The 55,381-nt window shown below is 72.4% G+C and carries 55 protein-coding genes, 1 tRNA gene and 1 pseudogene (1 of these 57 cut by a window edge); 38 read left to right on the forward strand and 19 right to left on the reverse strand.

What is annotated here, in order from left to right:
- The 8 genes and pseudogenes from A3IG_RS29565 to A3IG_RS0112595 form a co-directional block, all read left to right on the forward strand.
- The coding region (locus A3IG_RS29565) for a (2Fe-2S)-binding protein (RefSeq protein ID WP_018383914.1) at nt 1-683 on the forward strand (683 nt) is incomplete at its 5' end.
- Nucleotides 680-3,013 carry a xanthine dehydrogenase family protein molybdopterin-binding subunit gene (locus tag A3IG_RS0112565; protein WP_018383915.1) on the forward strand — a complete coding sequence of 778 codons (2,334 nt, stop codon included), beginning with the start codon at nt 680-682 and terminating at the stop codon, nt 3,011-3,013. The genes A3IG_RS29565 and A3IG_RS0112565, both read left to right, overlap by 4 nt.
- A gap of 107 nt (nt 3,014-3,120) precedes the next feature.
- Nucleotides 3,121-4,617, forward strand: coding sequence for an MFS transporter (locus tag A3IG_RS0112570; protein ID WP_018383916.1), 1,497 nt, complete (start codon nt 3,121-3,123; stop codon nt 4,615-4,617).
- A 55-nt stretch (nt 4,618-4,672) separates the two neighbouring features.
- The gene (locus A3IG_RS0112575; RefSeq protein WP_026220204.1) at nt 4,673-4,873 is read left to right on the forward strand and encodes an Arc family DNA-binding protein; all 201 of its coding nucleotides are present in this window, start codon (nt 4,673-4,675) and stop codon (nt 4,871-4,873) included.
- A pseudogene (locus A3IG_RS29570) lies at nt 4,870-5,257 on the forward strand (type II toxin-antitoxin system death-on-curing family toxin). The gene A3IG_RS0112575 and the pseudogene A3IG_RS29570 overlap by 4 nt, the downstream one beginning before the upstream one ends.
- A 97-nt stretch (nt 5,258-5,354) precedes the next feature.
- Nucleotides 5,355-7,136: a DEAD/DEAH box helicase gene (locus A3IG_RS0112585; protein WP_018383919.1), complete on the forward strand. Its 1,782-nt coding sequence runs from the start codon at nt 5,355-5,357 to the stop codon at nt 7,134-7,136.
- Nucleotides 7,137-7,425: 289 nt separating this feature from the next.
- Nucleotides 7,426-8,106, forward strand: coding sequence for an IclR family transcriptional regulator (locus tag A3IG_RS0112590; protein ID WP_018383920.1), 681 nt, complete (start codon nt 7,426-7,428; stop codon nt 8,104-8,106).
- 82 nt (nt 8,107-8,188) lie between these two features.
- The gene (locus tag A3IG_RS0112595; protein WP_026220205.1) at nt 8,189-8,977 is read left to right on the forward strand and encodes a S16 family serine protease; all 789 of its coding nucleotides are present in this window, start codon (nt 8,189-8,191) and stop codon (nt 8,975-8,977) included.
- Here A3IG_RS0112595 and A3IG_RS0112600 read toward each other — a convergent pair.
- Together A3IG_RS0112600 and A3IG_RS0112605 are read right to left on the reverse strand one after the other, a co-directional pair.
- Nucleotides 8,897-10,291 (reverse strand): MFS transporter, encoded by a 1,395-nt coding sequence (locus A3IG_RS0112600; protein ID WP_018383922.1) that lies wholly within the window; start codon nt 10,289-10,291, stop codon nt 8,897-8,899. The two genes, A3IG_RS0112595 and A3IG_RS0112600, sit on opposite strands and share 81 nt — an antisense overlap.
- Entirely contained in the window at nt 10,288-10,872 is a 585-nt protein-coding gene (locus A3IG_RS0112605) for a winged helix-turn-helix domain-containing protein (RefSeq protein ID WP_018383923.1), read from the reverse strand. Before A3IG_RS0112605 ends, A3IG_RS0112600 begins: the two co-directional genes overlap by 4 nt.
- Nucleotides 10,873-11,137: 265 nt before the next feature.
- Here A3IG_RS0112605 and A3IG_RS31900 point away from each other — a divergent pair, with 265 nt between their 5' ends.
- A complete protein-coding gene (locus A3IG_RS31900) occupies nt 11,138-12,088 on the forward strand; it encodes an RDD family protein (RefSeq protein ID WP_104530743.1) in 951 nt (316 codons plus the stop codon).
- Nucleotides 12,089-12,146: 58 nt separating this feature from the next.
- Here A3IG_RS31900 and A3IG_RS0112615 read toward each other — a convergent pair whose 3' ends face one another.
- Nucleotides 12,147-12,611: an Lrp/AsnC family transcriptional regulator gene (locus tag A3IG_RS0112615; RefSeq protein ID WP_018383925.1), complete on the reverse strand. Its 465-nt coding sequence runs from the start codon at nt 12,609-12,611 to the stop codon at nt 12,147-12,149.
- 197 nt (nt 12,612-12,808) lie between these two features.
- On the opposite strand from A3IG_RS0112615, the gene hppD reads away from it, so the two are divergent.
- The 4 genes from hppD (at nt 12,809) to A3IG_RS0112635 (ending at nt 18,166) form a co-directional block, all read left to right on the forward strand.
- Complete coding sequence (gene hppD / locus A3IG_RS0112620) at nt 12,809-13,951, forward strand: 4-hydroxyphenylpyruvate dioxygenase (RefSeq protein ID WP_018383926.1); 1,143 nt, start codon at nt 12,809-12,811, stop codon at nt 13,949-13,951.
- Between the two features lie 151 nt (nt 13,952-14,102).
- Nucleotides 14,103-15,527, forward strand: coding sequence for an FAD-binding oxidoreductase (locus tag A3IG_RS0112625; RefSeq protein ID WP_018383927.1), 1,425 nt, complete (start codon nt 14,103-14,105; stop codon nt 15,525-15,527).
- Between the two features lie 191 nt (nt 15,528-15,718).
- The gene (locus A3IG_RS0112630) at nt 15,719-17,179 is read left to right on the forward strand and encodes an RDD family protein (RefSeq protein ID WP_236719225.1); all 1,461 of its coding nucleotides are present in this window, start codon (nt 15,719-15,721) and stop codon (nt 17,177-17,179) included.
- A 96-nt stretch (nt 17,180-17,275) separates the two neighbouring features.
- Complete coding sequence (locus tag A3IG_RS0112635; RefSeq protein WP_018383929.1) at nt 17,276-18,166, forward strand: RDD family protein; 891 nt, start codon at nt 17,276-17,278, stop codon at nt 18,164-18,166.
- Nucleotides 18,167-18,247: 81 nt separating this feature from the next.
- Here A3IG_RS0112635 and A3IG_RS0112640 read toward each other — a convergent pair whose 3' ends face one another.
- Nucleotides 18,248-18,520 carry a hypothetical protein gene (locus A3IG_RS0112640; protein ID WP_018383930.1) on the reverse strand — a complete coding sequence of 91 codons (273 nt, stop codon included), beginning with the start codon at nt 18,518-18,520 and terminating at the stop codon, nt 18,248-18,250.
- A gap of 360 nt (nt 18,521-18,880) precedes the next feature.
- Between A3IG_RS0112640 and A3IG_RS0112645 the strand changes: the two genes are divergently transcribed.
- Complete coding sequence (locus tag A3IG_RS0112645) at nt 18,881-21,286, forward strand: immune inhibitor A domain-containing protein (protein ID WP_051087478.1); 2,406 nt, start codon at nt 18,881-18,883, stop codon at nt 21,284-21,286.
- Nucleotides 21,287-21,420: 134 nt separating this feature from the next.
- A complete protein-coding gene (locus tag A3IG_RS29575; RefSeq protein WP_018383932.1) occupies nt 21,421-21,768 on the forward strand; it encodes a hypothetical protein in 348 nt (115 codons plus the stop codon).
- A gap of 37 nt (nt 21,769-21,805) precedes the next feature.
- Here the strand turns inward: A3IG_RS29575 and A3IG_RS0112655 are convergent, their stop codons facing one another.
- Nucleotides 21,806-22,396 carry an isochorismatase family protein gene (locus tag A3IG_RS0112655; protein WP_018383933.1) on the reverse strand — a complete coding sequence of 197 codons (591 nt, stop codon included), beginning with the start codon at nt 22,394-22,396 and terminating at the stop codon, nt 21,806-21,808.
- Nucleotides 22,397-22,564: 168 nt separating this feature from the next.
- On the reverse strand, nt 22,565-23,935 hold the full coding sequence (locus A3IG_RS0112660) for a nicotinate phosphoribosyltransferase (RefSeq protein ID WP_018383934.1): 1,371 nt from the start codon (nt 23,933-23,935) through the stop codon (nt 22,565-22,567).
- 149 nt (nt 23,936-24,084) lie between these two features.
- Here A3IG_RS0112660 and clpS point away from each other — a divergent pair, with 149 nt between their 5' ends.
- The 3 genes from clpS to A3IG_RS0112675 all read left to right on the forward strand — a co-directional run bounded on the left by clpS (nt 24,085) and on the right by A3IG_RS0112675 (nt 26,756).
- Complete coding sequence (gene clpS / locus A3IG_RS0112665) at nt 24,085-24,372, forward strand: ATP-dependent Clp protease adapter ClpS (RefSeq protein WP_018383935.1); 288 nt, start codon at nt 24,085-24,087, stop codon at nt 24,370-24,372.
- A gap of 27 nt (nt 24,373-24,399) precedes the next feature.
- Complete coding sequence (locus A3IG_RS0112670; protein ID WP_018383936.1) at nt 24,400-24,984, forward strand: DUF2017 domain-containing protein; 585 nt, start codon at nt 24,400-24,402, stop codon at nt 24,982-24,984.
- Between the two features lie 293 nt (nt 24,985-25,277).
- A complete protein-coding gene (locus A3IG_RS0112675; protein WP_018383937.1) occupies nt 25,278-26,756 on the forward strand; it encodes an amino acid permease in 1,479 nt (492 codons plus the stop codon).
- Nucleotides 26,757-26,920: 164 nt separating this feature from the next.
- On the opposite strand, the gene A3IG_RS31905 is transcribed toward A3IG_RS0112675, so the two are convergent.
- Nucleotides 26,921-27,556: a hypothetical protein gene (locus A3IG_RS31905; protein ID WP_058032916.1), complete on the reverse strand. Its 636-nt coding sequence runs from the start codon at nt 27,554-27,556 to the stop codon at nt 26,921-26,923.
- Nucleotides 27,557-27,834: 278 nt separating this feature from the next.
- Between A3IG_RS31905 and A3IG_RS0112685 the strand changes: the two genes are divergently transcribed.
- From A3IG_RS0112685 to A3IG_RS0112715, 7 genes are all read left to right on the forward strand, one after another.
- On the forward strand, nt 27,835-28,377 hold the full coding sequence (locus tag A3IG_RS0112685; RefSeq protein WP_018383939.1) for a GntR family transcriptional regulator: 543 nt from the start codon (nt 27,835-27,837) through the stop codon (nt 28,375-28,377).
- Nucleotides 28,374-29,153, forward strand: a complete 780-nt coding sequence (locus A3IG_RS0112690) for a GntR family transcriptional regulator (RefSeq protein ID WP_018383940.1) — start codon at nt 28,374-28,376, stop codon at nt 29,151-29,153. Before A3IG_RS0112685 ends, A3IG_RS0112690 begins: the two co-directional genes overlap by 4 nt.
- A 148-nt stretch (nt 29,154-29,301) precedes the next feature.
- A complete protein-coding gene (locus tag A3IG_RS0112695; RefSeq protein WP_018383941.1) occupies nt 29,302-29,733 on the forward strand; it encodes a Mov34/MPN/PAD-1 family protein in 432 nt (143 codons plus the stop codon).
- 55 nt (nt 29,734-29,788) lie between these two features.
- Nucleotides 29,789-29,890 (forward strand): putative leader peptide, encoded by a 102-nt coding sequence (locus tag A3IG_RS35855; protein ID WP_018383942.1) that lies wholly within the window; start codon nt 29,789-29,791, stop codon nt 29,888-29,890.
- Nucleotides 29,891-30,044: 154 nt separating this feature from the next.
- Nucleotides 30,045-30,320 (forward strand): MoaD/ThiS family protein, encoded by a 276-nt coding sequence (locus A3IG_RS0112705; RefSeq protein ID WP_018383943.1) that lies wholly within the window; start codon nt 30,045-30,047, stop codon nt 30,318-30,320.
- An 8-nt stretch (nt 30,321-30,328) separates the two neighbouring features.
- Nucleotides 30,329-31,279: a PLP-dependent cysteine synthase family protein gene (locus A3IG_RS0112710; protein ID WP_018383944.1), complete on the forward strand. Its 951-nt coding sequence runs from the start codon at nt 30,329-30,331 to the stop codon at nt 31,277-31,279.
- A gap of 400 nt (nt 31,280-31,679) precedes the next feature.
- Entirely contained in the window at nt 31,680-32,435 is a 756-nt protein-coding gene (locus A3IG_RS0112715; protein WP_018383945.1) for an MBL fold metallo-hydrolase, read from the forward strand.
- Between the two features lie 34 nt (nt 32,436-32,469).
- Here the strand turns inward: A3IG_RS0112715 and A3IG_RS0112720 are convergent, their stop codons facing one another.
- Nucleotides 32,470-33,852 carry a PTS transporter subunit EIIC gene (locus tag A3IG_RS0112720; protein WP_018383946.1) on the reverse strand — a complete coding sequence of 461 codons (1,383 nt, stop codon included), beginning with the start codon at nt 33,850-33,852 and terminating at the stop codon, nt 32,470-32,472.
- A gap of 254 nt (nt 33,853-34,106) precedes the next feature.
- Between A3IG_RS0112720 and A3IG_RS0112725 the strand changes: the two genes are divergently transcribed.
- From A3IG_RS0112725 to rdgB, 4 genes are all read left to right on the forward strand, one after another.
- Nucleotides 34,107-34,340 carry a glucose PTS transporter subunit EIIB gene (locus A3IG_RS0112725; protein ID WP_026220209.1) on the forward strand — a complete coding sequence of 78 codons (234 nt, stop codon included), beginning with the start codon at nt 34,107-34,109 and terminating at the stop codon, nt 34,338-34,340.
- 112 nt (nt 34,341-34,452) lie between these two features.
- Nucleotides 34,453-35,202 carry a ribonuclease PH gene (rph, locus tag A3IG_RS0112730; RefSeq protein WP_018383948.1) on the forward strand — a complete coding sequence of 250 codons (750 nt, stop codon included), beginning with the start codon at nt 34,453-34,455 and terminating at the stop codon, nt 35,200-35,202.
- Nucleotides 35,199-35,636, forward strand: coding sequence for a hypothetical protein (locus A3IG_RS0112735; RefSeq protein WP_018383949.1), 438 nt, complete (start codon nt 35,199-35,201; stop codon nt 35,634-35,636). Before rph ends, A3IG_RS0112735 begins: the two co-directional genes overlap by 4 nt.
- Nucleotides 35,637-35,705: 69 nt before the next feature.
- Nucleotides 35,706-36,314: an RdgB/HAM1 family non-canonical purine NTP pyrophosphatase gene (rdgB, locus tag A3IG_RS0112740; RefSeq protein WP_018383950.1), complete on the forward strand. Its 609-nt coding sequence runs from the start codon at nt 35,706-35,708 to the stop codon at nt 36,312-36,314.
- A 103-nt stretch (nt 36,315-36,417) separates the two neighbouring features.
- Here the strand turns inward: rdgB and A3IG_RS0112745 are convergent.
- From A3IG_RS0112745 to A3IG_RS0112760, 4 genes are all read right to left on the reverse strand, one after another.
- A tRNA-Leu gene (locus A3IG_RS0112745) sits at nt 36,418-36,492 on the reverse strand.
- Nucleotides 36,493-36,584: 92 nt separating this feature from the next.
- Entirely contained in the window at nt 36,585-37,553 is a 969-nt protein-coding gene (locus A3IG_RS0112750; protein WP_086019936.1) for an ABC transporter ATP-binding protein, read from the reverse strand.
- Nucleotides 37,554-37,656: 103 nt separating this feature from the next.
- On the reverse strand, nt 37,657-38,421 hold the full coding sequence (locus A3IG_RS0112755) for an ABC transporter permease (protein ID WP_078500395.1): 765 nt from the start codon (nt 38,419-38,421) through the stop codon (nt 37,657-37,659).
- Nucleotides 38,422-38,452: 31 nt separating this feature from the next.
- Entirely contained in the window at nt 38,453-39,253 is an 801-nt protein-coding gene (locus A3IG_RS0112760) for an ABC transporter permease (RefSeq protein ID WP_018383953.1), read from the reverse strand.
- A gap of 267 nt (nt 39,254-39,520) precedes the next feature.
- Between A3IG_RS0112760 and A3IG_RS0112765 the strand changes: the two genes are divergently transcribed.
- Nucleotides 39,521-41,962, forward strand: coding sequence for a transglycosylase domain-containing protein (locus A3IG_RS0112765; RefSeq protein WP_018383954.1), 2,442 nt, complete (start codon nt 39,521-39,523; stop codon nt 41,960-41,962).
- A gap of 89 nt (nt 41,963-42,051) precedes the next feature.
- Here A3IG_RS0112765 and A3IG_RS0112770 read toward each other — a convergent pair whose 3' ends face one another.
- Nucleotides 42,052-42,354 (reverse strand): GroES family chaperonin, encoded by a 303-nt coding sequence (locus tag A3IG_RS0112770; protein ID WP_051087481.1) that lies wholly within the window; start codon nt 42,352-42,354, stop codon nt 42,052-42,054.
- 157 nt (nt 42,355-42,511) lie between these two features.
- The gene (locus A3IG_RS0112775; protein WP_018383956.1) at nt 42,512-42,832 is read right to left on the reverse strand and encodes a DUF3618 domain-containing protein; all 321 of its coding nucleotides are present in this window, start codon (nt 42,830-42,832) and stop codon (nt 42,512-42,514) included.
- A gap of 119 nt (nt 42,833-42,951) precedes the next feature.
- Between A3IG_RS0112775 and bcp the strand changes: the two genes are divergently transcribed.
- Nucleotides 42,952-43,419 (forward strand): thioredoxin-dependent thiol peroxidase, encoded by a 468-nt coding sequence (gene bcp, locus A3IG_RS0112780; RefSeq protein ID WP_018383957.1) that lies wholly within the window; start codon nt 42,952-42,954, stop codon nt 43,417-43,419.
- A gap of 26 nt (nt 43,420-43,445) precedes the next feature.
- Here bcp and A3IG_RS0112785 read toward each other — a convergent pair whose 3' ends face one another.
- Nucleotides 43,446-44,741, reverse strand: a complete 1,296-nt coding sequence (locus tag A3IG_RS0112785; protein ID WP_018383958.1) for an SGNH/GDSL hydrolase family protein — start codon at nt 44,739-44,741, stop codon at nt 43,446-43,448.
- Nucleotides 44,742-44,828: 87 nt separating this feature from the next.
- Here A3IG_RS0112785 and A3IG_RS0112790 point away from each other — a divergent pair, with 87 nt between their 5' ends.
- Complete coding sequence (locus A3IG_RS0112790) at nt 44,829-46,235, forward strand: DUF445 domain-containing protein (protein WP_086019937.1); 1,407 nt, start codon at nt 44,829-44,831, stop codon at nt 46,233-46,235.
- Between the two features lie 105 nt (nt 46,236-46,340).
- Here A3IG_RS0112790 and A3IG_RS0112795 read toward each other — a convergent pair whose 3' ends face one another.
- Nucleotides 46,341-47,849, reverse strand: coding sequence for an MFS transporter (locus tag A3IG_RS0112795; RefSeq protein WP_040911364.1), 1,509 nt, complete (start codon nt 47,847-47,849; stop codon nt 46,341-46,343).
- A gap of 16 nt (nt 47,850-47,865) precedes the next feature.
- Nucleotides 47,866-48,501 carry a TetR/AcrR family transcriptional regulator gene (locus A3IG_RS29585; protein WP_157862323.1) on the reverse strand — a complete coding sequence of 212 codons (636 nt, stop codon included), beginning with the start codon at nt 48,499-48,501 and terminating at the stop codon, nt 47,866-47,868.
- 577 nt (nt 48,502-49,078) lie between these two features.
- Here A3IG_RS29585 and A3IG_RS0112805 point away from each other — a divergent pair.
- From A3IG_RS0112805 to A3IG_RS0112815, 3 genes are all read left to right on the forward strand, one after another.
- The gene (locus tag A3IG_RS0112805; RefSeq protein WP_018383962.1) at nt 49,079-50,074 is read left to right on the forward strand and encodes an ArsR/SmtB family transcription factor; all 996 of its coding nucleotides are present in this window, start codon (nt 49,079-49,081) and stop codon (nt 50,072-50,074) included.
- Between the two features lie 160 nt (nt 50,075-50,234).
- Nucleotides 50,235-51,086 (forward strand): fumarylacetoacetate hydrolase family protein, encoded by an 852-nt coding sequence (locus A3IG_RS0112810; RefSeq protein WP_026220214.1) that lies wholly within the window; start codon nt 50,235-50,237, stop codon nt 51,084-51,086.
- 227 nt (nt 51,087-51,313) lie between these two features.
- A complete protein-coding gene (locus A3IG_RS0112815) occupies nt 51,314-52,093 on the forward strand; it encodes an HAD-IIA family hydrolase (RefSeq protein WP_018383964.1) in 780 nt (259 codons plus the stop codon).
- 11 nt (nt 52,094-52,104) lie between these two features.
- Here A3IG_RS0112815 and A3IG_RS0112820 read toward each other — a convergent pair whose 3' ends face one another.
- Both A3IG_RS0112820 and A3IG_RS0112825 read right to left on the reverse strand, forming a co-directional pair.
- Nucleotides 52,105-52,455: an STAS domain-containing protein gene (locus A3IG_RS0112820; RefSeq protein ID WP_018383965.1), complete on the reverse strand. Its 351-nt coding sequence runs from the start codon at nt 52,453-52,455 to the stop codon at nt 52,105-52,107.
- Nucleotides 52,456-52,543: 88 nt separating this feature from the next.
- Nucleotides 52,544-53,317: a GAF and ANTAR domain-containing protein gene (locus A3IG_RS0112825; RefSeq protein ID WP_018383966.1), complete on the reverse strand. Its 774-nt coding sequence runs from the start codon at nt 53,315-53,317 to the stop codon at nt 52,544-52,546.
- 270 nt (nt 53,318-53,587) lie between these two features.
- On the opposite strand from A3IG_RS0112825, the gene A3IG_RS0112830 reads away from it, so the two are divergent.
- The 3 genes in view from A3IG_RS0112830 to A3IG_RS0112840 are tightly spaced (at most 10 nt apart) and all read left to right on the forward strand, a layout consistent with a single transcriptional unit that may run on beyond the window.
- On the forward strand, nt 53,588-54,439 hold the full coding sequence (locus A3IG_RS0112830) for a helix-turn-helix domain-containing protein (RefSeq protein ID WP_018383967.1): 852 nt from the start codon (nt 53,588-53,590) through the stop codon (nt 54,437-54,439).
- 10 nt (nt 54,440-54,449) lie between these two features.
- Nucleotides 54,450-54,653, forward strand: a complete 204-nt coding sequence (locus A3IG_RS35200) for a DUF397 domain-containing protein (protein ID WP_026220215.1) — start codon at nt 54,450-54,452, stop codon at nt 54,651-54,653.
- A protein-coding gene (locus A3IG_RS0112840; RefSeq protein WP_018383969.1) for a small ribosomal subunit Rsm22 family protein crosses the window boundary here: on the forward strand, nt 54,654-55,381 show its 5' portion. The gene runs 277 nt beyond the window's last position; only the first 728 of its 1,005 coding nucleotides appear in the window; its start codon is at nt 54,654-54,656; its stop codon lies beyond the right edge, outside the window.

The raw sequence follows: 55,381 nt of genomic DNA on the forward strand, positions 1-55,381 counted from the left end.
CCCCCCCCGCGCCCGTCGGCGCCGAACCGCCGCGGCTGGAACACCCGCTGGCCTCCTACGTGCTGCGGGTCAACGGAACCGACCGGCCGGTCACCGACGCCTGGCTGGGCGAGAGCCTGCTGTACGTGCTGCGGGAGCGGCTGGGCCTGGCCGGGGCCAAGGACGGCTGTGAGCAGGGCGAGTGTGGTGCCTGCTCGGTGCAGGTGGACGGCCGGCTGGTCGCCTCCTGCCTGGTGCCCGCGGCGACGGCCGCCGGCTCCGAGGTGCGCACCGTGGAGGGTCTGCCGGTGGACGGCGAGCCGTCCGACGTCCAGCGGGCGCTCGCCGAGTGCGGCGCGGTCCAGTGCGGCTACTGCATCCCCGGGTTGGCCATGGCCATCCACGACCTGCTCGCCGGCAACCACCACCCGACGGAGTTGCAGACCCGTCGGGCGCTGAGCGGGAACCTGTGCCGGTGCACCGGGTACCGCGGTGTGCTCGCGGCCGTCGGCGAGGTCGTGTCGTCCCGTCAGGCGGCGGCCGAGGCCGCGCAGGAGGGACCACGACACCCCGGGACGGGCCTCGCCGGTTCCGTACCGCACCAGGCGGGCCCGCCGGACGAGCCCGCCGACCGAGTCGCCCCCGCCGGGAACGACACCGGTGACCAGCGGGGTGACTGGACCGCAGGAGGGGACACCCAGTGACAGGACCCGACGCGGCAACCGCCACCCCCACCGCCCCGGCCGGCGGTTCCACCCGCCCGCCCCAGTCGGCCGACGACCAGGACCCGCGCGGTCTCGGCGCGTCCGTGGCGCCCGCGGACGCGCTCGCCAAGGCCCAGGGCACCTATCCGTACGCCGCGGACCTGTGGGCCGAGGGGCTGCTCTGGGCGGCCCTGCTGCGTTCGCCGCACCCGCACGCCAGGATCACCCGGATCGACACCGCCCCCGCGCTGGCGCTGCCCGGCGTGGCCTGTGTGGTGACGGCCGAGGACGTCCCCGGCGAGGCGTTGCACGGCCGGCGGGTGCACGACCGTCCGGTCTTCGCCTCCGAGCTGGTGCGCCACCACGGTGAGCCGATCGCCGCGGTGGCCGCCGACCATCCGGACACCGCCCGCCTCGCCGCCGCCGCGATCGTGGTCGAGTACGAGGTGCTGGAGCCGGTCACCGACCCCGAGCAGGCGTTCTCCGCCCCCCCGCTGCACCCCGACGGCAACCTCGTCCGGCACATCCCGCTGCACTTCGGCGACCCCGACGTGGTCGGGGACGTCGTCGTCGAGGGCCTGTACCGGGTGGGCCGTCAGGACCCCGCACCGATCGGGGCCGAGGCCGGGCTCGCCGTGCCCCGCCCGGACGGCGGGGTGGAGCTGTACGTGGCGAGCACCGACCCGCACGCCGACCGGGACCTGGTCGCGGCGTGCTTCGGGCTGGCCAAGGAACGGGTGAAGGTCGTGGTCACCGGGGTGCCCGGGGCGATGGGTGACCGCGAGGACGCGGGGATGCAGATCTCCCTGGGGCTGCTGGCGCTGCGCACCGGGCGGCCGGTCAAGCTGGTGGCGACCCGTGAGGAGGCGTTCCTCGGCCACGCCCACCGGCACCCGACGCTGCTGCGGTACCGGCACCACGCCGACACCGAGGGCCGGCTGGTCAAGGTGGAGGCACAGATCCTGTTGGACGCGGGCGCCTACGCGGACACCTCCTCCGACGCGCTGGCCGCCGCGGTGGCGTTCGCGGCGGGGCCCTACGTGGTGCCGCACGCCTTCGTCGAGGGCTGGGCGGTCCGTACCAACAACCCCCCGTCCGGCCATGTCCGGGGGGAGGGCGCCATGCAGGTGTGCGCCGCCTACGAGGGCCAGATGGACAAGCTCGCGGCGAAGCTGGGCATGGACCCGCTCGATCTGCGGATGCGCAACGTGATGGCCACCGGCGACCTGATGCCCACCAGCCAGACGGTGACCTGTCCCGCGCCGGTCGGGGAGCTGCTCCGGGCGGTGCGCGAGGAGCCGCTGCCCCCGCTGCCGGTGGGCGACGACGAACAGGACTGGCTGCTGCCGGGCGGCCCGGACGGAGCGGGTGACCCGGCCGCGGTCCGGCGCGGCGTCGGCTACGCGCTGGGCATGGTGCACATGCTGGGCATCGAGGGCGCCGACGAGGTGTCCACCGCCACCGTGCGGATCAGCGAGGACTCGGCGACGGTGATCTGCGCCGCGGTGGACACCGGGCAGGGTTTCGCGACGCTGGCCCGGCAGATCGTCCAGGAGGTGCTGGGCGTCGCGGAGGTGCACGTCGCCCCGGTGGACACCGACCTGCCGCCGGCCGGCGCCTCGGCGCGGGGGAGGCACACCTGGGTCTCCGGCGGGGCCGTGGAGCGGGCGGCCCGGATGGTCCGCACCCAGCTCCTGCAGCCGCTGGCCGCGAAGTTCGGCATGTCGGTGGAGCTGCTCACCATCGCCGACGGCAAGATCACTTCCTATGACGGGGTGCTGAGCACCACCGTCGCCGAGGCGCTCGGCGGCAAGGAGCTGTGGGCCACGGCCCAGTGCCGGCCACACCCCACCGAGCCCCTGGACGAGTTCGGACAGGGTGACGCGTTCGTCGGACTGGCGTTCGCCGCGATGCGCGCGGTGGTGGACGTGGACGTGGAACTCGGCACGGTCCGGGTGGTGGAGGTCACCGTCGCCCAGGACGTCGGCCGGGTGCTGAACCCGAACCAGCTCGCCGCCAGGATCGAGGCCGGGGTCGCCCAGGGCGTCGGCATGGCGCTGATGGAGGACCTGCGGACCGCCCGGGGGGTGGTGCAGCGACCGGGCTTCACCGGCTATCCGCTGCCGACCGCGCTGGACACCCCCGAGGTGCGGATCGCCAAGCTCATCGAGGACCGGGACGTGGTGGCCACGTTCGGCGCCAAGGCGGCCGGGGCCGTCCCGGTGGTGGTCGCCCCGGCGGCCGTGGCCTCGGCGGTGCGGGCGGCGACCGGTCGGCCGATCAACCGGCTGCCCATCCGTCCGCAGAACGCGATCGTGGCCCAGGGCTGACCTGCGGCGGGTTCCGGCCGCGGAGCCGACGGCGTAGGACCAACGACCTGGCCGGTCAGGGGCCCTCGACTGAGGTCAACCTGGGTAACGCTCCTTACCCTGATGGGGTGACTGCCACCCAGGACGACCGGGACCCCCTGCTGACCGCGGGCGGGCTCCCGGGCACCCCAGAACTCCCCGAGACCGCCACACCGCTACCGAAGACCGACCGCCCCGCGCCGTCCGGCGGGGTGTTCGGCCGCGCCCACCGTGCGCTGACCCTGGGCATCATCTCCGTGGTCAGCATGATCGCCTTCGAGGCCACCGCGGTGAACACGGCGATGCCGGCGGCGGCCGAGCACCTGGACGGCCTCTCGCTCTACGCCTACGCGTTCTCCGGGTACTTCACCACCAGCCTGCTGGCCATGGTGGTGTCCGGGCAGTGGTGTGACCGGCGGGGGCCGCTCGCCCCCCTGTTCACCGGGATAGCCGCGTTCGCCTCCGGCCTGCTCATCTCCGGCCTGGCCCAACAGATGTGGATGTTCGTCGCCGGCCGCGCCGTCCAGGGGATGGGCGGTGGGCTGGTCATCGTCGCCCTGTACGTGGCCATCAGCCGTGGCTATCCCGAGCGGCTGCGGCCGGCGGCCATGGCCTCCCTCTCCTCGGCCTGGGTGGTGCCCGCCATCGTGGGCCCCGCGGTCTCCGGCACCGTCACCGAGCAGCTCGGCTGGCGCTGGGTGTTCCTGGGCATACCGGTGCTGGTGGTGGCGCCGCTGCTGGTGATGCTCCCGGCGCTGCGCCGGCTAGAACCAGCCCGGGAGGACGGCCGACCCGCGGAACCGCGCCGGATCTGGCTGGCGCTCGCGGTGTCCGTGGGCGCCGGACTGCTCCAGTACGCCGGGCAGGACCTGACCTGGTGGGCGCTGCTCCCCGCGGCGGTCGGGCTGGGCCTGCTCGTCCCGTCGGTCCTTCGGCTGCTCCCCGTGGGCACCTTCCGGGCCGCCCGCGGACTGCCGGCGGTGGTCCTGCTGCGCGGCGTCGCGGCCGGGTCCTTCCTCGGCGCGGAGAGCTTCGTCCCGCTGATGCTGGTCACCCACCGGGACCTGTCGGTGACCCTGGCCGGGCTCTCGCTCACCAGCGGCGGGCTGACCTGGGCGTTCGGTTCCTACCTGCAGAGCCGCCCCCGGCTGGAGCCGCACCGCCACGCACTGGTCGGCGTGGGGATGCTGCTGATGGCCGCGGCCATCGGAGTCGCCGGTCTCGCCCTGGTCGAGTCGGTCCCGGTGTACAGCGTCGCGGTGGGCTGGGCGATCGGCGGCCTCGGGATGGGACTGACCATCTCCAGCCTCAGCGTGCTGCTGCTGCGGCTCTCCCCGCCGCGGGACGCCGGGCAGAACTCCGCGTCGTTGCAGGTCTCCGACGCGCTGGGCTGCATCGTGCTGGTGGGCGTCAGCGGGGTGCTGTTCGGGCTGCTCGGCGGCGACTCGGTGGCGGTGCACGAGACCGCCGAGGCAGCCGCGGGGAGCGCCTCCCACCCGGGGGCCTTCGCCGGGGTGATGGTGGCGATGGCGGGCGTGGGCCTGGTGGGGGCGTTCCTGGCGACGCGGCTGCGTCCCCGGGAGTGACGGCTGCCCGGAAAGTGGTACCAGAATGACCCCATCATTCTGGTGCCATTCTGGTATGGCAATGAACCTCCGTCTCCGTGACGACCAGCAGGAAGCCCTCAAACGGCGTGCCGAGGAGGAGGGGCGCAGCATGCACGCCATCGTGCTCCAGGCGGTGGACGACTACCTGGCCCGGACCGCTCACCAGGTCGCGATCCAGCAGACCGCGAGGGAGCAGGCCGCGAAGTGGCGTGAGCTCATGGAGCGGCTCAAGTGACCTGTGTCTACCTGTCGGCGGAGGACGTGCTCGTCATCGCGGGGGCCGCCTGCGACGACATGGAGATCCTGGTTCGGGACCCGGGCCTGCTGGACTCGGCGGTCCACCGTCCCTCCGCGGCGGTGTTCGGCCAGGAGGCGTGTCCCGGCCTCTTCGAGAAGGCTGTCGCCCCGCTCCAGTCCCTGGCGGTCGCCCCCGTTCTTCGACGGCAACAAGCGCAGCACCGCCTGGCTGTCCTGCATGACGTTGCCGGCCATCAACGGCGTGCAGCTCCGACCGGACATCGACGCGGCCGAGCGTCTGGTGATCGGGGTGGCCACGGGACGGGTGGACGACGTCAAACCCATCGCCGACGCGCTGCGGGACCTGCGCGACGCGCAGTGACCCGCGTCGCACTCCCCGACGGGCGGGTGCCCGGCGCGTGGGTGCCGCGCCCCGGTAGGCTGCGACGGCCGTTGTCCCCGTCCGCACCCCGGAGACCGTGAGTACCACCGCCTCTCACTCCCACCACCTGTCCCCCGCCTTCCCCGGACGGGCCCCCTGGGGCACCGCCGGGAGGTTGCGCGCCTGGCAGCAGGGCGCGATCGACGAGTACACCCGCCGCCAGCCGCGGGACTTCCTCGCGGTCGCCACCCCGGGCGCGGGCAAGACCACCTTCGCGCTCACCCTCGCCGCCAGGCTGCTGCACGAGCACACGGTCCAGCAGATCACCGTGGTGGCGCCCACCGAGCACCTGAAGAAGCAGTGGGCCCAGGCGGCGGCCAGGATCGGGATCAAGCTCGACCCGGACTACTCGGCGGGGCCGGTCGGCCGCGAGTACCACGGGGTGGCCGTCACCTACGCCGGGGTGGGCGTCCGGCCGATGCTCCACCGCAACCGCTGTGAGCAGCGCAAGACGCTGGTCATCCTGGACGAGCTGCACCACGCCGGGGACTCCAAGTCCTGGGGCGAGGCGTGCTTCGAGGCGTTCGAGCCGGCCACCCGGCGGTTGGCGCTCACCGGGACCCCGTTCCGCTCGGACACCAACCCCATCCCGTTCGTCGCCTACGCAGAGGGCAGCGACGGGGTGCGACGCAGCGTCGCCGACTACACCTACGGCTACGGCAGCGCGTTGGCGGACCACGTCGTCCGGCCGGTGATCTTCCTCTCCTACAGCGGCAACATGCGGTGGCGGACCAAGGCGGGGGACGAGATCGAGGCGCGCCTCGGCGAGCCGATGACCAAGGACGCGGTGGCCCAGGCCTGGCGCACCGCGCTCGACCCGCACGGTGACTGGATGCCCAACGTGCTGCGGGCCGCCGACACCCGGCTCACCGAGGTGCGCAAGGGCATCCCGGACGCGGGCGGACTGGTCATCGCCACCGACCACGTCGCCGCCCGCGCCTACGCCGCGATGCTCCGGCAGATCACCGGGTCCCCGGCGACGGTGGTGCTGTCGGACGACACCGGCGCGTCGAAGAAGATCGAGGAGTTCTCCGGGTCCGAGGACCGCTGGATGGTCGCGGTGCGGATGGTCTCCGAGGGCGTGGACGTGCCGCGGTTGGCCGTCGGCGTCTACGCCACGTCCATCTCCACCCCGCTGTTCTTCGCCCAGGCGGTGGGTCGGTTCGTCCGCTCCCGTCGCCGGGGGGAGACCGCCTCGGTGTTCCTGCCCTCCATCCCCACGCTGCTGGCCTTCGCCAACGAGCTGGAGATGGAACGTGACCACGTGCTCGACCGCCCCAAGAAGGGCGACGACGATCCGTTCGCGGAGGAGGAGGAGCTGCTGAAGGACGCCAACCGGACCAAGGACGAGGGGGAGCAGGACCTCCTGCCGTTCCAGGCCCTGGAGTCAGAGGCGGTCTTCGACCGGGTGCTGTACGACGGCGCCGAGTTCGGCATGCAGGCGCACCCGGGCAGCCCGGAGGAGCAGGACTACCTGGGCATCCCCGGGTTGCTCGAACCCGACCAGGTGCAGCTCCTGTTGCGCAAGCGGCAGGCCAGGCAGATCGCGCACAGCCGGGCCAGGCCGGACCAGGAGGCCGACCTGCTGGAGCTGCCCGCGGAACGTCGTCCCGTGGTGACCCACCAACAGATGCTCGCGCTGCGCAAGGAGCTCAACACCCTGGTGGCCGCGTGGCACCACCGCACCGGCAAGCCACACGGCGTGATCCACAACGAACTGCGCCGGGTCTGCGGCGGCCCCCCCTCGGCCCAGGCCACCGCCGGTCAGCTCCAGGAGCGCATCAGCAAGCTCCAGGAGTGGGCCACCCGCCCGGGGTGACGGGCCCGAGCCGGGCGGTCCCACCGGGACACCAGTCAAGGTCAAACCAGGACCAACCAGAATGATCCGTTGGCGCGAGCATCCGGATTCTGGACGAGGTCTTCCGCTCAACGGTGCACGTCATTACGGTGCCGTTCACCCACCCGTGGCAGCGCGGCCACGGAGACAGGCCACGCCACCGGCAGCCGTGCCGCGGACCAACCCCACCCGACAGCCCTTCCGCGAGGAACCGCCACGGGTGGGCGGTCCGCCATCGGGGGCCGCCACTCACAGAACAGGGGGCGCCGTCGTGACCGCGGAGACCTCCCAGACCCTCGACCGCGGACTCCGTGTCCTCAAGCTCCTGGCCGACACCGACCACGGCCTCACCGTCACCGAGCTGGCCAACAGGCTCGGGGTGAACCGCACCGTGGTGTACCGGCTGTTGGCCACCCTGGAACAGCACTCCCTCGTCCGCCGGGACATGGGCGGACGGGCCCGGGTGGGGCTCGGGGTGCTGCGCCTGGCCCACCGCGTGCACCCGCTGCTGCGCGAGGCGGCGCTGCCGGCGCTGCGCAGCCTGGCCGAGGACATCGGTGCCACCGCCCACCTCACCCTGGTGGACGGCCACGAGGCGTTGGCGGTGGCGGTGGTGGAGCCGAGCTGGACCGACTACCACGTGGCGTACCGCACCGGTTTCCGGCACCCGTTGGACCGGGGCGCGGCGGGCCGGGCGATCCTCGCCGGGAGGGCGCTGTACTCGGGTGACGAGCAGACGATGGGCGGGTTGGCCGACCGTGCCTCGAGTCCGGGTTACGTGCTCACCCGGGGCGAGCTGGAGGCCGGTGCCTGCGGTGCGGCGGCGCCACTGCTCGGCGTCGGGGGCGTGGAGGGCAGCGTGGGGGTGGTGATGCTCGCCGAAACCGTCCCGGAGCGGGTGGGGCCGCGGGTGGTGGAGGCGGCGTTGGAGGTCGCCGACGCCCTGCGCTGAGGGGCGGGCAGCCGTCGCCCCGCGGGCCCGGGGCGGTCCCGCAGCGGTCCCGCGTTGGCGGTGGCCGGGGGCGCCGGATTTAATGCCTACTGTGTCTTCGCGCCCCCGGATCCTGGTGATCTGCTCCGCCCTGGTCACTGCGCTGCTCGCGGTCGCGCTCCTCGCGCCGCTGCCGTTCTCGATAGTGATGCCGGGAGCGACCGCTGACACCCTGGGTTCCCAGAACGGGCGGCCCGTGATCACCATCGACGGCACCTCGACCCGGCAGACCAGGGGCAAGCTGCTGCTGACGACGATCATGGCGACCGCCCCGGACGCCTCGGTGAAGCTCTCCAACGTGCTCAGCGCCTGGCTCGACGACCAGGAGGCCGCGATGCCGCGCAGCACCGTCTACCCGGAGGGCGACACCGAGAAGGAGATCACCAAGCACAACCGGGAGCAGATGCGCACCTCGCAGCACGAGGCCACCCTCGCCGCCCTCGACCACATGGGCCTGTCCCCGCGCCGGGTGAAGGTCACGCTGGAACTCGCGGACGTGGGCGGACCAAGTGCCGGACTGATGTTCAGCCTGGGCATCATCGACAAGATCCAGGGCGACGGCCGCGGCGGGGACCTGACCGGGGGCAGGACCATCGCCGGCACCGGAACCATCACCGCGTCCGGCGAGGTGGGTCCGGTCGGCGGGGTGCCGCTGAAGGTGGTGGCGGCCCGGCGCGACGGGGCGACCGTGTTCCTCCTGCCCAGGTCGGAGTGCTCGCAGGCGAGTGAGAACCTGCCGGACGGGCTGCGGCTAGTGCCGGTCCGGGACCTCGACGACGCGGTCTCCGCCCTGAAGGCGCTCTCCTCCGGGGGCAAGGTCCCCTCCTGCTGAGCGTGCGTCCCGCGGCGCCGTGGGCGGCTCCTGTGCGACAGCAGCCCCTGGCAGGCCGCCGGGTGCCCCGGGCTCCGACCGGTCCGCCTCCCGCCACGCCGGAACGGCCAGCGGGCTGAGCGTCGTCACCAGGTACAGGCCACCGCACACCAGCAGTGTGACGCCGAGTCCCCAACGGTCCACCAGGGCACCCGCGGCGAGGCCGCCGATCGGCACCGCGACCAGCACCCCCGAGGTGACCGCGCCGAGCACCCTGCTGCGCAGCCGGGCCGGCACCAGTTCGTACTGCAACGCCCCCAGGATCGGGTTGATCGCCCCGCAGACCAGGCCGCCCACGGCCATCGTCACCAGGAGCGGCGGCAGCTCGGGCCACAGCGCGGCCACGAAGTACCGCGGCGGGCCGGCGATCAGGAACGCCCAGAAGAGCAACCACCGGCGGGACACCCGCCGCCCGAACGCCGCGAACAGCACCGTCCCGACCAGCGCGCACCCCCCGAACACCCCGCTCGCGACGCCGAGCTGCACCGAACCGCCCAGGTGCTCCCGGGCGTGCAGGGGCAGCAGCACCGCGCCCCAGGCCTGGTCCAACGCGTTGGTCACCATCACCATCACCACGATGACCAGCAGCAGCGAGGAACGTCTGACGAACTGGAAACCCTCGCGCAACTCCGCCGCGTAGCCGCTCAGGCCCGCCGCCCCAGCGGGCCGCTGCTGCCGTGCCCTCGGCAGCCAGCCAGCGATCAGCACCGCCGACACGGCGAACGTCGCCGCGTCCACCAGCAGGACCACTTCCGCGCCGAACACGGCGATCAGCACCCCGGCCAGTGGCGCGCCCAGCATCCTGGCCCCCCGTGAGGCCCCGTCGTAGGCGCTGGTCGCCCGTTCGAGCGAGGTCCCGCCGCGTTCCGCGAGCTCCGCGAGCAACACCCCGCGTGCCGTCTCGCCGGGGGCGTGGAACAGCCCGGTCACCGCGACCAGCACCAGCAACTGCCAGAACGCCAGGCCCACGGTCAGGTACAGCGCCGGAACCGCGGCCACCGCCACGGCGCAGACCAGGTCGGAGACCACACTGGTGCGCCACAGCCCGAGGCGGTCCACCGCGGGCCCGCCCAGCAGGGCGGCCACCACCACCGGCAGGGTCGAGCAGAACGCGACGAGACCGGCCCGTCCGGCGCTGCCCGTGGTCTCCAGCACGAACCACGGCACAGCGATCACGGTGAGCGCGTTGCCGGTGATCGACACCGCGTTGGCCGAGAGCAGCACCAGCAGCGGCCGGGGGCGGGCGGGTATCGCCCCGGGACGGGCGCCGCTCACGAGTCGGGCTCCGACACCGGGAAGGAGTGCACCTGCACCACCACCGGCTCGGCGTCCTCGGGCACCGCTTCCCCCGGCTGCCGGCGCCAGCGTTCGACCAGCTCCGACATCTCCCGCGCCATCCGCCCCGCCTCCTCGGCGGTGAGGCGCAGCCTGAAGTCGCTGATGTTGGAGGCGGCGAGCCACTCCGGGGACAGCCGGTGCATCTCGCCGATCGCGGTGGCCAACCGCTGGGCGTGGATGGTGGCCAGCTCGTGCAGCAGCAGGTCCACCGCGCCTCGGGTCTCCGGGTTCCTGACCAGTTCCGCCACGGCGTCGAGCTGGGTGCCCTCGTGCGCGGACCGCCACCACCGCTCGCGCCCCCTGCCGCGCTCCCTGTCCTCCTCGACGAACCCGTGCGCGGCGAGCTGTCGCAGGTGGTAGCTGGTGGCACCGCTGCTCTCACCGAGCTGCTGGGCGAGCTTGGAGGCGGTGGCCGGGCCGTTCTCGCGCAGCGCGCCCAGCAGGCGGATGCGCAGCGGGTGTGCGAGCCCGCGGAGGTTCCGGGGATCGAGACGGACTACTCGACGTTCGTCACTCATGCCGGGACCCTAGAGTTGCAAAGGTTCATTTGCAACGTAAATTTTGCACGCTAAGCTTTGCAGAGCTTTCTCTGCACGGGGGAGGGTCGGTTCGAGGTGGGGTCGAGGGTGGCCGACCTGGTCTCCGTGCGGATGGGCCGGGCACTGCTCACCTGCCGATATGGTGGTGCTCACCCGTGGGGACGAGCTCTCCGTGGGCGCGGCCGAGATGACGTTTTCCTCGAGGGTCCGCTGACGCGCCCTCGACGAACCGGGGGGTGGCGCGATGAGCGACGAAAGTCAGGAACAGCCCTCCGTGCCGCCGGCCACGCCGTCGCCTCCGGACCTCGAGAAGCGCGGGCCCCTGGCCGACCAGCGGGCCCCCGGGCAACCGCTCCCCCCAAGGGTCCCCGACCAGCGGACGCCCGACGCGCCCGCGGCCGCCGCGGCGGCGGCGGGCGACCAGCCGGCCGCCCCCGCGGCGCCCGGCGGCCAGGTCCCTCCCGACCAGCCCCAGTTCACCCAGCCCCAGTTCACCCAGCCGCAGTTCACCCAGCCCCAGGGGCAGCCGCAGTTCGGACCACCCCAGTTGGGTCAGCCGCCGTACCCGGGTCAGGCGTATCCCGGGCAGCCGTACCCGGGGCAGCCGTACCCCCAGCGGTTCCCCGGGCAGCAGCCTCACGGGGCGCCGCAGCCGTACTCGTATCCCGGGGCGTACGGCTATCCCGGGGCGTACGGCTACGCGGGCTACCCGCCCCTCGAGCCCCTGCCGCCGGGCGCCATCGACCCGGCGCTGCTGGGCAACCAGGGCATGCGGCTGCTCGCCCGCGTCCTCGACGCGTTCTTCCTGATGTTGTCGATCATGATCGTGGCCATCCCGGTGGCGATCTGGGCCGAATCGACCAACAGCAACGAGGTGGAGACCGCGTCCGCGTGGATCGCCGGCTCCTGGGCCGTGCTGGTGTTCCTGCTCTACGAGCCGCTGACCACGGCGTTGTTGGGCTGGACCCCGGGGAAGCGGGTGTGCAACCTGCGGGTGGCCCAACTGGAGGACGGCGGCAAGCTGGGGATGGGCCGTTCCTGGGGTCGGTTCGGGGTGAGCCTGGGGATGAACCTCGCGGGGTCGCTCTGCATGGTCGGCATGCTGGACTCGCTCTGGTGCTGCTGGGACAAGCCCAACCGGCAGTGCCTGCACGACAAGGCGGTCCGCAGCGTGGTGGTCAAGATCAACGTCTGAGCGACCCGGCGCCGGGCCGTGGCCCCGCCGATCCGTCCGGCGTGGTGCGGACCAGCTCTCAGTCGGCGGCCTGCTGGACCAGGGGCAGTACCCGGTAGGGCACCGGGTTCTCCATGGCGATGGCCGTCGAGGCCCTGACGATCCCGGCGAAGTCCACCACCCGGTCGATCACGCGTTGCAGGTCGGCGTTGGACCGCGCGACCATCCGGCAGAGCATGTCCCCGTGGCCCGTGGTGGTGTGCACCTCGAGGACCTCGGGGACGGCGGCGAGGTGGCGGCGCACGTCGGGGCCCTGTCCCTGGCGGATCTCAAGGGTGGCGAACGCGGTGACCGGGTACCCCAGCGCCGCGGGGTCCACCTGCGGCCCGAACCCGCGGATCACCTCCCGGTCGCGGAGCCGGTCGAGCCGTGCCTGCACGGTGCCCCGGGCCACCCCGAGCCGCCGCGAGCACTCCAGCACCCCGAGCCGCGGCTCCTGGGCCAACAGTGTGATCAGTCGGGCGTCCAGCGCGTCGATCCCCATGTCCGTCCCCCGTCGCAACGCCGTGGTCGCCGTCCACCGCCGCTGGGCCTCGTTGCCTGGTCATCCTGTACAACCAGACCGGCGAGTTCCTGGATTGCCTGGGCAGTATGTCTAGCAGAACTCTCAACTGTTGCGCACCTTGAGCGGCCGGGTGACGCTGCTGTCAACAGATCTTCCGCACCCCAGGGGAGCCCACGATGACCGACACCGTCGCGCCCGCTCCGGCTCACGCCGGCCTCGCCGACCCCTTCCCGGTCCAGGGCATGGACGCGGTCGTGTTCGCAGTGGGGAACGCCAAGCAGGCCGCCCACTACTACGCGACCGCGTTCGGCATGGAACTCGTCGCCTACTCGGGGCCGGAGACCGGCAACCGGGAGACGGCGTCCTACGTACTGGTCTCCGGAGAGGCCCGGTTCGTGTTCACCTCGGTGGTCAAGGCCAGCACCGAGCGGGGACGCTTCCTGGCCGGACACGTCGCCGAGCACGGCGACGGGGTGACCGACCTGGCCATCGCCGTCCCGGACGTCCACAAGGCCTACGCCTACGCGGTCTCCAACGGTGCCGTGGGACTCGCCGAGCCCCACGAGCTCGAGGACGAGCACGGCACCGTCGTCCTCGCCGAGATCGCCACCTACGGCCAGACCAAGCACACCCTGGTGGACCGTTCGCGCTACGACGGCGCCTACCTGCCCGGCTACGTCCCCTGCGAGCCGCGGGTGGCGACCGGGCCCCGCCGCTTCCTCGCCGTGGACCACTGCGTGGGCAACGTGGAGCTGGGGCGGATGGACGAGTGGGTGGCGTTCTACCACCGGGTCATGGGCTTCACCAACATGAAGGAGTTCGTGGGCGACGACATCGCCACGGAGTACTCCGCGCTGATGTCCAAGGTGGTGGCGGACGGCACCCGCAAGGTGAAGTTCCCGCTCAACGAGCCGGCCATCGCCAAGCGCAAGTCGCAGATCGACGAGTACCTGGAGTTCTACGGCGGCCCCGGCGTGCAGCACATCGCCCTGGCCACCGACGACATCGTGGCCAGCGTGCGGGCCATGCGCGAGGCGGGCGTGGAGTTCCTGGACACGCCCGACTCCTACTACGACACCCTGGGCGAGTGGGTGGGGGAGACCCGGGTGCCGGTCGAGGAGCTGCGCGAGCTGCGCATCCTGGCCGACCGCGACGAGGACGGCTACCTGCTCCAGATCTTCACCAAGCCGGTCCAGGACCGGCCGACGGTCTTCTTCGAGATGATCGAGCGGCACGGCTCCCAGGGCTTCGGCAAGGGCAACTTCAAGGCGCTGTTCGAGGCCATCGAGCGGGAGCAGTCCCGCCGCGGCAACCTCTGACCGGCACCGTGCGGCGGACCCCGGGGCCGCGGGGCCGCCGCACGGCCGGCCCGGCACCCCGTGGCACCCCCTGCCGACGACGTGCCCGCCGCCGGGCCGCTTCCGGACGGGGGCCTTCCTGACGGAACGTCCGGGTGGGACGCTTCACCCCATGGACGCTGCCTACCCGAGTGACGCGACACGTCCGGACACCGCGGCCGGTCCTGAGGGCCGGGCTCGGCTCCTGGCCGGGCTGCGGGAGGGACTCCCCAGCGAGGCCCTGCTGACCGATCCCGACATCACGGCGTCCTACCGCACCGACATGGCGAGCTTCTGTCCCGCGGGCGACCCGGCAGTGGTGGTGGTGCCGCGGACCGTGGAGCAGGTGCAGCACGTGATGCGGACCGCCAGCGCGCTGCGGGTGCCGGTGGTGCCGCAGGGCGCCCGCACCGGTCTGTCCGGAGCGGCCAACGCCACCGACGGCTGCGTCGTGCTGTCCCTGGCGAGGATGGACCGCGTCCTGGAGATCGACCCGGTGAACCGGATCGCCGTGGTGGAGCCCGGCGTGGTCAACGCCACGCTCTCCCGGACGCTGGCCGAGCAGGGCCTGTACTACCCGCCGGACCCGTCGAGCTGGGAGCAGTGCACCATCGGCGGGAACATCGGCACCGGCTCCGGCGGCCTGTGCTGCGTCAAGTACGGCGTCACCGCCGAGTACGTGCTCGGCCTCGAGGTGGTGCTGGCGGACGGGCGGCTGATCTCCACCGGGCGGCGCACCGCCAAGGGCGTCGCCGGCTACGACCTGACCCGGCTGTTCGTGGGCTCCGAGGGGAGCTTGGGGATCGTGGTCAGGGCCGTCCTCGCGCTGCGTCCCAAGCCGAACCCGGCCCTGGTGCTCGCCGCGGAGTTCCCCTCCGGCGCGGCGGCCTGCGACGCGGTCTGCCGGATCATGGAGTCCGGCCTCGTTCCCTCACTGCTCGAACTGATGGACAACACCACCATCGGCGCGGTGAACGCCATGGCCCAGATGGGGCTGCCCGACTCGACGCAGGCGCTGCTGCTCGCCGCGTTCGACACCCCGGACGCGCGGGACCGGCTCGCCGAGGTGGGAAGGCTGTGCCTGGCGGCCGGCGCCACCGAGGTGGTCCCCGCCGACGACGCGGCCGAGTCGGAGATGCTGCTGCAGGCCCGCAGGCTGTCCCTGGTGGCGTTGGAAACCCTGGGCACCACGATGATCGACGACGTGTGCGTGCCCCGGGCCCGGCTCGGCGAGCTGATCGACGGGGTCGCCGGGATCGCCGAGCGGGTCGGGTTGACGATCGGGGTGTGCGCACACGCCGGGGACGGCAACACCCACCCGGTGGTGGTGTTCGACGCGGACGACCCGGACCAGGCCCGTCGCGCCCGGGAGTCCTTCGACGAGATCATGGCCCTCGGCCTCGAGCTGGGCGGGACCATCACCGGCGAACACGGGGTGGGCGTCCTGAAGAAGGAGTGGCTGGCCCGGGAACTGGGACCGGAGGTGCTGGAACTCCAACGGGGGATCAAGCGGGTGTTCGACCCGCTCAACCTCCTCAACCCGGGCAAGGTGTTCTGAGCCCGCCCCGGACGGGGCGCCACCGGGCAGGGCTCGGTGTCCGGGGTTCTTCGTTAGTGTCTACGGTTGTCGGGCGCGGCGGGTGTCCCGTCACGCCGCACAGGGGGGATGGGCCCGGGGCAACCGGAGCGGGATCGAGCGACGCGAGGACGGTCGGAGGCTGGTGTGCAGGATGGGAGTGGGAGGCATTGGTGACCTCCGGTAGCGGCGACGCACCCCGTGCGGGGTACTACACGGATCCCTCCATCCCGGGGTACATCCGGTACTGGGACGGTGCCGCCTGGGTGCCCGGCACCAGCCGTCCGGAGCCGGCGCCGGGCGAGGTGCTGACCCCGCCGCCGGGTCTCGGACCCGTGGCCGAGCCCCCGCAACACCCCACGCCCACACCCCCGCCCACTCCTGCGCCCTCGCAGTCCCCGCAGCACCCCGCGTCCCCGCAGCACCCCACGCCCGGGCCCGAGCCGCGGCTCCAGTCCGAGCCGGGGCCCGAGCCGCGGCCCGGGCAGGGGCAGCCCGAGCCGGGGGAACCGACGGGCTCCCCCGGCACCCCGGGGCGTCCTGCCCCCGCCCCCACCGCCCAGCTCCGGCAGACCCCCGCGGGCCAGCCCGCCGCGGCGCGGCCCAGGCGGGTCGAGGAGTCGGGCCCGGTCTTCCTCGACGAGGAGGACCAGGAGGAGGCCACCTGGTCCTCCGGGGTGCCCCGCCAGGGGGCCGGCACGCAGCAACCACGGGTCTCCTGGGGAGGGCCCCAGCCGTCCCCGCCCGCCGACCCGGTCCCGCCGGCCCAGGCCCAGGCCAGCCGCACGCCGCCCGCGCCCGGCCACCCGGGGCAGGCTCACCCGGGGCACGGGCAACCCTCGTACGGCCAACCGGCTCAGGGCCGGCCCGCGCACGGCCAACCAGGTCCCGGCTCGGCGGCTCCCGGCGGGCAGCCCCGTCCGGCCCAACCCGGTCCCGACCCGTCGCACCCCGGGGAACCACGGCAGGTGCCCTGGGCGCAGCAGGTGCAGCGGCTGGCCCACGCCGACCCCGTCGCGGAGCCCGCGGCGACCCCCGGGCAGCGGTCGGAGCCGTCCCACGTGGTCGGCCAGACCTTCGGCGACAACGCGCTGGCCTGGCGCCCACCGCCGAGCAACCCGTTCCTCAGCGCGGTCTCCGAGGCGCGGCCGTCCTCGGTGGGGCGCAGACTGGTGGCCCGGCTGATCGACTCGGTGCTGCTCTGCGCGCTGCTGGCCGCTGCCGCGGTGCCGTTGGCGCGCCCCACGGTGGACCACGTCCGGGACAAGATCGACGAGGCGGAGCAGACCGGGGAGACGGTCCGGGTCTGGTTGATCGACGGCACCACCGGTGCCTACCTCGGGGCGTTCCTCGGCGCCGCGCTGCTCCTGTGCTTCCTCTACGAGGTGCTGCCCACCGCCAGGTGGGGCCGCACCCTGGGCAAGCGCCTGGTGCGGGTGAAGGTGTTGGACATCGAGGGGCAGGAGCCGCCGACGGTGGGCCGGGCGCTGCGCCGTTGGCTGGTGTACCAGGTGCTGTTCCTGGTCGTGGTGGGCCTGGTGAACGTGTTCTGGTGCGTGGTGGACCGGCCCTGGCGCCAGTGCTGGCACGACAAGGCGGCGAAGACGTTCGTGGCGGCCGACCCCAGGGGCTGACGCGGCCCCGTCCGGGTGCGGTGGGGAACGACCGGGTCATCCCTTCGGGCCGCGCCCGGAGGCGGGGCGGAATGTCCGGTGTTTCACTTTCGCAGTATGAGCACCGATCAGCCCTCACCGGGCCCGGAGGACCCCGAACCGGGAAGCGGCGGGGAGCAGGACCCGTACCGCAAGCCGCCCGAGCAGCCGGACGGGCCCCTGTCCGGGCCGTCGGGACAGCCCGGGGGCCGTCGCCAGGACCAGCCGCCGTCCGGCCCCCCCACCGGGGAACCGGGGCCGTTGGACCCGGAGGGCGTCGGCGGGCAGGGGCCCGGGCAGCCGTCCGGGAACCGGCCGTGGGAGCGGGGTCAGCAGCCGTCCGGGGCGCCCTGGCCCGGTGCGGGGGAGCCGGGCGCGGGCGGCCCCCGGGGTGTCCCGCCGTCCGACCACCCGCCTCCCGGGGGCGGAGGTCCCCCCGGGTTCGGCCCTCCGCCGTACGGGGCGGACCACGGGTACCGCGACCCCGACGCGGCGCTGCGCGGGATGCCCCCGCTGGCCGGCAGGTTCCGCCGGCTGATCGCCCGGATCATCGACTCGTTGGTCGTCGGCATCCCGGTCAACGTGCTGCTCTGGGGGGTCGGGTTCTGGACCTGGAACGAGGACTGGGACAACGGGGACAGCAGTGACGCGGTGTTCGGCGGCAACTACGGCAGCGCCCTGGTCACCGTGCTGGTGTACCTCGTCTACGAGGCCCTCATGTACACCCGCCGGGGTCAGACCGTGGGGAAGATGGCCATGGGCATCCGGGTGGCGATGCTGAGCGACGGGGCGGTTCCCACCCCGCAGGCGGCCTGGACCCGGGCGTCGGTGTACAGCCTGCCCAATCTGGTGCCCTGTTGTGGGGCGGTGTTCTGGCTGGTCAACGTCACCTGGCTGTTGTGGGACCGGCCGTTCCGACAGTGTCTGCACGACAAGGCGGCCAGGACCGTGGTGGTCTCGGCGCGCTGAGGGGTGGTAGGCCGCGGCGGACGGGGCGCCGGGGTGCTTTCCGGGGGCCGGGGAAAGCGACGTCCACCCGGGACGAACGGGCTACCGGTGGAGCGAGTGCTCGGTGACCCGGGGACGGGTGCTGTGGCTCGGCGGGGCTGACGGAGTGACGGGCGACGGGGAGGACCCGGCCCCTTCGGTCCGCCGGGACGGTGAGGCGGCCAGGGCGACCAGGGTCCCTAAGACCAGGGCGGCGACGCTGACCAGCGAGACGGCGAGCGCGGAAGTGGCGTCGGTGAGCAGGAGCATGGCGACAGCGGAAAGAACGACCGTGGCCGTTCCGTAGGAGAGCTGGGCAACGGTCGGACGCGGCATGGCAGGCTCCGTCCTGGGGCGAGGGGGGCGGTCGGGTCCGTGGCGGTGCCGTTTCACACTCTACGGGGGCTGATGCCCCACCGGAACGCCTGGTAAGCATCTCCTGACGCACGGTGCGGGACGGGGGGAGCGCGCAGGGGGCAACGCGAATAACACCGTAAGATGAACGTCTCGTATTTCGAACGAGACTGCCTCGCCCCGGTCCGGCACACAGTGCCCTCGAGGCGGAATTTCCAACTTACTCCTTTTGGCGTGGCCAAATCAAGGACTGTCTTTTCCGCTGCCGCTTCGATCGAATGGCGCCTTGTCATGGTCCGGGCCGGCGATACCGCCCGGTGACCGGCGAAGGAAAGGCGTGGCATGGCTCACACTAGACGAAGAGTCAGACCCGCCGTGGCCGCGGCAGTGCTGGTGGCGGGGTTGACCGCCGCCGTACTGCCGGGCGCGGCATCCGCATCCGACACCCCGACAGGCGCGGAGCGCAGCGAGGCGTCGAGGGCGTCCGCCAAGGACCTGGTGGAGCCCCAGCGCAACTCACACAATCTTCCCGGCCCGCTCACCGAGCGGGAGAACGCCAGGCGCCAGGAGGCCATCCAGCAGGTGGTCTCCGGTGAGGCGGAGATCCAGCAGCGGGGAGCCTCCAAGAGCGTCAAGCTCGGCAAGGGCAAGTACGTCGAGCTCGACCGGGAGAAGACCGACAAGATCTTCACCATCCTGGTGGAGTTCGGCGACCAGGTGGACGACACCACCATGTTCGACCCGGACGGCCCGGAAGGGCCGAAGCCCCCGGTGGTGAAGTACGGCGGTGACCCGGGTCCGGCGCACAACGAGATCGCCGAGCCGGACCGGACCACGAACAACACCACCATCTGGCAGCCGGACTTCAACAGGAAGCACTTCGAGGACCTGTACTTCGCCCAGGAGGGCGAGGAGTCCGTCGCCACGTACTACCAGCGGCAGTCGTCCGGCCGCTACTCGGTGACCGGCGAGGTCTCCGACTGGGTCAAGATCCCGTACAACGAGGCCCGCTACGGCTCCAACTACTGTGGTGCCAGCACGTGCCGCAGCGCCTGGGACCTGGTGCGCGACGGCGTCAACCAGTGGGCCAAGGAGCAGCGCGACGCCGGGAAGACGGACGCCGAGATCGCCGCGGCCCTCGCCGAGTACGACCAGTGGGACCGGTACGACTTCGACGGCGACGGCAACTTCAACGAGTCCGACGGCTACGTCGACCACTTCCAGATCGTGCACGCGGGCGAGGACGAGTCCGCGGGTGGCGGCGTGCAGGGCACCGACGCGCTGTGGGCGCACCGCTGGTACGCCTACGTCGACAGCGCCGGCCACACCGGTCCTGAGAACAACAAGCTGGGTGGCACACAGATCGGCAACACCGGTCTGTGGGTGGGTGACTACACGCTCCAGCCGGAGAACGGCGGCCTCGGGGTGTTCGCCCACGAGTTCGGGCACGACCTCGGTCTGCCGGACCACTACGACACGACCTACATCGGGGAGAACTCCTCGGCGTTCTGGACCCTGATGTCCAGCGGCTCCTGGCTGAGCGACGGCACCACCGACATCGGCTCCCGGCCGGGCGACATGTCCGCCTGGGACAAGCTCCAGCTCGGCTGGCTGGACTTCGACACCGCCAAGGCCGCGACCTCCTCCACCCACACCCTCGGGGTGGCCGAGTACAACACCAAGCACGCCCAGGGCCTGGTCGTCGAGCTGCCGGAGAAGCCGGTCACCACCACGGTGGTGGAGCCGGCCGAGGGCAGCCAGCAGTGGTGGAGCGGTTCGGGTGACGACCTGCGGAACACGCTCACCCGCGACGTGGACCTCACCGGAGCCACCCAGGCCAGCCTGAGCCTCAAGGGCTGGTACGACATCGAGCAGGACTACGACTACCTGTACACCGAGGTGTCCACCGACAACGGCGCCTCCTGGGTCCCGATCGACGGGACCGTCAACGGCGCGCCGCTTCCCCGTGACGGCGGCGACAAGCCCGCGCTCACCGGTGTCAGCGAGACCTACACCGACCTGGTCTACCCGCTGGACGCCTACGCCGGGAAGCAGGTCAAGCTCCGGTTCCGGTACCAGACGGACGGTGCCATGGCCCAGATGGGCTTCGCCGCGGACGCCATCTCGATCACCGCCGACGGCAGGCAGATCCTCTCCGACGGCGCCGAGAACGACCAGGCCGGATGGACCGCGACGGGCTTCTCCCGGATCGGGGCCAGCTTCACCCAGAACTACCCGCAGTACTACATCGCGGAGAACCGGCAGTACGTCAGCTACGACGATGTGCTCCGCACCGGTCCGTACAACACCGGATGGATGCCGAACCGCAAGTTGGTCGAGCGCTTCCCGTACCAGAACGGGCTGCTGATCTCGCTGTGGGACACCTCCATGAACGACAACGACGTCGGCCTGCACCCCGGCAAGGGGCTGATCCTGCCGATCGACGCACACGGCGCCAAGCCGCTCAAGTGGAGCGACGGCACGTACATGCGCACCCGGATCCAGGCCTTCGACGCCACGTTCAGCTGGTACCCGACGGACGGCTTCACCCTCCACAACGAGGGCGTGCCGACCACGGTGCGCCCGCAGGCGGGGGTCCCGGTCTTCGATGACCACCGGGGCACCTACTACTCCGAGGAGACGCCGTACGCCTCGGTCCAGGTCCCGGACACCAACACCCGGATCTCCATCGCCTACGAGTCGCCGGTCGGTACCACGATGAAGGTGAAGGTCGGCGCTTCGCGCTGAACCAGCACGACCACTCGTTGGCCCCGGCCAGGCGAGCAGCAGGGCCGGGCGGCCCCGCGGAGCACCGCTCCGCGGGGCCGCCGCCGTGAGGGGGACCGGTGGCGGGGCCGCGCCAACGGGGCGACCATGGCTCCATGGCCACCGGTGGGTTCGTGCGGCTCCCGGACGGGAGCGTGGTCGTGGCCCTGCTCCTGGCGCACCCGGCCGGGGGCCCGGGGCCGCTGCGGGTGATCGCGCACGCGGCGAGCCGGCAGCGGGCGCTGACCCGGGTGCGCAACCTCGGCTTCCACGGGGTCCAGCTCCGCGGCAACAGCGCACCGCCGAACCCGGACGAGGTCAGCGCGGTGCTCTACCACCCGCAGGGCCTCCTGTGGCGACCCGCGTACGCGGGGCAGGACGAACTGTGGCGCCCGATCGGTGCGCTGTTCCGGCCCGCGGGGCCACAGCACGCCGCCGACCGGGGCCGGCCCACCGGGGGATGAGGCCCGCGGGCGGACGGCGCTACTTATCAGACAGCCCCTAGGCCGACACCACCGGCTCGCCGGAGAGCCGCACCCCCGCGGCCCGCAACTCCTCCAGGGCACGCTCGGTGCTCTCCCGGGCGACGCCGGCGGTCAGGTCGAGCAGCACGTGGGTGGCGAAGCCCTCCCGCACCGCGTCCAGGGCGGTGGCCCGCACGCAGTGGTCGGTGGCGATGCCGACCACGTCCACCTCGCCGATCCGGCGGTCCCGCAGCCACTGGGCCAGGCCCACCCCGTTCTCGTCCCGCCCCTCGAAGCCGCTGTACGCCGCGGCGTGGGCGCCCTTGTCGAAGACGGCCTCCACCGCGCCCGAGGCGACGGCCGGGGCGAAGTTCGGGTGGAAGCCGACCCCCTCGGTCCCCGCCACGCAGTGCGCGGGCCAGCTCTGGGCGAAGTCCGGGTGGTCGGAGAAGTGCGACCCGGGATCTATGTGGCAGTCCCGCGTGGCCACCACGTGGGCGTACCCCGCGGTTGACTCGCCCACCAGGTCGGTGATGGCGGCGGCGACCTCGGCGCCGCCGGGGACGGCGAGGCTGCCGCCCTCGCAGAAGTCGTTCTGGACATCGACGACGATCAGTGCCCGGTGCATGGCGCGTCCTTCAGGTCTCGGGCGGACAGCGGGTCTTCGCAGGGTGGGATCGCGGACCGGCGGGCGGCCACGGGTGCGCGACCGGGGACGCAGCCCACATGACTCAAGAGGTTAGAGAGCGCCGCCGGCCGGCGGGAGTGGGCCCCCGGATACCCCGTGGGTCGCCTTTCACACCAGCCTGGTGGGGATGACCGGTTCACCCCTGGAGAGCATGGTCGCGGAGAGCGGCAGCGTGTCCCGGACCCGTGCGTGCCGCTTCCTCGCGGCCTCCAGCGGCTCCCGGCCGACGGTCTCCCCGTGCCGCACCAGCGGCACCATGAGCTGCTGGTCGGCGAGGTCCCGCGGGACCTCGCCGACGCCCACCACCTCGGCCTCGGCCACCCCCTCGGCGTCCAACCGGCGCACCGCCCACTTGCGTCCGCCGTAGCTGGTCTTGGTGCCCACGGGCTTCTTGGCGACCGGCTCCAGCGGCGCGTCCCGGCCTGGCCGCCTGGCCCGGGCCACCAGCTTGTAGACCATGGACGCCGTGGGGTGGCCGCTGCCCGTCACCAGCCGGGTGCCGACCCCGTAGGCGTCCACCGGCGCGGTGGCGAGGGCGGCGATGGCGTACTCGTCGAGATCGCTGGTCACCACGATCCTGGTGCGGTTCGCGCCGAGGCTGTCGAGCTGGTGGCGCACCCGGTGGGCGAGCAGCAGCAGGTCGCCGGAGTCGATCCGCACCGCGCCGAGCTCGGGGCCGGCGATCTCCACGGCGGCCCGCACCGCCTCGGCCACGTCGAAGGTGTCCACCAGCAGGGTGGTGCCGCGGCCGAGGGACTCGACCTGCGCGGTGAACGCGTCCCGCTCGTCGTCGTGCACCAGGGTGAACGCGTGCGCGCTGGTGCCGATGGTGGGGATGCCGTAGCGGAAGCCCGCGGCCAGGTTGGAGGTGCTGGTGAAGCCGCCCACGTAGGCGGCGCGGGAGGCGGCCACCGCCGCCAGCTCGTGGGTGCGCCGCGCCCCCATCTCCATCAGCGGGCGGTCGCCGGCCGCCACCGACATCCGGGACGCGGCTGCGGCGATGGCCGAGTCGTGGTTGAGGACGGACAGGATGACGGTCTCCAGCAGCACCGCCTCCGCGAACGTCCCCTCCACCTGCATCACCGGGGAGTCGGGGAAGTAGACCTCGCCCTCGGGGTAGCCGTCGATGTTCCCGCGGAACCGGAAGTCGGACAGCCAGGCGACGGTCTCGTCGTCCACCACCCGCTCGGTGGACAGGTAACCGAGGACCGCGTCGTCGAAGCGGAAGTTCTCCACCGCGTCAAGCACCCGGCCGACCCCGCCGACCACGCCGTACCGCCGGCCGTGGGGGAGCCGGCGGGCGAACACCTCGAAGACCGAGCGGCGTTCGGCGGCCCCGCTGCGCAGTGCGGCCTGGAGCATGGTCAGCTCGTACCGGTCGGTGAACAGCGCGGTGGAGGGGACGAGCACGGGAAGCCCCAGCGCGGAGGCGGCCTCGCGTCCTGGCACCCCGGAAAGGTCGAAGCTCTGGGAGTCCATGGCGTTGATAGTACTCCGAATACTCGTCAGAGTGACGATTTCTGGTGTGGTGTGCGTCCCGCACGGGGGTTCACCGCTGGCACCGGCGGGTACCCCGCTTCGCGCCAGGGTGCTCCGGATGGCAGCATGAGCGTGTGAGTGTCGCACCCATGGAGACCGAGCGCACCCAGTCGCAGGAGGCGCCTTCGGCGGCGCCCACGCCGGATGTGCACTGGGTGACGATCGTCCACAACGACCCGGTCAACCTGATGAGCTACGTGACTTACGTCTTCCAGGCCTACTTCGGTTATCCGAGGGACAAGGCCCACAAGCTCATGATGGACGTCCACCACAAGGGCCGTGCCGTCGTCTCCAGCGGTAGCCGCGAGGAGATGGAACGGGACGTGCAGGCCATGCACGGATACGGCCTGTGGGCGACCCTCCAGCAGGACCGTTGACCCCGACCCGGAGATCACCAACGCCCCATGGCCGGACACTTCCAAGCAGCTTCCGACGGCGGAGCAGCCATCGCCCTCGACGAGGTGGAGATCTCCATCCTGCGCAGTCTCGCGGTGCAGTTGCTCGAACTCATCGGCCCGGGCCCGGTGCAGGAGGAGGGCGCCGACCCGCTGGCGGCCATGCTGGCGGACGGCCCCACCAGCCCGCCGAGCGATCCCGCGCTCGCCCGGCTCTTCCCGGACGCGTACGGGGACCCGGCCAGGCCCCGGGACCGTGAGGCGCAGGCAGCCGCGGCGGAGTTCCGTCGCTACACGGAGAACGACCTGCGCACGCGCAAGCGCGAGGACGCCCTCGCGGTGGTGCGGACCCTGGACGACCTGCTGTCCTCCGACCCCGGAGGAGGGGTGCTGGTGCTGGACGCCGAGCGTTCCCGCCAGTGGCTCGGCACCCTCAACGACCTGCGGCTGACCATCGGCACCCGGCTCGAGGTGACCGACGACGAGTCCGACGAGCTGTACCGCCTGCCCGACACCGACCCGCGCAAGCCCATGGTGCTGGCCTACCTGTGGCTCGGCGGGCTCCAGGAGACCCTCATCGGGACGATGACGTGACCCGGGTGCCCGGTCAGGGACGTCACGCCCCGTGACCACGAGGGCCCCTGACGGCCGCCCGGCCGAGGCCCGCACACGCCTCCTTCACAGGGATTTGAGGTTGCTCTGAGTTACTGCTCGAGCAGCGGAGGCAGAAGTTCCGCGTTCGTGCAACGATCAGCGCGCCTGTTTGCTGGGGTTCGTTCACCTTTGCGGCGTCCGTGCGGTGATCCGTATGGGCTAACTCACACCTTGGCCGTCGCTCTGCGTGGTAGGAATCCGGGATCTGTCCGGTGTGACGAAGGGTTCACTCCATGCACAAGCAGACGTCTGGGGAGGGCGCCCCGACCGGGGGCGAGGTCCGGTCCGAGCAGGCCCCGGAGGAGGGCTACGAACGGGGCCTGGGCAGCAGACAGATCCAGATGATCGCCATTGGCGGCGCCATCGGCACCGGTCTGTTCCTCGGCGCCGGTACGGCGTTATCCGAGGCCGGGCCGAGCCTGATAGTGATGTACGCCATCGCCGGCCTGATCATCTTCTTCATCATGCGGGCGCTCGGCGAACTGCTGACCTACCGCCCGGTCTCCGGGTCCTTCGCGGACTACGCCCGGGAGTTCCTCGGCCCGTTCTTCGGGTTCGCCACGGGTTGGACCTACTGGCTGATGTGGGTGGTCACCGGCATGGCCGAGGTGACCGCCGCCGCCACCTACATCCAGTACTGGTGGCCGGGCGTCGATCAGTGGATCTCCGCGTTGGGGTTCCTGCTGCTGCTGTTCGGGGCGAACCTCATCTCGGTGAAGCTCTTCGGCGAGGTGGAGTTCTGGTTCTCGATGATCAAGGTCACGGCGATCATCGGCATGATCCTGATCGGCGTCGGCGTGGTCACCCTGGGCGTGACCGAGGCCGGTGACACCGCGAGCGTCAGCAACCTGTGGAACGAGGGCGGGATCTTCCCCACCGGCCTGGAGAAGTCGCTGCTGACCCTGCAGATCGTGATGTTCGCCTACCTGGCGGTGGAGCTGGTCGGGGTCACCGCGGGCGAGGCCCAGGACCCGAGGAAGACGCTGCCCAAGGCGATCAACACCCTGCCGTGGCGGATCGGCATCTTCTACGTCGGGGCGCTGACCGTCATCCTCTGCGTGGTGAGCTGGACCGAGTTCGAGCCCGGGGTCAGCCCGTTCGTCGCCGCGTTCGCCAAGATCGGGATTCCTGCCGGCGCCGGCATCGTCAACTTCGTGGTGCTCACCGCGGCGCTGTCGTCCTGCAACTCCGGCATGTACTCCACCGGCCGGATGCTGCGCAACCTCGCGGTGAACGGGCAGGGGCCGGCCGTCTTCACCCGGCTCACCTCCCGGCGCACCCCGGCGGTCGGCATCCTGGTCTCGGTGGCGATGATGGGCATCGGGGTGTGGATCAACTACGTCGATCCCGAGGGCGCGTTCACCTACATCACCGCGTTCGCCACCGTCGCCGGGGTGTGGACCTGGGCGATGATCCTCGCCTCCCACCTGCGCTACCGGGCGGCGGTGCGCGCCGGCCGGGCCCCCGAGGCGTGGTTCAGGGCCCCCGGCGCGCCGTGGACGAGCTGGTTCGCACTGGGGTTCCTGGTGCTGGTCCTGGTGCTGATCGGGATCGACGAGGACTCCAGGACGTCGCTGTACGGGGCCCCGGTGTGGTTCGCCGCGCTGGGCCTCGGCTACGCGTACCTCAGGAGGCGGAACCCGCAGGCGTTCGCCCCGCAGACGCCCCCGCCGGCGGACCCGGCCGTGGACATGGAGGCGGTCGGGAACTGAGGCGCCGGGCGCCCTTCCCGCGAGCCAGCGGCCTCGCTCCGTTCCGCGCCACGGGCGGCGGGGCCGCACGGGAACGGGCCCCGGCCCCGGCCCCGGCCAGACGGCACACGGTCCGCGCAGGCCCACCGCACGCGCGGACCGTGTCCCGGACGGGCGGGTCCACGTCAGGCTGCGGGTGACGACGACCCGAGGGCCCCCCGAACCGTGGACCGCGGGCGGCGCGCCTGGCCGGGGCGGGGGGCTGCGGCGAGTGGGGCGTGGTCGGGGGCGCAGCGGGTGAGTTCGACGACGACCTGGTTGGCGAGGAACCAGGCGGCTGCCGGGTGGCCGTAGGGCAGGTGGCCATCCGCGTGTGGGGAGCCGAGGCGACCGGCGGAGTTGGGAAGGTGGAAGCCGCCGAAGACGCCCCAGACACGCGGTTTGCGGGAACGAACGAGAACCGAGTGGGCCAGGTGGGGGCAGTGACGTGCAGCGAGGGTGGCGCAGGGCACACAGATCGGGGGCTTGGTGCACAGTTCGCCCTCCGGCCAGTGGGGCGACTGCACGGTGTCGGGGCGCGGGAGAAGGAACAACCAGCCCCGGGAGGTGCGGCTGGCAGGGCCGCCGCAGACCTGGCAGAGCCGGTGGACCATCGCGCGACATTGTCGGCGGGGGTGCATCGCCGCGAAGTTGGGGCGGCCGGTGCCGGGGGCCTCGGTGACTCGGGCCCACAGCACGCCTTGGCGATCCCGGTCCGCTGGGGTCTCGTCGCGGTAGGCGAGCCCGGTGCCATCGGGGCGGGTGGCAAGAGCGCGGGCCACGGCGACGGTTTCCGTGCTCCAGACAGTGACGTAGGGAACGGGGAGACGACTCGGCCCCCAGAAGGAGAGTGGCCTGGCAGAGGCGAAGGGACGAGAGGTCATCGTTGAGGATCTTTCTCCGACAGTCGCGAACGGTTTGGTGACGGCCGGGCAACGGCCTCCTCGGAGGTGTACGCTGAGTGAAGATCTTATCGCTTTTCGCGAAAAGTAGCAAGCAATAGACTGTGGGCCTCTTGCTGAGCGGCAAGGTGGGACCAGCGATCGGGTGGGAGGGCCTTGTGAACGACAGCAGGTGGGTCAGTACCTCGACGCCGTACCTTGCTCCACCGGGGGAGGGGCAACCGGAGATCTGGGGGGCCGAGGCGGCCGCGCGGGGGCGCCGGGGGAGCCAGCGCGTCGTGGAAGCCGGAGAGGTGGCCGCCCCGGGTGAGGTCGCGGACCTCATGGGCGTCGCGGTAGGTGAGCCCGTCATTGTGCGCCGACGGGTGATGTACCTGGACGGGGACCCGTGTGAGCTGACGGACACCTACTATCCGGTGGGCATCGCCCGCGGCACCCGGCTGGCCGAGGCTGCGAGGATTCCCGGCGGGGCCATCGCCTTGCTGGCCCAACTGGGGTATGCCGGGGCCCGCGTCAAGGAGGAGGTCACCGCGCGGATGCCGGACCCGACGACGAGGGAGGCCCTGGGGACCGGCCCTCGCGAACCCGTGTTGCTGCTCCGGCGGCTGACGCTGGACCGTGCAGGACGGCCCATCCAGGTTGACGTGATGACCATGCCAGCGCACCGGCAACGGCTGCGCTACGAGATCGAGATCGGATGACCGTGTCCACGACCCCGGACGGAGGGTTCGACCGCCGCTCCCTGCACGAGCGGATCGCAGCGGATCTGCGTGACGAGATCATGAGTGGCGACCTGGCACCAGGGGCCAGCCTGCCCTCCACGGCACAGCTCAAGGCGAGGTTCGGCGCCTCCAACGCCACCGTCCAGAAGGCCCTTCAGTTGTTGAAGGACGAGCGGCTGGTCGTTGGTCGCGCCGGGGCGGCCGTGACCGTGCGCGAGCACCGCCAGCGGACCATGCGCCCCGCCGCGTACATGGCCCCTGTCGGCACGGGTGAGCAGTACCGGTGGCTCACCGAAGCAGCGAGGTACGGGGACAGGCCCCACAGCACGCTGCTCGACGTGACGGAAACCACGCCGCCCGCGGACGTCGGGTCGGCGCTCGGCATCCCGGCGAACGGCGCGGTGCTGCTGCGCAGCCAGGTGCTGCTGATCGACGACGAACCCGTGGAGCTGGTCCGGTCCTACTATCCGCTGGACCTCGCTCGTGGTACGGCGCTGATGGAACGCCGCAAGATCAGGGGCGGAACCCCCACGCTCCTCGCCGAGCGGGGCTTTCCCCCACGGCTCAGCGTCGACAGGGTCTCCGCACGTGTGCCCACCCAGGAGCAGTTCGAGGCGCTGCGCCTCCCGAGTGCCCTGCCGGTGCTGCGGACCCTGCGGGTGGTCTACAGCGACCACGACCGGCCGATCGAGGCATCGGTCATGGTGAAGGCGGGGCATCTTTACGAGCTGCGGTACGAGTTCACGCCGGACTGACCCCGCACCCCCTGGGCGGCTGCCGGGCGCCGCCGGGGGGTGGCTCCGGCCGCGGTGGCCGCTCGGGCCGCCGTGGCCTGGCCGGGGCCGGGGCCGTGGCCAGGGGCGGGCCGACGGCCCTCCGCGCCCCCCGGCCTATCCTCGTTCCATGCTGACCATCACCCGGGCGCTGCACGACGCCCTCGTCGCCCATGCCCGCGCCGACCACCCCGACGAGGCGTGCGGAGTGATCGCGGGACCCGCGGGCAGTGACCGGCCGGAGCGGCACATCCCCATGCTGAACGCGGCCCGCTCGCCCACGTTCTACGAGTTCGACTCCGCCGACCTGCTCAGGCTCTACCGGGAGCTGGACGACCGGGACGAGGACCCGGTGGTCATCTACCACTCGCACACCGCCACCGAGGCCTACCCCTCGCGCACCGACATCAGCTACGCCAACGAGCCCGGCGCCCACTACGTCCTGGTCTCCACCGAGCACTGCGGCAACGGCGACGGGCCGTTCGAGTTCCGTTCGTTCCGCATCGTGGACGGTGAGGTCACCGAGGAACCCGTGTCCCTGGTGGATGCCTACCAGGACTGACCACATACTGGGACGCCAGTCCGAATGAGATTCCGGGAATCGTTACGATGACCCCATGTGTTCCCTCGATGTGAGTGACGACAGCCGCGAAGGCGCCCTGCTGGTGGCCCGCCTGCACATCGACCTGTGCCGCCTGGCCAGCGCCATCTGTCGCTGAGCCGTGCGCCAGGCGGCCTCCCGCCCGCCGGGCGGTGCCCGGCGGGCCCCGCACGCGGTGACCCGGCCCCTGGTGTCCCGCGGTGCCCAGGCGCCCCACGGCGCCGAGCGGTGTTCGTGTAGTCCCCCTCCTTCTCACTTCTTGGAGCACACCCATGGCCATCGAGGTACGCATCCCGACGATCCTGCGCAGCTACACGGACGGGGCCAAGGCGGTGCAGGGCACCGGCGGCACCCTCGGGGAGCTCTTCGCGGACCTGGAGACGCGGCACCCCGGTATCCGGGAGCGGCTGGTGGAGGAGGACGGCGACCTGCGCCGCTTCGTCAACGTCTACCTCAACGACGAGGACGTCCGCTTCCTGGACGGGATCTCCACCGGGCTGAGCGAGGGGGACAGCGTCACCATCCTCCCCGCCGTCGCGGGCGGCTGAGCCCACCGATGCGCTACGACTCCGCACTGGCGGCCGTCGGCAACACGCCCCTGGTCCACCTGCCGCGCCTGTCGCCCTCCGCCGAGGTCCGGATCTGGGCCAAGCTGGAGGACCGGAACCCCACCGGGTCGGTCAAGGACCGCCCGGCCCTGTTCATGATCGAACAGGCGGAGGCGGAGGGCAGGCTCACCCCCGGCTGCACCATCCTCGAGCCCACCTCCGGCAACACCGGCATCTCGCTGGCCATGGCGGCCCGGCTCAAGGGCTACCGGATCGTCTGCGTGATGCCGGAGAACACCAGTGAGGAGCGCCGGGAGCTGCTGCGGATGTGGGGCGCCGAGATCGTCTCCTCACCGGCCGCCGGCGGCTCCAACACCGCGGTGAAAGTGGCCAAGGAGCTGAGCCAGCGGCACCCGGACTGGGTGATGCTCTACCAGTACGGCAACCCCGCCAACGCCACCGCCCACTACCGCACCACCGGTCCCGAGATCCTGGCCGACCTCCCGGAGATCACCCACTTCGTGGCGGGCCTCGGCACCACGGGAACGCTCATGGGTGTCGGCCGTTACCTGCGCGAACACCGCCCGGACACGGTGATCGTGGCCGCCGAACCCCGGTACGACGACCTGGTCTACGGGCTGCGCAACCTCGACGAGGGGTTCGTCCCCGAGCTCTACGACTCCTCGGTGCTGACCACCCGCTACTCGGTCGGCTCCGAGGACGCCGTGCGCCGCACCCGCGAACTCCTCCAGCAGGAGGGCATCTTCGCCGGGGTCTCCACCGGTGCCGCCCTGCACGCCGCGCTCGGCGTGGCCGCCAAGGCCCACCGGGCCGGGGAGTCGGCGGACATCGCCTTCGTCGTCGCTGACGGCGGCTGGAAGTACCTCTCCACCGGGATCTACACCGCCGACTCCACCGAGGCCGCGGTCAAGGCCCTGCACGGCCAACTCTGGGCCTGACCCGGCACGCCCCGCCGGGGCCGGTCCGCGTCCTGCGCTGACCGGCCCCGGACCCTCCAGCCGTCCCCCGGCCGGCCACCCCCGGCACCGCCGACCCCCGCCCCCCGACCGCCCAGCGCCCGAGCGCACTTCGCACCGGCGCGGTGACACGCCTGCCCGCTCGTACTGGTGATTCCGCCCACAACCGGCCGCCGGAACGGCGGTGCGGGGGTTCGGCGGCTTACTCTCGTCTGACGTGGCGGCCCGCACCCGCCGCCAGCGGCCGACCGGCACCCGCGATCCCGCAACGGTGTGGACCGGGTGCTGACGTGGCACGCCCCGCGGCGGACGACGCGTCGTTCGGGGTGCGACGTCCGTCACCGCGCGAGGCCCCCGGATCCACCGCTGGAGGTTCCTGCCCATGAAGCTCACCGTTGTCGGCTGCGCCGGGACCTTTCCCTCCGCGGACTCGCCGTGCTCGAGCTACCTCATCCAGGCCGACGGCTTCTGTCTGCTGCTGGACATGGGGAACGGCGCGCTCGGCGGGCTCCAGCGCCACTGCGGCCTGTACGACCTGGACGCGGTGCTGCTCAGCCACCTGCACACCGACCACTTCATCGACATGTGCAACTACTGGGTCGTGCGCTACTACCGCCACGAGGGCCCCGTGATGGACCGGCTGCCGGTGTACGGTCCCCGGGGCACCGAGGAACGGCTGTGCGACGCCTACGGCGGGGACCTGCCCAAGGACTCGGCGATGCGCGAGGTGTTCGACTTCCGGACGCTGGCCCCCGGTCGCTTCTCGGTGGGCCCGTTCACCGTGTACGCGGAGCGGGTGTGCCACCCCGTCGAGGCGTTCGGCTTCCGGATCGAGCACGACGGCAGCGCCCTGGTCTACTCCGGGGACACCGGTCCCTGCGCTGCCCTCGTTGACCTGGCCAGGGACGCCGACCTGCTGCTCTGCGAGGCGTCGTTCACCGACGGCAAGGAGGACGTCCCCGGGCTGCACCTCAACGGCAGGCAGGCGGGGGAGCACGCGGCCAGGGCCGGGGCCGCCAGGCTGGTGCTCACCCACATCCCGCCGTGGACCGACCCGGCGCGGAACCTGACGGACGCCCGGGCGGCGTTCCCCGGGCCGGTGGAGGTCGCCAGGGCCGGCGAGGTCTACGAGCTGTGACCCGGGTGACCGTCGCGCGGTGCCGCCCGGCGGGTCAGACCCTGGTGACGTCCTCGACGTCCTCCGCGGGTTCCCGCCCCGGGGTGTGCAGGTCCAACGTAACGATGGCCAGGCGGAAGACGACGTAGTACAGCGCGGCGAAGCCCAGGCCGATCGGGACGACCACCCACTGGCGTTGACCGAGGTGCCAGTTGACGAGGTAGTCGATCAGGCCGCCGGAGAAGCTGAATCCCACGTGGACGTCGAGGGCCCACGTCACGGCCAGGGACAACCCCGTCAGCAGGGCGTGGATCGCGTAGAGCACCGGTGCGACGAACATGAAGGAGAACTCCAGCGGTTCGGTGACGCCGGTGACGAACGAGGTCAGGGCGAACGACAGCATCATCCCGGTGACCGCCTTGCGTCGCTCCGGCCTGGCACAGTGCGCGATCGCCAGGGCGGCGGCGGGGAGGGCGAACATCATGATCGGGAAGAAGCCGCCCATGAACATCCCCGCGTCCGGGTCCCCGGCGAGGAACCTGGTCAGGTCACCCCTGACCGTCTGTCCCGAGGAGGAGTCGAAGGAACCCGCCTCGAACCAGGCGAAGGTGTTGACGAACTGGTGCATGCCGACGGGGATCAGGGCGCGGTTGATCGCCCCGAAGATGCCCGCGCCCCACGGGCCGAGGCCGATCAGGCCGTCGCTCATCGAGCTGATGCCGTCTCCGACCGGCTCCCAGACCAGACCGAAGACCACGCCGAGCGCGGTGCCGATGAAGGCCATCAGGATCGGCACCAGCCGGCGCCCGTTGAAGAACCCCAGCCAGTCCACCAGTTTGACGCGGTAGGAGCGCTGCCAGACCACCGCGGTGACCAGGCCGAGCAGGATGCCGCCGAGCACGCTGGGGTTCTGTGGTTCGCCGGCGTCGTCGGGGAACGCCTCCAGGACCCCGTGGAAGGCCAGGAACCCGACGACCGCGGCGAGCGCGGTGGTGCCGTCCGCCTTCCTGGCGAAGCCGATGGCGACGCCGACGCAGAACAGCAGGGGCAGGGTGAGCCTGGGGTCGAGGATGGCGTTCCCCGCGTGGGTGAACACCTCCGCCACCTTGTTCCAGCCCAGACCCTCGGCACCCAGCACCCCGGGCTGGCCGAGACCGACGAGCAGGCCGGCCGCGGGGAGCACGGCGATGGGCAGTTGCAGGCTGCGACCGACCTTCTGCAGTCCCCGCACCAGTCCGGAGCGCCAGCCGCGGGCGGGGGACGGACGGGTGGCGGTGGTCCCCGCGTCCGGGCCGGCCGCCGGTGGGCCGGACGCCGCGGTGGACGTGCCGGCGCCGGGCGCCCCGCCCTCCGCGGGCCCGGGCGCCGGGTCGCCGGTGTCCGGCGGGCCCGGATCGGAGGGGACGGGAGATGTGGCGGCGTCATCGGTGTCAACCATCTGGAGTCACCCTTCCGGGGGAGCGCAGGGGCGTGCGGGGACCGTGGCTCGCGCACCCGGGGGCGCCTGAGGCCCCCGGGAGTCGCCGTGGGGACCTCCGACCGGACCCGGGTGCCGCGGCGCAGCGGGCCAGCGCCACCGACCGCCTTCTGGTATAGACCATGAAGGGGGAACGGGACGTACGGGCGGCGCCCGGCCCGGGTCGGACCGCCACCCGGGTCGGGCGGGGCCGGACCGAGGACAGGGAGCAGGTCATGGCCAGCAAGGCTGAGCAGATCGTCGCCGGACTCGGCGGCGTGCGGAACATCGTCGAGGTGGAGGGCTGCATCACCCGGCTGCGCACCGAGGTCCAGGACCCCTCCCTGGTGAACGACGCCGCCCTGAGGGCCGCCGGGGCCCACGGAGTCGTGCGGATGGGCACCGCCGTGCAGGTCGTGGTCGGCACCGAGGCGGACCCACTCGCGATGGAGATCGAGGACATGATGTGATCCGTTTCCCGTCGCGTCCCGACGCGTACCGCTTCCGGCGCGGAACCACCCCTGGTTGAAGAGACCGCCTTCGGACGGTGGTCCTCGACCGCTTCCGGATAGGGTCGTCGGCATGCTTGTCAACTCAGCGGTACGAACCGACGGTCGTTCACCCGACCAGCTCCGTCCCGTCAGCATCGAACGGGGGTGGAACAAGCACGCCGAAGGCTCCGTCCTGGTCTCGTTCGGTGACACCAGGGTCCTGTGCACCGCGACCGTCACCGAAGGGGTGCCCCGCTGGCGCAAGGGCAGCGGCGAGGGCTGGGTCACCGCCGAGTACGCCATGCTGCCCCGGTCCACCAACACCCGCGGTGACCGCGAGTCCGTCCGCGGGAAGATCGGCGGACGCACCCACGAGATCTCCCGCCTGGTGGGACGTTCGCTCCGGGCGGTCGTGGACCACCGGGCGCTCGGCGAGAACACCGTGGTCCTGGACTGCGACGTGCTCCAGGCCGACGGCGGCACCCGCACCGCGGCGATCACCGGCGCCTTCGTCGCGCTGGCCGACGCCGTGCGCTGGATGCAGGCCCACAAGGTGATGAAGAGCAAGGCCAACCCGCTCGTCGGCACGGTCAGCGCGATCAGCGTGGGCATCGTGGGCGGGGTGCCACTGCTCGACCTCGCCTACGAGGAGGACGTGCGGGCCGAGACCGACATGAACGTCATCTGCACCGGTGACGGGCGGTTCGTCGAAGTGCAGGGCACCGCCGAGGGCGCCCCGTTCGACCGGTCGGAACTCGACCTGCTGTTGGACCTGGCGGTCGCTGGCTGCTCCCGCCTCGACGCCCTGCAACAGGCCGCCCTGGCGGGGGAACCGGCATGATCCCCGGCGGCCGGGGACGGCGGTGGGCGGGGAAGCGGACGGACCGGCAGGTGGGACGGGTGGCCGTCGGACTGGTGGCGTCCGCCGCCGCCGTGCTGCTGTTCGCCTCCACGGCGGCCTGCGACGCGGTGAACAAGGCGCTGGACTGCGGGGAGTTCGCGGTGGACATCACCACCGACGCGACGGAGCTCAGCCAGGCGCTCGCCCAGGCGGACCAGGACCCGCAGGGTGCCCTCGACGCCCTGCGGGAGCTGGAGCGGGACACCGACAAGCTGGGCGAGCGGTCGGACAACGCCGACGTCGACCGGGCCGTCGAGGACCTCGCCACCCAGATCACCGAGACCCAGCAGGCGCTGGACGCCGGCCGGGTGCCCAGCGCCCGCCCCGTGATGGACGCCGCCAGCGAAGTGGCCAAGGTCTGCACCCCGGGGTGACCGCTCGCCGGACCCCGTTACCACCGGGCGCACGCGGCCGACCCGCGCGGCCCACGCAAGGAGCTGTTGATGACCACCCGTCTCGTCCTCGCCACCCGGAACCCGCACAAGGTCTCCGAGCTGCGCGCCATCCTGGCGGTGGCCGGCGGTCCCCAGGACCTGCTCAGCGCCACCGACTTCCCCGACGTCCCGGACGTTGCGGAAACCGGCGTCACCTTCGCGGAGAACGCCCTGCTGAAGGCCCACGCCCTGGCCCGGGCGACCGGGCTGCCCGCGGTCGCTGACGACTCCGGGCTCTGTGTGGACGTGCTGGGCGGCGCCCCCGGGGTGTTCTCCGCCCGCTGGTCCGGGCGGCACGGCGACGACGAGGCCAACCTGCGCCTCCTGCTCGACCAGATCTCCGACATCGGTGACGAGCACCGCGGTGCGCACTTCGCGTGTGCCGCGGCCCTGGCCCTGCCGGACGGCACCGAGCGCGTCGCCGAGGGGGTCCTCGAGGGGACCCTGACCCACAAGCCGGTGGGCACCGGGGGCTTCGGGTACGACCCGATCCTGCGGCCGTCGGGGCACGACCGCACCTGCGCCGAGCTGACCCCCGAGGAGAAGAACGCCATCAGCCACCGCGGGCGCGCGTTCCGGGCCCTGGCCCCGGTGATCCGGGAACTGCTCGACGGCTGAGGGCGCGCCGGCCCGGCCCGTGCCCGTCGTGCGGGGGACCGCGGAGGCGCCCGCCGCCCGGAGGACATCCGCGGTGTCCGCGCGGCGGGCGGACCGGTGTCGGTGGGGCCGACGAGATTCGAACTCGCACTGCGCAGGACCTAAACCTGCTGCCTCCTGCCAGTTGGGCTACGGCCCCGGACCTCAGCTTACCGGGAGCCGGCAAGGGCACCGATACCGTGCGGCTCGAGCGGGTGCCGATTCCGGGCGGGGGCCGCCCCGACGGCGCGCTCAGCCGACGGCGCGGTCCGCGTACATCCGGGCGATGACGTCCTCGATCGCCGGCTCCCGGATCGACAGGTCCACCAGCGGGAACCGGGCGGCGATCTCGGCCACCAACGGGGCCGCGCTGGCGGTGGCCGGGAAGGCCAGCCACTGGCGCGGCCCCTCCACCCGCAGCGTGCGGGCGCCCTCCAGGCGGATCGGCGGCAGCTCCCGTTCCAGGTCCACCACCAGGGTGCGTTCGCTGTGCCCGCCCAGGCGCAGGCCCCTCAGGTCCCCGTCGTGCACCAACCGGCCGTGGTCGATGACCATGACCCGGGAGCAGAGCTGTTCGATGTCGGTCATGTCGTGCGTGGTGAGCAGCACTGTGGTTCCCTGCTCGGTGTTGACCGCGCGCAGGAAGGACCGCACCCGGGCCTTGCTGACCACGTCCAGGCCGATGGTGGGCTCGTCGAGGTACAGGACGCGTGGGTCGTGCAGCAGCGCGGCGGCGATGTCCCCGCGCATCCGCTGCCCGAGGGAGAGCTGGCGGACCGGCCGGTCCAGCAGGTCAGCGAGGTCCAGGAGCTCCACACAGCGGTCGAGGTTCTCCCGGTAGCGGTCCCGGGGGACGCGGTACATCCGGCGCATCAGCGCGTAGCTGTCCCGCAGCGGCAGGTCCCACCACAGCGTGGTGCGCTGTCCGAAGACCACGCCGATCCGACGGGCCAGCCGGGTCCGCTCGCGGGCCGGGTCGAGCCCGGCCACCCGCAGCCGGCCGGAGCTGGGCACCAGGATGCCGGTGAGCATCTTGATCGTGGTGGACTTCCCGGCCCCGTTGGGACCGATGTAGCCGACGACCTCGCCGCCGCGCACGGTGAAGTCGATCCCGTCCACCGCCCGCACCTCGGTCTTCTCCCGCCGGAACCGCCCGGCGCGGGTGCGCACGGTGAACGTCTTGACCACGTTCTCCACCCGGATCAGCTCACCGCCCGTCATGCCACCGGACGTGGCCGCCCCCGAGGACGAGGCCCGGGGCGGTGGGACGGGGAACGCGGTGTCCCCCGTGGGGTGGTCCGGCGGCGGGGTGGGGTCCATGGGGTCAGCTCCCTGTGCTTCGGTAGCCGCGCACCGCCGCCCGCCAGGCGAGCGCCGCCACCCCGCAGACCGCGGCGGCGACCACCGGCGAGGCGAAGTCGGCGAACGCCGGCAGTCCCAGCGGGTCGGGTCGGTCCAGGACGTGCAGGGCGGGCATCCAGTTGACGAAGGCGAGCGGGACGACGAAGGTCACTCCGCGGACCAGGTCCCTGGCGAAGACGTGCGGGGGGAACTGCGTGAGGGTGTTGCCGCCGTGGGTGAACGCGTTCTGCACCTCGGCCGCGTCCGCCGCCCAGAACTGGAACGCGGCGCCCAGCACGTAGATCCCCGCGAAGATCGCCGTTCCGCTCAGCAGCATCCAGGGCAGCAGCAGCACCCGGTCCCAGGTCCAGTCGACGTCGAGCAGGACCAGCGACCAGGCCAGTGCCGCCCCGGTCTGGGTGAGCCTGCCGAGCCGCCGCAGCGCGAACCGGTCCGCCGCGACCTGGGCGAACACCGGGACCGGTCGTACCAGCAGCACGTCGAGCGAGCCGTCCCTGATCCGTCGCCCCACCTGCTGGGCGCTGCCGACCAGCAGGTCGGCGAGCCCCAGTGCCACCCCCGAGGTGCCGTAGAGGAACGCCACCTCGCCGAGTTCGAAGCCCCCCAGGGTGTCGGTGTGCGCGAACATCACCGCGATCACTACGAAGTCCAGCCCGCTCGTCACCAACTGCGCCAGGGTGAGCAGCACGAACGAGGTCCGGTAGGTCAGGGTGGAACGCATCCACATCGCGGCGATGAACAGGTAGCCGCGCACTCCGTCAACCACCCTGCACCACGACCCTCCTGGTGGCCATCGCGGTCAGCGCCTGCCCCGTGGCGAGCAGCACCACCGCCCAACCGGCCTGGAAGGCCATCGCGCCCACCAGTTCGCCCCCGGCGTGCCGGCCCAGGTACACGTCCGCCGGCACCTGGAGCAGCGCGGACCACGGCAGTGCCCGGGCCAGCTCGCCCAACCACCCGGGGAACAGGGTCAGCGGCAGCAGCATCCCGGAGAAGAACACGGCGGTCAGGACGCCGACGGTCCGCACACCGCTGCCGTCGAGCAGCCAGAAGCCGCTGAGCGCCACCAGGTAGCGCAGGGCGAAGCTCACCACGATGCCGAGCAGCACCGACACCAGGAAGGCGAACCACCGCGCCGGGCCGGTGGGCACCCTGAGGTCGAACAGGCACCCCCCGACCAGGACCGGTACGAGGCCCCGCCCCAACAGGTGGTACCCGGCCCGGCCGAGGTCCGCGCAGAGCCACCACAGTTGCAGGTTGACCGGGCGGTACAGGTCCACGGCCACGTCGCCGGTCCTGATGCGTTCGCCCAGCTCCTCCTCGAAGCCGCCGCCGAGCAACGACATGGCCGCCAGCAGCGCCTGCCCGAGCCAGACGAAGGTGACCGCCTGCGCCACGTCGTACCCGCCGAGCGCGGGCCGCTCGTCCCACAGCGCGAGGTAGGTGTGGGCCACGATCAGGCCGAAGACGGTGTTGGTGAAGGCCCCCGCCACGGTGGCGGCACGGTAGGTGGCGTACCTGCGGAAGCTGCGCACGGCGATGGCCGCGTACAGCCCCATGATCAACCTCCCCTGCGCGCCGGCCACAAAGCCCGCCACCCTAGCGACCGAGCACCGTGCCCCACCATGGGTTTTCCGCCCGGGCCCGGCCCGGAGCGCGACGCGCGGGGACGCCCGTCACAGCCCTGTCACAAGTACTCCCGCACCGCCTCTCGTGGCACGAACAGTGACACGACGCATACAGGATGGTCTTGGTAACTTTGTTCGTTTGACGCGCTGAGCCGCCGGGGCACAACCATTGGCCGTGGGCGAGGAGTCTGTACAGGTATGAGTGACGAGCCAAGTGGGACCATCGGCACCGGCCAGGGCGGCGACGGCGGCGGCACCGGCGGCCGGCGCCCCCGCCGGACGGGCTGGCGGCGGCTGCTGCCGACCTGGCGGATGGTGCTGGTCGGCACCCTGTCGTTCCTCGTGCTGTGCGTCGGAGCCTTCGCCGTCGGGTACGTGCTGGTGGACATACCGCCGGCGAACGCCGTGGCCAAGGCGCAGGCGAACGTCTACCTGTACAGCGACGGCACCGAGATAGCCCGCACCGGCGACGTGAACCGGGAGAGCATCCCGCTGAGCAAGGTGCCCAAGCACGTGCAGCGGGCGGTGCTCGCCGCGGAGGACCGCAACTTCTACTCCGAGTCCGCGGTCAACCCGCTGGCCATGGGCCGCGCCGCGTGGAACACCCTGCGGGGCGGGCAGCGGCAGAGCGGTTCCACGATCACTCAGCAGTACGTGAAGAACTACTACCTCAACCAGGACCAGACCCTCAGCCGGAAGGCGAAGGAGTTCTTCATCGCGATCAAGCTGGACCGGGAGACCACCAAGGACGAGATCCTGGAGGGCTACCTGAACACCAGCTACTACGGACGCAACTCCTACGGCATACAGGCGGCCGCCCGCGCCTACTACGGCAAGGACGCCGACGAGCTGACCGTCTCCGAGGGCGCCTACCTGGCCGCGCTGCTGAACGCCCCCAGCCTGTACGACGTGGTGGCCAACCCGGAGAACCGCAAGGCCGCGCTGGCCCGCTGGGAGTACGTGCTGGACGGCATGGAGAAGAAGGACTGGCTCACCCGGGCGGAACGCGACCGGCAGCGGTTCGCCGAGCCCGACCCGGTCCGGCCGCAGAACGGCCTCGGCGGCCAGGACGGCTACCTGGTGGAGGCCGCCAAGAAGTACCTCATGGACAACGACATCGTGGACGAGCAGTCCCTGGCGGCCGGCGGCTACCGGATCACCACCACCATCGACCGCAAGAAGCAGCAGGCGTTCGTGGACGCGGTGGACGACGAGCTGATGGCCGAGCTCAGCAAGGACCGCAAGGTGGACAGCTACGTCCGGGCCGGCGGGGCGTCCGTGGAGGCCAAGACGGGCCGGGTGGTGGCGCTCTACGGCGGCGTGGACTACCTCCAGCAGTGGACCAACAACGCCACCCGCCGGGAGTACCAGGTCGGCTCCGTGTTCAAGCCGATCGTGCTGGCCTCGGCCATCGACAACGAGGCCACCACCACCGGCGGGGTGCCGATCACCGGGTACACGGTCTACGACGGCAGCAACAAGCGCCCGGTGGTGGACCGCGACGGCCAGCCGGTCACCCCGTACTACGCGCCGGAGAACGAGGACCAGGTGGGGTACGGCTCGATCGACGTGAGCCGGGCCATGAACCACTCGGTCAACTCCGTGTTCGCGCAGATGGCCCAGGACGTCGGCACCGACAAGGTGAAGAGGACGGCGATCGACCTCGGGTTCCCGGAGGAGGGCATCGGGCTGCACTCCGGTCCCGCGATGGCGCTGGGCACCGCCACCCCCAGCGTGCTCGACACCGCGGGGGCGTACGCGGCCCTGGCCAACCACGGGGAGTACACCGAGCCCTGGCTGGTGGACATGGTCACCAAGAACGGCAAGAAGGTGGACCTGCCGCGCCACAAGGGCGAGAGGGCGATCGAGCGGGAGGCCGCCGACTCGGTCACCGAGGTGCTCCGCGGCGTCATCGACGAGCCGGGCGGCACCGGTTTCGAGGCCAAGGAGCTGGGCCGGCCGGCCGCGGGCAAGACCGGGACCGCGGAGGAGGACAAGGCGGCCTGGTTCGCGGCGTACACCCCGCAGCTCGCCACCGTGGTCAGCGTGATGGGCAAGAACCCGAACCCGCCGTACGACCAGAAGAAGCTGTACGGCGTGGCGGGGCTGCCCCGGGTCAACGGCGGTGGCTTCCCGGCGCAGATCTGGACGGCCTACATGCGCGACGCCCTGCGCGGCAGCTCCGTCGAGGACTTCGACCTCAAGACGACCGGCGGGGACCAGAAGCCACCGCAGGACTGGGAGCAGCCCGACCCGACGACCGGCGGGACCAGCGACTCCACCGACGACACCAGGGGCTCGCAGTCGCCGGACCCCACCGACGGGGGCACCACGGACGGCGGCACCACGGACGGCGGGACGACGGACGGGGGGACCACCGACGGCGGCACCGGCGACCCGGCGACCGGCGGGACCACCGACGGGGGCACCGTGGACGGCGGCACGACCGACGGCGGCACCACGGACGGCGGGACGGTGGACGGGGGCACCGTGGACGGCGGGACCACCGACGGCGGCACCGGCGACCCCACCACCGGCGGGACCAGCACCGGGAGCACCAACACTGGGACCACCACGGGGACCAGCACCGGGACCACCAGCGGCACGACGACGGGCACCACGACCGGCGCGGAACCGTAGGCCGCGGCGCGTACCGGGGGCCGGCCGCTCACCCGGCAGGTGGACCGGTGGTACCGCGGCACCACCGGGGGGCGCCCCGGGTGGGCCCGTCAGAGGTAGAGCCCGGTGGCGCCTTCCGCGCCCTGGAGGCGTTCGGCCGCCACCGCGTGCAGGTCGCGCTCGCGCATCAGGACGTAGGCCACCCCGCGGACCTCGACCTCGGCCCGGTCCTCGGGGTCGAACAGCACCCGGTCGCCGGGCTCGACGGTCCGCACGTTCTGTCCGACCGCGACGACCTCCGCCCAGGAGAGGCGCTTGCCGACGGCCGCGGTCGCCGGGATCAGGATGCCCCCGGTGGAGCGGCGTTCGCCCTCGGGTATGTCGGTGCGGACCAGCACCCGGTCGTGCAGCATCCGGATGGGCAGTTTGTCGCCGCCGAACCCGGAGTCGGGCCTACTGCGGTTCGCGTCACGGGACTTCTCAGAGCTCACAAGCCGACGTTACCCGCCCGGCGGGGACAGGGGGCGGTCAGGGGCTGTGGAACAGCCCGCGCAGCCGGCCGGACCGGGGTCAGCGCCGGCGCCTGGTGCGGACCAGGGCGACCAGCAGCACGGCGGCGGCGGCCACCGGGACGACGCGTTCCATCCGCGGGGAACCGTCCTCGTCGAGGAACTGCGCCCGCAGGTCGGTGACGGCCCGGTTGACCGCCACGTAGGCGCGCCCCGCGGAGCGGTCCACCGCGGCGGAGATCCTGACCCGGGCGTGGTCCTTGATCGTCTGGGGGTGGGCCCGCACCGCGATCTCCTCCAGTGTCCTGGCGAGTTCTTCGCGCTTGCGTTTGATGTCCGCCTCGATCTGTGCGGGTGTCCTGGTGTCCCCGTCCTCGGTCATGGGGGATAGTCTGTCAGGTCGCCCCGCGCGCCGTCGCCCGGCACCCCGATCCGGGAGCGGGGCATGGCCTACCCTCGGTCGGGTACGGAACCGCCCCCCGACGAGGAGCGCTTGAACAGATGAGCGAACGACTGCAGCCCGGCGACGCCGCACCCGGGTTCACTCTGCCCGACGCTGACGGCAAGCAGGTGTCGCTCGCCGACTTCGCGGGGCGCAAGGTGATCGTTTACTTCTACCCCGCCGCGCTCACCCCCGGCTGCACCAAGCAGGCCTGCGACTTCACCGACAACCTGGAACTGCTCGCCGACGCCGGCTACCAGGTGCTGGGCGTCTCACCGGACAAGCCGGAGAAGCTGGCCAGGTTCCGGGAGAAGGAGAACCTCCGGGTCACCCTGCTCGCCGACCCGGACAAGGAGGTGCTGACCGCGTACGGCGCCTACGGGGAGAAGACCATGTACGGCAGGACGGTGACCGGGGTGATCCGTTCCACCGTCATCGTGGACGGGGACGGCACCGTGGAGCGGGCCCTGTACAACGTCCGGGCCACCGGGCACGTGGCGAAGCTCATCAAGGACCTGGGTCTCTGACCCGACCGGTGCCGAGCCGCCCCGGCTCACAGCAGGGCCGGGGACGTGCTGCGCAGCACGTCGAGGTCCACCGAGCCGGCCATGGCCCGGTACCCGGCGTCGTTCGGGTGGAGGTGGTCGCCGGAGTCGTACCGGGGGGCGAGGCGGGTCGGCGCCGCCGGGTCCCGCAACGCCCGGTCGAAGTCGAGGACCGCGTCGAAGACGGAGCCGCCGCGGATCCGCGCGTTGACCTCCTGCCGCACCCGCTCGGGTTCGGGGCCGAACGACTGGTGCCCCCGGAACGGCGGGAGGGTGGCCCCCACCACCCGCAGCCCGTGCTGCCGGCCCCGGGTGGTGATCTCCCGCAGCCCGCGCACGATCCGCCGGGCGTCGGCCTGCCGGGGCACCTTGAGGATGTCGTTGGTGCCGAGTTCGACGACGAGCACGGCGGCGCCGGTCTGCCCCAGGGCGTCCCGGCGCAGCCGGCGCAGGCCGCTCGGCCCGTTGGACGGCACCCCCGGGTCGGCGTCCCGCAGCACCCGGTTGCCGCTGACGCCCTGGTTGAGCACGCCGAGCCGGGGTGCGTCCGGGCTGGTCAGCAGCCGGACGGCGAGGAAGTCGGTCCACCGGTGGTTGGCGTCCGGAGTGGACGTCAGACCGTCGGTGATCGAGTCACCGAGCACCACCACCGCGCCCTCGACCTCCCGGTTCCACACGTCCACGCCGGAGACGTACCGCCAGCGCGAGGTGCGTGCGGTGAACGCGTGCCGGCCGCTCTCCCCGGAGTGGTCACCCCGGGCCAGGTAGGAGGTCTGGCGGGCGAACGGGTGGTGGGTGACGGTGCCGCCGGCCAGCGGCGCGTGGACGGTCACCAGCAGGTCAGCGGCGGGGGGAACGAGCAGCCGCACCGGGTCGCTGACCGTGGAGGCGCCGGGCGACACGGTGGTCCTGCCGTGCCCCCCGAAGCGCACCACGCGCAGGGTGCCCGCCGCGGCGGCGGGGCCGGACGGCCGGGCGGCCAGGGCCACCGTGCACCGCAGGACCCGCAGCGGCCGGTTCCCGAAGGCGTTGGACAGGTGAATCCGGGCGGCGCTGCCGCCGACGCTGACGTGGACCACGTTGCGGACCGTCAGTCCCGGGTGTCCGCGGCCCGGGGCGGCCTCGGGCCCGCCGCCGACCTGGGCCGCGGACCAGCTCCCCACCCAGCCCCTGGACGGGGCTGACCGCCCGGCCTGCTCCCGCGGGTGGTCCAGGTGCCCGAGGAGGGCGGCGGTGCCGAGGACGACTGAGGCCAGCGCGGTCAGCAGGACGAACCCGGGGCACCTCGCCCTCCTGGTCGTCATCGGGCTCCTTCTCGGGTCGCGGTGCCGGGGCGGCGTTGTCCGTCCCGGAGGAACAGGGACAATACGCGGGTGGAGCCGGTGAACCAGATGGAGACACAGCGCGAGCGGCTGTTCCGTTCGGCCGGGGTCGCGGACCCCGGGCGGCGGCCCGCGGGGGAGCGCCGCGGTGCCCGGCGCCCCCCGGGGCCCGACGGGGCCGCCCCCGGGCCCGGGCGGCCCAACCCGGGCCGGATGTCCGAGGTCAGCGAGTCGGACGAGGTCAAACGGCGCGGGGTGCGCCGGATGAAGGTGTTCGCCACGGGACTGCTGCTGCTGGCGACCGTGGTCTTCGCGCTCGCCCGTTGGCGGGAGGAGTCCGGGGCCGGGGCGTGGGCCGGTTACGTGGCCGCGGCGGCCGAGGCCGGGATGGTGGGCGCGCTGGCCGACTGGTTCGCGGTCACGGCCCTGTTCCGCCGCCCGATGGGCCTGCCGATCCCGCACACGGCGATTATCCCCACCAAGAAGGACGCGTTCGGGCGCACCCTGGGCGAGTTCGTCGGTGAGAACTTCCTGTCCGAGGACGTGGTCAGGGCCCGGCTGCGCGCCGTGGGCATCGGCGGCCGGCTCGGCGTCTGGCTGGCCGAGCCGGCCCACACCGAACGGGTCACCCACGAGCTGGCCACGGCACTGCGCGGGGCCCTGGCGGTGCTGCGGGACTCCGACGTGCAGGCGGTCGTGGGGGAGGCGGTGACCCGGCAGGCCACCGCGCAGTCGGTCGCCCCGTCCCTGGGCCGGATGCTGAACAAGGTCGTCACTGATGGCGGCCACCACCGGGCGGTGGACCTGGTGTGCGTGCGGGCCCACGACTGGCTGGTGGAGCACCGTGCGTCGGTGATGGCCGCCGTCACCGAGGGAGCGCCCGGGTGGACGCCCCGGTTCGTGGACCGCAGGGTGGGCGAACGCGTCTACAAGGAGCTCCTGCGCTTCGTCACCGAGATGCGGGACTGGCCGGCGCACCCGGCACGGGGCGCCCTGGACCGCTTCCTGACGGACTTCGCCGGCGAGCTGCGCTCCGACCCGGACACCATGGCGCGCGTGGAGCAGCTCAAGGCGGACGTGCTGGCCCGGCGCGAGGTGCAGGAGCTGATCGAGTCGGCGTGGTCCGCGGTGCGGGCCATGGTGGTGGCGGCGGCCGAGGACCCCGACAGCCAGCTCCGCCGGCGGGCGCGGTCGGCCCTCGGGTCCCTCGGGGTCCGGATGCGGGACGACGCCCGGCTCCAGGCCAAGGTGGACGGCTGGCTCGAGGACGCGGCCACCTATGTGGTGACGACCTACCGGGACGAGATCACGTCCCTGATCACCGACACCGTGGAGAGCTGGGACGCGGAGCACACCTCACGCAAGATCGAGGCCAACGTGGGCCGGGACCTCCAGTTCATCCGGATCAACGGAACGGTGGTCGGTGCCCTCGCCGGACTGCTGATCTACACCGTGGCGCACGCCCTGGGCGGGTGAGCCGGCCCCCGCCCGCCCGCTGCCCGGGCACACCGGGAACGGTCCGCGACGCGGCCGGGCCCCGACCACGGAGGGTCGGGGCCCGGCCGGTCGGACGTGACCGGGTCAGTGCATGGCCACCGGGGTCGGCGCGTCGTCCAGCGCACCCGTGCCGGAGGCGACCTTCTCGGCGTTGGGCTGGCCGGCCTTGATCATGGTGAACGCGGCCAGGGCGGCGAGCAGCAGGATGCCGAACGCCCACCAGATGGCGTTGGTGTAGCCCTCCACCATGCCCTCGTGGAGCACCAGCTCCGGCGACTTGCGGTCCCCGGCGTGGTCGTTGAGGTAGGTGGTGGTGACGCTGGCCGCGATGGTGTTCAGCAGCGCGGTACCGATGGCGCCGCCCACCTGCTGGGAGGTGTTGACCATCGCGGACGCGACCCCGGCGTCCTGCGGCTGGATGCCGTGGGTGGCCAGGCTCATCGCCGGCATGAACGCGGTGCCGAGCCCCAGGCCGAGCAGGACCTGCGCCGGCATGATCAGGCCCCAGTAGGAGCTGTCCACGCTGAGCTGCGTCAGCATCAGCATGCCGAGCGCCGCCACCACGTAGCCGGGGGCCATCAGCATCCGCGCCGGGACGCGGTTCATCAGCCGGGCCCCGATCTGCGTGGAACCGGCGATCATGCCCACCACCATCGGCAGGAACGCGAACCCGGACTTGACCGGGTCGTAGGACCTGACCTCCTGCAGGTAGTAGGTCAGGAAGAGGAACAGGCCGAACATGCTGATCACGGAGAGGCCCACGGCGAGGTACACGCCGCCGCGGTTGCGGTCGGCGAGGACCCGCAGCGGCAGCAGCGGGGCCCTGACCCGGGACTCGACGACCAGGAAGGCCAGCAGCAGCAGGGCGGAGGCGATGAACATCCCGACGGTGACCCCGGCGCCCCACCCGTCGGACTCGGCCTTGGTGAAGCCGTAGACCAGGGCGACCAGGCCCGAGGAGGCCAACAGCACGCCGGGCACGTCCAGGGGGTTCCGGTTGAGGTCCTCGGCCCGGTCGTGGATCAGCGCGACCGCGCCGGCGGCGGCCACCAGCGAGATCGGGATGTTGACGAAGAACGTCCACCGCCAGTCCATGTACTCGGTCAGCAGACCGCCGAGCAGCAGGCCGATGGCGGCACCACCACCGGCGATGGCACCGAAGATGCCGAACGCCTTGGCGCGCTCCTTGGGCTCGGTGAACGTGACCGAGAGCAGGGACAGGGCGGTGGGGGCGAGCAGCGCGGCGAACACGCCCTGCAGGCCACGGGCGCCGAGCAGCATGGCCTCGTTGACCGCGGCGCCACCGATCGCGGAGGCACCGGCGAAGCCGAGCAGGCCGACGATGAAGACCCGCTTGCGGCCCCAGATGTCGGCGACCCGTCCACCGGCGAGCAGCAGGCCACCGAAGGCCAGTGCATAGGCAGTGATCACCCACTGCTTGTTGCCCTCGGAGATCTCCAGGGCCTTCTGTGCGGAGGGGAGAGCGATGTTCACGATGGTCGCGTCGAGGACGACCATGAGTTGGGCGAGAGCGATGAATATGAGTGCGGTCCAGCGACGTGGGTCAGGGCCCGCGGTGGGGGTGGAACTCATGGAGGAGGTCTGTCTCTCAGTCGTCGGTGGTGCTGCCCACAGGCCCGGCATGGGTCCGCGAGCTGGCTGGTCGTTCTGGGCAGGTGCAGCACCGTTGCGTGCGCAGCCCGTCGATGAGTAGGTCGATCTGCCGGCGCACCGTGTCCACGACGGGACGCGGAGAGCCCGGCAACGGGCGGGTGAGCTTGGCCAATGCGGTCAGGAAGTCACCCAAACACAAGTCATTCCGCATCATCCCTGTGGTTTGGGCGGAAGTCATCAGGTTTTTCACCAGGCCCAACAGCCTCTCGCGTGCCGCGTGGAGCGGCTCGTCGTCGGCGGTCTGCCCGTACACCATGGGCAGCACGGCGGCGAGGGAGCGGTTGCTGGCCCGGTGGGCGAACCGCCGCAGGGCGCTGAGGGCATCGACTTCCTCGGCGCGTGCGCGTTCGGCTTCCTCGGTGAGGACGCCCAGCACCTCGAGGCCGACGTGGTGGAGGAGGTCGTGCCGGCCGCAGAACCTGCGGTAGATGGTGGCGTTGCCGACGCCCGCCCGGCGGGCGATCTCCTCTATGGAAACCTCGGGTCCGTGTTCGACCAGGGCTTCACATGCCGCGGCCAGGATGCGCTCCCGGTTGCGGCAGGCGTCTGCCCTGAGGCGAGGTTCCGTCATGGTCACGGTGGCTAAACGGAGACTACCTCCCCGGTTATTTCTGGCCTTTGGGGTGACCTGTATCACACGGGTGCGCTTCGTTCGAGCAGCGGCGAATCTCCGACTTCAGGCGGCTGAACAGGCGGGGCGGTGCCATGGGAGCCGCCCCGGGTCGGGCCTGCCGAGGGGCTCGGCAGGCCGAATATCGCCTGCGGATGGATTGTTCTCAGCCATCTGATGGGTGGCGGACTTCTCCGGAGTTCAGCCGGTACGTTCCCTGGGGCGATGAGGGTGAGCGCGTGGTGCCGCGCCGTCCGGCGGCCGAGCGCGGCCGAGCGGAGGAGCCCGGGCGGAGGGACGTGGGACGACGGCGCGCCGGTGGTGGGTCCGCACCGGGACGGCTTGTTCCGGCCGTCGGAGCCCCGTGGTCGGGACCACCGGGCGGGCCTGCCGGGCGGGAGGGAGGAGCGGCGGTCCCTCGTCTCCTCCCCCGTCGGAGGCGTGGGACCGCCGCAGGGTTAGAGTGCGTGATGGGCCGTCACCACGTCGTCCTGTTTCGGTGTGGCCCGAAACAGGGACGTCCGGAAGAATCTCCCCCGTGGTCTACCGGATCCACTTCACCGCCCAGGACCTGGCTCGCACTCGGGTCGCTCGCTCCCCCTGGCCGCTGTGGGAGCTGATGATCGCCATCCGGGAGCTGCAGCTCCGGGACAACGCCGCGCGCATGGGCTCGTGGCGGCGCAGGGTGTTGTCGGAGCTGCCGCCGCAGACCCGTCTGGTCTTCGAGCTGGTGCCGCCGCTCGGTGTGACGCCGTCGTTCCTGCGCCCGCCCCGGCCGGGACGGCTCAGCGAACTGGCGCAGTCGGTCCGGGCCACGCCCAAACAGCGCATCCGCCGGGACCTGCGCGCGGTGGCCGCACACCAGCCGCTGCCGAGCTGGGCGTTCCGGCTCGCCGACGACCAGGAGCTGCTCGACCGCTTCACCGAGGCGCTCACCCAGGTGCACGCCACGGCGGTGGCGCCGATCTGCGCCCAGCTCAGGGCCGAGTTGGACTCGGACCACGCGCTGCGCGCCCGGGAGTTGGTGGACGGCGGCGTGGAGCGCCTGCTGGCCGGGCTCTTCCCCCGGCGCATCCGGTGGCGCGCCCCGGTCCTGGAGCTGGCCATGCCCTCGGGGCTCGAGGGCGACCTGCATCTGGAGGGGCGCGGGCTGCTGCTGAAGCCGTCGGCCTTCCTGCACTCCGCCCCGTTCCTCGACGCGGACGTGGAGCCGCAGCCGGTGGTGGGGTACCCCGCCCGGAACACCAACGGGTGGCCGCTGGGCGCCAGGGCGCGGCCCCGCGACGCCGAACGGGCGCCCGGGCCACTGGTCTCCCTGCTCGGCCGGACCAGGGCCGCGGTGCTGCACGCGGTGGCGGAGCGCCCCGGGTGCACCACCACCGAGCTCGCCGCCACCGCAGGCATCGCCCTGGCCAGTGCCAGCGAGCACGCCGCGGTGCTGCGCCAGGCCGGGCTGATCATCACCCAGCGACACCGCAACACCGCGCTGCACTCCCCGACGCTGACCGGAATGGCCCTGCTCAACACCGGCTGAACCCCCGCTGACCAGCGGCGGGCCCGAGCCCCCCCGCGACCGAGGCGCCCACTGGGTGGACCGGACTTGCGCAGGTCAGGGCGGGACTCACAGCATGGGGGACACCACCGGCCCGCTCCAGGTACTCCGGAGCGGGCCGCTCGCTGACGGAGGGATCTGCGTGAAGCTGCTGCGAATCGGACCGGCCGGTGCCGAGCGCCCGGCGCTGCTGGACTCGGACGGGACGCTGCGCGACCTGTCGGGCGTGGTGTCCGACATCGACGCCGCGCTGTTGGCCGACCCCGAGGGCCTGGACCGGATACGGGCCGCCGCGGCGGACCTGCCGGAGCTGGACCGGGCCGGGGCGCGCCTCGGCCCTCCGTTGGCCGCCCCCGGGAAGATCGTCTGCATCGGGCTCAACTACCACGACCACGCCCGGGAGACCGGCGCGGCGATCCCCGGCGAGCCGATCGTCTTCATGAAGGCACCGGACACGGTGGTCGGCCCGGAGGACACCGTGCTGGTGCCGCGGGGCAGCGTGAAGACCGACTGGGAGGTCGAGCTCGCGGTGGTGATCGGCCGCACCGCCCGGTACCTGGACAGCGCTGACCAGGCCCTGGCGCACGTCGCCGGCTACGCGGTCGCCCACGACGTCTCCGAGCGGGAGTTCCAGATCGAGCGCGGCGGCCAGTGGGACAAGGGCAAGAACTGCGAGACGTTCAACCCGCTCGGTCCCTGGCTGGTCACCGCGGACGAGGTGCCGGACCCGCAGGCCCTCCCGCTGCGGCTGTGGGTGAACGGCGAGCTGAAGCAGGACGGCAGCACCGCGGACATGATCTTCCCGGTGGCCGAGCTGATCCGCTACCTGAGCCAGTTCATGACGCTCTACCCCGGCGACGTGATCAACACCGGCACCCCCGCCGGGGTTGCGCTCGGCCACCCGGACCCCAAGCCCTACCTGCGGGCCGGCGACGTGGTCGAGCTGGAGATCGAGGGCCTGGGCCGGCAGCGCCAGGAACTCAAGGACGCCTGAGCCACGGCACCGGGACGGTTCCCGCCGGGGGCGGTGTGTACGGCCGCCGCACCCCCCGCCTTCGGCGGTCGACCCTCGTCGTCGCCCCGGAAAATGGTCTGTTCCTGTTCGTCCCCTTCTGTTTGAGATCGTCAATCAACCTGAGATGATCGGACCGAGACGGCCTGGCGGCCGGCCAGTCAGCGACGGCCGACCAGCACACCGACGGCCTGAGACGGAGCCAGCACGTGGCAGAGCGCAAACCGATCGAGTCCTGGCTCACCGACATGGACGGGGTCCTGATCCACGAGGGCGTGCCCATCCCCGGGGCCGCGGAGTTCGTCAAGCGCCTGCGGGCGTCGGGGAAACCGTTCCTCGTGCTGACCAACAACTCCATGTACACGCCCCGTGACCTGCACGCCCGGCTCAACCGCATGGGGCTCGAGGTGCCGGTGGAGGCGATCTGGACGTCCGCCCTCGCCACCGCGCGGTTCCTGGACGGCCAGCGGCCCGGTGGCACCGCCTACGTCATCGGCGAGGCCGGGCTGACCACCGCCCTGCACGACATCGGCTACGTGCTCACCGACACCGACCCCGACTACGTCGTCCTCGGCGAGACGCGCACCTACAGCTTCGAGGCGCTGACCAAGGCGATCCGACTGATCAGCAGGGGGGCCCGGTTCATCGCGACCAACCCGGACGAGACCGGTCCGTCCGTCGAGGGCGCGCTGCCGGCCACCGGATCGGTCGCCGCGCTGATCACCAAGGCCACCGGCCGGGCACCGTACTTCGTCGGCAAGCCGAACCCGCTGATGATGCGCGAGGGCCTGAACAAGATCCAGGGCCACTCCGAGTCCAGTGCGATGATCGGCGACCGGATGGACACCGACGTGCTGGCCGGGATGGAGGCCGGGATGGAGACGGTGCTGGTCCTGACCGGGGTCACCCAGCCCGAGGACGTGGAGAGCTACCCCTACCGTCCGTCCCGGGTGTGCGCCTCGATCGCCGACCTGCTGGACGCGATCTGACCGGTCGGAGGTCAGCCGAGGCGGAACTCCGAGGCGTCCGGCAGGATCGTGAAGTGCCCGGCGAGGCGGGTGACCCGCAGGGTGCGCAGGGTGAACGGGTCGTCGCACACCAGCCGCACCCGGCCCGACCTGGCCAGGGCCCGGTTGCGTGCCCGGACCAGCGCGGTCAGGCCACTGCAGTCGAGGAACGTCACCCGTCGCAGGTCGAGTACCACGTCGGGCCGGTCCCGGGTGGTCAACGAGTCCAGGTAGGAGATCAGCCGGGGTGCCGCGAGGGCGTCCACCTCGCCGCTCACCTCCACCACCACGGTCTCACCCGCTAACCGTTCCCGTATGCGGGACGTCGGTTGGTCGTCGGACATCACGTACCTCTTGAGTCACCCGCGCGGGCCGGGGCCGACGCGGGGCGGTGGCCGTCCGTGCCGTCCCCCGAACACGGGGTCGGCGCGGTCAACGGCCGCCGCCGGAACCTGGTTGGCGGCGACCGGGACGCATGTGGTCCGTCGCGATGCCGCCCATGACAATGGCGCGGGAGACCTCGGCGACGCGCTCGTTGTGTGCCCTGGCGTAGCCGCGCAGCGTCTCGAACGCCTCGCCCACCGTCACCCCCCAGCGCTCCGCCAGCACGCCCTTGGCCTGCTCGACCACGATCCTGCTGTGCAGCGCCGTCTGTAGCTGTCCCACGAGCAGCTCGCTCTGCCGCAGCGCCCGCTGCCGCAGCAGGGCCGCCGACGCGGTGTCGGCCAGCGCGACGGCCAGCCGGACCCGGTGGTCGGCCAGCGGCCCCGGATGGTCGAGGAACAGCCCCAACACCCCCAACGCCTCCCCGTCCGCCCGCAGGGGCACCGCGTACGAGGCCCGCACCCCCGCCGCCTCGGCCCGCTCGGCGTACCGTGGCCACCGGGCGCGGTGGTCCTCGTGGTCGGGCCAGCACACCACCTCGCCGGCGTGCAGGCACCGCGTGCACGGCCCCTGCTCCGGCCGTTCCCGAAGGAGCCGGGGCAGCCACCCGCCGCCGTTCGAGGCGGCGACGACGGGCGCTCCGCGGCCCCCGTCCCACACCACCACCCCGGCCGCGGTGGCCCCGACCAGCTCCACGCACCCCCGAGTGAGCCGCTCCAGCGTCGGGAGGGGGTTCGACACGTCCAGGGGCGCCCCCGCCAGCTCCACGAACGCCTGCGCCAGCCGCAGCTCCCGCGGTGTGCCGGCTTCACCCTCAGCCACGTCAAGACTCCCCGGCAGAACGTGTCCCACATCACATCCTGCCACCTTCGAACATGTGCGCACCAGAAGTGATCCCGCCATGCTTCACCGGACGTCGAAGGTGGAACGCGCCCCCCTGGCAGGGGGCTCCGCGTCCGAACGCGGGGGGTGGAGCCGTCCGGTCGCGGTGCTCAGGGGACGCCTCCTCGTGATCGCTGAGGGCGATGGCCACACCACCCAACGTAGGGCGCAACATAATGGTGGCGCAACCTATGGGTAAGGGGGAAACGGATGCCTCCACGGAGCGACCCCACGGCGCGCCAGGAGCGGTTGGGCAGGGAACTGCGCAGGCTGCGCGAGGCCGCGGGCCTGACGGGGCGGCGCGCCGCGGCGCTGATCGGGACCACCCCGATGCAGGTGAGCCACATGGAGACAGGGCGGTCGGGGGTCAGCGAGGAGCGGCTGCGGTTGATGGCGTCCCACTACGGGTGCTCCGACGGGGCCCTGCTCGACGCCCTGGTCCGCATGGCCGGCGAGCGCGGCAGGGGGTGGTGGGAGAGCTACCGGGGCCTGCTCGGCCGGGAGGCGATGGACCTCGCCGAGTTGGAGTCCGGCGCCACCCACATGCGCGTGTTGCAGTCCGCCCACGTTCCCGGCCTGTTGCAGACGGAGGCCCACGTCCGCGCGCTGCTGTCCTACGGGAGCCCCGCGTTGTCGCCGCGCCAGTTGGAGGAACGGGTCGAGTTCCGCGTGCGCCGGCAGGAGGTGCTGCGACACGAGAACGCGCCGGATCTCACCGCGATCATCCACGAGGCGCCCCTGCGGATCCGGGTGGCGGACAGGGCGGTCGCGCGTGCGCAGTTGGTTCACCTGCTCGAGGTCTCCGAGCTGCCGAACGTCACCGTGCGCGTGATCCCCTTCGACCTCGACGGGTTCGGCGGGGCCGGTCTCTCCATGCTCTACGCGGGTGGAGAGGTGCCCAGGCTGGACACCGTGCAGTTGGACGCCCCGTACGGGCTCGCCTGGCTGGATGCGGAAGCTCAGCTCAGGAGGTACCGGGAGACCTTGGATAAGGTGGAGGAGGTCGCGCTGGCCGTACCCCAGTCGCGAGATCACATCCGTGAGATCCATCGTGAGCTGTGAAAGGCGTGTCGTGCCCTCCCCCGCAATATGGCAGAAGTCCTCCTTCTCCGGGGTGGACGGAAGCCACAACTGCCTGGAGGTCGCCGCCGACGGCGGGACCGTCCACATCCGGGAGGGCGACCGGCCCCAGGAGATCGTCGCCATCGGCCCCGCGGCCCTGCGGGACTTCGTCCTCGGCGTGAAGGCCGGGGAGTTCGACCAACCGGGGGCTTAGGTGGACCTGCCCGCAGAGCTCGTCCGCGCCCTGGACCGCGGCCTCGCCGGCGCGTCCCCCAAGCCGTTGGCCGGAGCGGTGGAGCGGCTGATGGCGCACTACCGCGGCACGGTGGGGATGGCCACCGACCACCCCCTGCTCAGCCGGCGGGAGGACGTCGTCGCGTACGCCGCGTACCGGATGCCGGCGACCTACGCCGCGGTGCGGTCCGCGTTGGGAGCGTTCGCCGCGTTGGCCCCGACGTGGGCGCCCGGCAGCCACGTGGACGTCGGCGGAGGGACCGGGGCGGCGGCCTGGGCCGTCGCCGACGCCTGGCCGACGGTGGGCCGCACCACGGTGCTCGACTGGGCCGGGCCGGCCCTGGAGCTGGGCCGGGAGCTCGCCGCGGCGTCGCCGGTGCTCGCCCGCACCGCCGAGTGGCGACGGCAGCGGATCGGCGCGGGGCTCGAGGTCCCCGGCGCCGACCTGGTGACCGTCTCCTACGTGCTGGGTGAGCTGACCGGCGAGGACCGCGAACGGGTCGTCGCCGAGGTCCTGGCGCGCGGTCGGGTGGTGGCGGTGGTGGAACCCGGGACCCCGGCCGGATACCGGAGGGTCCTGCGGGCCAGGGAGCAGGCGATCGAGGCCGGTTGGTCCGTGGTGGCGCCCTGCCCGCACGGCGCGGCCTGCCCGGTCGTTCCCGGCGAGGACTGGTGCCACTTCGCCGTGCGGCTCCCCCGTTCCTCGGT

Origin of the sequence: Wenjunlia vitaminophila DSM 41686, assembly GCF_000380165.1 — a bacterium.
In the GTDB taxonomy this organism is placed as follows: Bacteria; Actinomycetota; Actinomycetes; order Streptomycetales; family Streptomycetaceae; genus Wenjunlia; species Wenjunlia vitaminophila.

Excerpts from the sequence above, each read along its gene's own strand:
- A3IG_RS0112670 (WP_018383936.1), top strand. The coding sequence starts at position 24,400 with ATGGCCGGACACTTCCAAGCAGCTTCCGACGGCGGAGCAGCCATCGCC.
- A3IG_RS0112785 (WP_018383958.1), bottom strand. The coding sequence starts at position 44,741 with ATGACGACCAGGAGGGCGAGGTGCCCCGGGTTCGTCCTGCTGACCGCG.
- A3IG_RS29575 (WP_018383932.1), top strand. The coding sequence starts at position 21,421 with ATGGCCACCGGTGGGTTCGTGCGGCTCCCGGACGGGAGCGTGGTCGTG.
- A3IG_RS0112655 (WP_018383933.1), bottom strand. The coding sequence starts at position 22,396 with ATGCACCGGGCACTGATCGTCGTCGATGTCCAGAACGACTTCTGCGAG.
- A3IG_RS0112775 (WP_018383956.1), bottom strand. The coding sequence starts at position 42,832 with ATGACCGAGGACGGGGACACCAGGACACCCGCACAGATCGAGGCGGAC.
- A3IG_RS0112645 (WP_051087478.1), top strand. The coding sequence starts at position 18,881 with ATGGCTCACACTAGACGAAGAGTCAGACCCGCCGTGGCCGCGGCAGTG.
- rdgB (WP_018383950.1), top strand. The coding sequence starts at position 35,706 with ATGACCACCCGTCTCGTCCTCGCCACCCGGAACCCGCACAAGGTCTCC.
- A3IG_RS0112640 (WP_018383930.1), bottom strand. The coding sequence starts at position 18,520 with ATGCCGCGTCCGACCGTTGCCCAGCTCTCCTACGGAACGGCCACGGTC.
- A3IG_RS0112760 (WP_018383953.1), bottom strand. The coding sequence starts at position 39,253 with ATGGGGCTGTACGCGGCCATCGCCGTGCGCAGCTTCCGCAGGTACGCC.
- A3IG_RS29585 (WP_157862323.1), bottom strand. The coding sequence starts at position 48,501 with ATGACGGAACCTCGCCTCAGGGCAGACGCCTGCCGCAACCGGGAGCGC.
- A3IG_RS0112720 (WP_018383946.1), bottom strand. The coding sequence starts at position 33,852 with ATGGTTGACACCGATGACGCCGCCACATCTCCCGTCCCCTCCGATCCG.
- rph (WP_018383948.1), top strand. The coding sequence starts at position 34,453 with ATGCTTGTCAACTCAGCGGTACGAACCGACGGTCGTTCACCCGACCAG.
- A3IG_RS0112715 (WP_018383945.1), top strand. The coding sequence starts at position 31,680 with ATGAAGCTCACCGTTGTCGGCTGCGCCGGGACCTTTCCCTCCGCGGAC.
- A3IG_RS0112675 (WP_018383937.1), top strand. The coding sequence starts at position 25,278 with ATGCACAAGCAGACGTCTGGGGAGGGCGCCCCGACCGGGGGCGAGGTC.
- A3IG_RS0112750 (WP_086019936.1), bottom strand. The coding sequence starts at position 37,553 with ATGACGGGCGGTGAGCTGATCCGGGTGGAGAACGTGGTCAAGACGTTC.
- A3IG_RS0112635 (WP_018383929.1), top strand. The coding sequence starts at position 17,276 with ATGAGCACCGATCAGCCCTCACCGGGCCCGGAGGACCCCGAACCGGGA.
- A3IG_RS0112615 (WP_018383925.1), bottom strand. The coding sequence starts at position 12,611 with ATGGGGATCGACGCGCTGGACGCCCGACTGATCACACTGTTGGCCCAG.
- A3IG_RS31900 (WP_104530743.1), top strand. The coding sequence starts at position 11,138 with ATGAGCGACGAAAGTCAGGAACAGCCCTCCGTGCCGCCGGCCACGCCG.
- A3IG_RS0112625 (WP_018383927.1), top strand. The coding sequence starts at position 14,103 with ATGGACGCTGCCTACCCGAGTGACGCGACACGTCCGGACACCGCGGCC.
- A3IG_RS0112735 (WP_018383949.1), top strand. The coding sequence starts at position 35,199 with ATGATCCCCGGCGGCCGGGGACGGCGGTGGGCGGGGAAGCGGACGGAC.
- A3IG_RS0112595 (WP_026220205.1), top strand. The coding sequence starts at position 8,189 with ATGCCTACTGTGTCTTCGCGCCCCCGGATCCTGGTGATCTGCTCCGCC.
- A3IG_RS0112770 (WP_051087481.1), bottom strand. The coding sequence starts at position 42,354 with ATGCTGCACGACCGGGTGCTGGTCCGCACCGACATACCCGAGGGCGAA.
- A3IG_RS0112575 (WP_026220204.1), top strand. The coding sequence starts at position 4,673 with ATGGCAATGAACCTCCGTCTCCGTGACGACCAGCAGGAAGCCCTCAAA.
- A3IG_RS0112790 (WP_086019937.1), top strand. The coding sequence starts at position 44,829 with ATGGAGACACAGCGCGAGCGGCTGTTCCGTTCGGCCGGGGTCGCGGAC.
- A3IG_RS0112765 (WP_018383954.1), top strand. The coding sequence starts at position 39,521 with ATGAGTGACGAGCCAAGTGGGACCATCGGCACCGGCCAGGGCGGCGAC.
- bcp (WP_018383957.1), top strand. The coding sequence starts at position 42,952 with ATGAGCGAACGACTGCAGCCCGGCGACGCCGCACCCGGGTTCACTCTG.
- A3IG_RS0112755 (WP_078500395.1), bottom strand. The coding sequence starts at position 38,421 with ATGTGGATGCGTTCCACCCTGACCTACCGGACCTCGTTCGTGCTGCTC.
- A3IG_RS0112820 (WP_018383965.1), bottom strand. The coding sequence starts at position 52,455 with ATGTCCGACGACCAACCGACGTCCCGCATACGGGAACGGTTAGCGGGT.
- A3IG_RS0112830 (WP_018383967.1), top strand. The coding sequence starts at position 53,588 with ATGCCTCCACGGAGCGACCCCACGGCGCGCCAGGAGCGGTTGGGCAGG.
- A3IG_RS0112705 (WP_018383943.1), top strand. The coding sequence starts at position 30,045 with ATGGCCATCGAGGTACGCATCCCGACGATCCTGCGCAGCTACACGGAC.
- A3IG_RS0112725 (WP_026220209.1), top strand. The coding sequence starts at position 34,107 with ATGGCCAGCAAGGCTGAGCAGATCGTCGCCGGACTCGGCGGCGTGCGG.
- A3IG_RS0112605 (WP_018383923.1), bottom strand. The coding sequence starts at position 10,872 with ATGAGTGACGAACGTCGAGTAGTCCGTCTCGATCCCCGGAACCTCCGC.
- clpS (WP_018383935.1), top strand. The coding sequence starts at position 24,085 with ATGGAGACCGAGCGCACCCAGTCGCAGGAGGCGCCTTCGGCGGCGCCC.
- A3IG_RS0112710 (WP_018383944.1), top strand. The coding sequence starts at position 30,329 with ATGCGCTACGACTCCGCACTGGCGGCCGTCGGCAACACGCCCCTGGTC.
- A3IG_RS0112795 (WP_040911364.1), bottom strand. The coding sequence starts at position 47,849 with ATGAGTTCCACCCCCACCGCGGGCCCTGACCCACGTCGCTGGACCGCA.
- A3IG_RS35855 (WP_018383942.1), top strand. The coding sequence starts at position 29,789 with ATGTGTTCCCTCGATGTGAGTGACGACAGCCGCGAAGGCGCCCTGCTG.
- A3IG_RS0112695 (WP_018383941.1), top strand. The coding sequence starts at position 29,302 with ATGCTGACCATCACCCGGGCGCTGCACGACGCCCTCGTCGCCCATGCC.
- A3IG_RS0112690 (WP_018383940.1), top strand. The coding sequence starts at position 28,374 with ATGACCGTGTCCACGACCCCGGACGGAGGGTTCGACCGCCGCTCCCTG.
- A3IG_RS0112660 (WP_018383934.1), bottom strand. The coding sequence starts at position 23,935 with ATGGACTCCCAGAGCTTCGACCTTTCCGGGGTGCCAGGACGCGAGGCC.
- hppD (WP_018383926.1), top strand. The coding sequence starts at position 12,809 with ATGACCGACACCGTCGCGCCCGCTCCGGCTCACGCCGGCCTCGCCGAC.